Consider the following 55683-nt stretch of genomic DNA (forward strand, 5'->3'; position numbering starts at 1 on the left):
ACAGGCAGGCGAGGGCGGTGCGGTCGAGATGATCGACTGCGATTGCGTCGCGATGTCGGGCGGCTGGTCGCCGGTCGTGCACCTGTGGTCCCATTGCGGCGGCAAGCTAACCTGGGACGATGCGCGCGCGATGTTCCGCCCCGATCCCAACCGTCCGCCGACCGGCGCGGACGGGACCGGCATGGCGACGGTCGTGGGGGCCGCCAATGGCGATCTGACGCTCTCCGAGGCGATGGGCGGTCTGGGTATCGGCGCAGCTTCCGAGGAAGAAGCGCCGCTCGCCCCGGTCTGGATGATGCCGGCGGGCGCGCCCGACGCGCTGCGCTTCAAGAGCTTCCTCGACTACCAGAACGACGTGAAGGTCTCCGACGTGCAACTCGCCGCGCGCGAGGGCTACGAGTCGGTCGAACATACCAAGCGCTACACTACGCTCGGCATGGCGACCGATCAGGGGAAACTGAGCAATATCAACGGGCTCGCGATCCTCTCGGATGCGCTTGGTCAACCGATCCCCGCCACTGGCACCACCACCTTCCGCCCGCCCTACACGCCGATTTCGCTCGGCGCTGTGACGGCGGAGGCCAAGGGCGAGCTGTTCCAGCCGCTGCGCCGCACCCCGATCCAGTCCTGGCACGAGGCCAAGGGCGCGCATTGGGAACCGGTCGGCCATTGGCGTCGCCCCTATTGCTACCCGAAATCGGGCGAAAGCCATCGCGACGCGGTCAATCGCGAGATCACCAATACCCGCAAGAATGTGGGCATGCTCGACGCCTCGACGCTAGGCAAGATCGTGGTGAAAGGGCCCGATGCGGGGAAATTCCTCGACATGCTTTACACCAACATGATGTCGACCCTGCCGGTGGGCAAATGCCGCTACGGGCTGATGTGCAACGAGAACGGCTTCCTGATGGATGACGGCGTCGTGGCGCGGCTCGACGAGGATACGTGGCTGTGCCACACCACCTCGGGCGGGGCGGATCACATCCACGGCTGGATGGAAGACTGGCTGCAATGCGAGTGGTGGGACTGGAAGGTCTACACCGCGAACCTGACCGAGCAATACGCCCAGATCGCCGTCGTCGGTCCGAAATCGCGCGAGCTGCTGGAGCGCTTGGGCGGCATGGATGTCAGCAAGGAGACGCTGCCCTTCATGAAATGGACCGAGGGCAAGCTGGGCACGTTCGACGCGCGCATCTTCCGGATCTCCTTCTCGGGCGAGCTGAGCTACGAGATCGCGGTGCCCGCGAGCCAAGGCCTCGCGCTGTGGAAGGCGCTCATGGCCGAGGGCGAGGCGCTTGGCGTGATGCCCTACGGTACCGAGGCGCTGCATGTGATGCGCGCCGAGAAGGGCTTCATCATGATCGGCGACGAGACCGACGGCACGGTGATCCCGCAGGATCTCGGCCTGAACTGGGCGCTCTCGAAGAAGAAGACCGACTATCTGGGCAAGCGCGCGCAGGAGCGGTCCTACATGACCGACCCGAACCGCTGGAAGCTGGTCGGCCTCGAGACGCTCGACGGATCGGTGATCCCCGATGGCAGCCACGCGCCCGCCGACGGGTTCAACGCCAACGGTCAGCGCAACACGCAGGGCCGCGTCACCTCGACCTACTACTCGCCGACGATCGGCAAGGGGATCGCGATGGGGCTGGTGCTGAACGGGCCCGACCGTATGGGCGAGGTGATCGAGTTCACCGGCGAGGGCGAGGAAATGGTCAAGGCGCGGATCGTCGATCCGGTCTTCTACGACAAGGACGGGGAGAAGCAGAATGTCTGAGGCCGTCAGCGCCCTTTCGGGCCAAACCCACGAAGGTTTCGTCACCGTGTCCGAGGCCGGGCTGGTGGGCATGATCTCCATCCGCACCGATCTGGAGGCCAAGGGGCTCGCCAAGGCGCTCAAGGCCGAGGGGCTACCCGTCCCCGGCCCGCGCCGGATCGAGACTGTCGACGGGCGCTCCATCGCCTGGATGAGCCCGGATGAGCTGTTGCTGATCTGCGCTCATGACGAGGCGCCCGCGCTGACCGATCGGCTAGCCAAAGCGCTTGCCGGGGATCACGCGCTGGTCGTCAACGTCTCGGATGCCCGCGCAATGTTTACCATTCGTGGGGACAAGGCGGATCAGGTGGTGATGAAGCTCTCGCCCGCCGATATCGCGACCCTGCCCGAAGGCGAAATCCGCCGCTCCCGCACAGCGCAAGTCGCGGCCGCGTTCTGGCGCTCCGGGGAAAGTGAAATCTCACTCATATCTTTCCGCTCTGTTGCCGGCTATGTTATGGGACTGCTTGAAGTTTCCGCCCGCGAGGGCAGCGATCTCTTTTAACATCAGGGCGTTGGTCTTGCATTAATCGGGCCGCTTCGTGCCCGATTAATTTGTCGAGGCCATATGTTCCGTCCATTTCTTTTCGCAGCTTTCTTCGTCTTTTCCGCTGGCCCGGTGCTGGCAAATCCCGAGCAGCCGAAGCTGCCGCGCGGGACGCAGGTGATGCGTTGCACCTTCGAGACCGGCCATCTGTCGAATTCGACACCCGGCGAGGTCGATCTGCTGAAAATCCCGGGCGGGGAATGGAAGGTCTATGACACGTTCCTCCATCATTTCGACTTGCCGTTGCAGCCGGTGCAGGTGCTTGTCGACAATCCAAAGCGCACGACGTTTGGCTGGAAGGTCGACAGGCTCAAGACCAAGCGCAACTACTACACCCCGCGCGTCGAGTTCCGCGTGACCCGTTTGAAGGCCAGTGGGCGGGCCTCGATCGCGGTGCGCCCGCGAGGCTATCGGTCTGAGACGGCTTGGGGCTCCTGCGATCCGATCCATGAGATCCAGTCCGGGGCAGGGGGCGCGGCCTCTTCGTCGTAGAATTGCGACAAGACATCTTAATCAACGGCGGGCGTCCCCGAGCGTCCGTCATCTGTCGAACGTGCAGAGGGTGTTTGACGCCACGTCTGGCCGCTGCCGACCTCCGGATGCGCGCAGACACCCTTTGCGACGCCGCGAGGAGCGATCCTCTACGGTGAGCCTCGTCTCTCGAGCTTCATGCGCACGTTTGTCGCTCAGGGCACTGGGACTTCCTCGGAAGCCGCCAAGTCTGGACGCTGCGTCCTGAGCGCGACGCGCGTTTCGCTGGCTTTGCGGCGCGCGGCTGTCAGTTCCTCCATCGCCTGTTCGTCGTCGATACGTCCAAGGTCGGCACCGCCAAATTCATAATCGAACGGGACGTTGTGAAGGGCAGGGTCGACCTGGAAAATAATATCGTTAACCGCAAAGCTGTTTTTGCGATAACCCTCCTCGATTGAAAGAGACAGGGAAATCAGATGTCGACTGTTGAAAGGCGACATGAAGAAATTGCGCGTAAGTGCCGGGAAAATGAGCCCGATTGTCGAGCTGTAGTATATTTCGAGGAACATAAGGTCGACTTGGCGTTTCGCAGCATTTTTCGGCAGCGTTTCAACCCAGTTCTGATATTCAGGTAGAAACGTTCTATATGTTTTGCGATCGAACTCCTTGCCCGGCACGATCAACAGTCGCTTGACTTGCCAGCGGAGATTATTTCTTCCGTCTTCGCCAAGCTTGTCGATGAACACGGCACGTAACAAGTCGGTTTGGTGACCGCGCAGGATCACCATTCTATCGGTGAGGCATTCATGCAGCCCATGAGCGACTTCCCGGGTCAGCTTTTTCTTGAACCCGAGCGCGGCATGAAATTCGGCTTCGAACCGCGAAACATCCTCTTCAGAGACCTTGATATTCCGTTTGTCGTGAATTTCATGGTCGACCCGCATGACCTTCGCGAGTGTTGCAGCGATCGTTGCGTCGATCCTGCTCGCGTAATTATGGATATGGGTGAAAAATTGGTCGAAGCCCGCAAGGTTCGTGCGCGATATGGACGCGAGTAGACGGCTATCCTGCCCTCCCGATAATGGGAGCGCAGTTTTGAAATTGGCATTGATTTCCGCGATAACCTTCGAGGTTCGTTGGGTTATTTCTTCATAGATTTCGTCATGCGATCGACTTGTCGTAAAATCTTCGTCGCGCGGCCAAAACCGCGTTTCAGAAAAGTCGTTCAGATCGAGATGATAATTCGGATTGCCGCGGCGGACATCCTTATCGAAGGTATGGAATAGGCTGTAATTCCCTTCCCCGCGCTCGATGCGTGAATGGTCGTATAGCGGATGAGGCGTCGCGTCGCGTTCGATGCAAAGGGCAAGGCTCGACGCAACTTGCCGTTCTTCACGGTCATAGACCATGCCATTCATGCCGACTGCGTCGCTATAAAACCGCTTTGAATCGCCTCTCGCAATGAACGCATTATATCGACCGCTAACGTAATAGAACCAGTCTTCGAAATCCTCGAAGAAGCTATTGCGATCCAAATCGAGTGACGCGATTTTATGTGTGCCTTTCACCAAGGTCGCGTTATCAACTCCGACACCGATGAAAAGGCCGATCGCACGGCCATTGGCATCTTCCAGGTTCGAAACGCACACTCCGTCGCCGACATACAGATTCCAGCTTGCGAAACTGTAACGCTGCAGAGTTGTGTCCGTAATCTCACGTTGTGTCAGAAGATATTGCCAGCGCGAAATCTTTTCGAAACTGACTCCTGCTTGCGCGCAGACGGACTCCGCTCTAATCGTCGACATTCACAAATCTTTCTGAAAAATTATGAATTGGTTTAGATACTGATTAAATTTGTACCGATACTATGATCTCGGGCGTCCTTGTCAACGCTGCCGGTCGGGCGCTCGACAAGGAACGAGGGCTTTCAGGCCCAACTCCCGTCTGGGCCTGATCTTGCAACAAACAAAAACGCGCGCCGGGGCGGGACCTCGGCGCGCGGTCTGTTTAATGCAGGAAAGGTTATTCCAGTTCGACCAGCAGATCCTTCGCGTCGATCTGGGCGCCCGGCGAGACATGGATCGCTTTCACCGTGGCTTCGCGGTCGGAATGGATGCCCGTCTCCATCTTCATCGCTTCGATGGTCAGGAGCATATCGCCCGGTTTCACCTTCTGGCCGACATTGACCGCGATCGAGGCGATCGAGCCTGGCATCGGCGCGCCGATATGGTTCGTATTGCCCGCCTCGGCCTTCGGCTTCGCTGCCGTCGTCGCCTTCACCGCGCGGTTCGGGACGCGCACGGCGCGGGGCTGGCCGTTGAGTTCGAAATAGACCTTCACCTCGCCCAGCTCGTCGGTCTCGCCGGTGGTGAGGTAGCGGATCTCCAGCGTCTTGCCGGGGTCGATCTCGGCGGAGATCTCGTCCTGCGGCTCCATCCCGTAGAAAAAGACCGGGGTGGGCAGGGTGCGCACCGGGCCATAGGCTTCGTGGCGGCTTGCGTAATCGGTGAAGACCTTGGGATACATCAGGTAGCCCGCGAGATCCTCATTGTCGATTTCGCGCCCGTCGAGCTGATCGGAGACCTCCTTGCGGGCGGCTTCCAGATCGACCGGGGGCAGGTTCTTTCCCGGGCGCTCGGTCGAGGGATGCTCGCCTTTGAGCACCTTCTTCACAACCCCCTCGGGCCAGCCGCCGGGCGGTTGGCCGAGATTGCCGCGCATCATGTCGATCACCGAATCCGGGAAGGAGACATCCTTGGCCGGGTCGAGCACGTCTTCCTTCGACAGGCCCTGCGCCACCATCATCAGCGCCATGTCGCCCACGACTTTCGAGGACGGCGTGACCTTCACGATATCGCCGAAGATCTGGTTGGCATCGGCATAGGCCTGCGCCACCTCGTGCCAGCGCTCTTCCAGCCCCAACGAGCGCGCCTGCGCCTTGAGGTTGGTGAACTGGCCGCCGGGCATCTCGTGCAGATAGACCTCGGAGGCCGGGGCTTCGAGGCCGCTCTCGAAGGCCGCATATTGGTGGCGCACGGCCTCCCAATAGTTCGACATCATGCGGATCGCGTGGATATCGAGGCCGGTGTCGCGCTCGGTATGGGCCAGGGCCTCCACGATCGAGCCGAGACAGGGCTGCGAGGTGCCGCCCGAGAAGGCGTCCATCGCCGCATCCACCGCATCGACGCCTGCATCTGCCGCCGCGAGAATGGTCGCGCCCGCGATTCCGCTCGTGTCATGGGTGTGGAAGTGGATCGGGATATCGACCTCTTCCTTCAGCGCCGCGATCAGCTTGCGGGCGGCAGCGGGTTTCAGAAGGCCTGCCATATCCTTGAGACCCAGTACATGTGCGCCCGCGGCCTCCAGCTCTTTTGCCATACCGATATAGTATTTCAGGTCATACTTGGCGCGGTCCGGATCGAGGATATCGCCGGTGTAGCAGATCGTGCCTTCGCAGATTTTGCCGCTCTCGATCACCGCATCCATCGCGACGCGCATGTTCTCGACCCAGTTCAGCGAGTCGAAGACGCGGAACACGTCGACGCCGCTTTCCGCCGCCTGCTTCACGAAGAACTGCACCACATTGTCGGGGTAGTTCGTGTAGCCCACGCCATTCGAGGCGCGCAGCAGCATCTGCGTCAGGATGTTGGGCATCTCTTCGCGGATGTCGCGCAGGCGCTGCCACGGGCATTCCTGCAAGAAGCGATAGGCCACGTCGAAGGTTGCGCCGCCCCAGCATTCGACCGAGAAGAGGTCGCTGAGGTTCGAGGCATAGGCGGGCGCGGCCTTGATCATGTCGATCGAGCGCATCCGGGTCGCCAGAAGCGACTGGTGGCCGTCGCGCATCGTGGTGTCGGTCAGCAGAAGCTTCTTCTGCGCCTTCATCCAGTCGGCGACCGCCTTCGCGCCCTCTTTCTCGAGCAGGTTTCGGCTGCCCGGTTTTGCCTCATCCCTGAAGGCGGGCAGGCGCGGCGGTTTCGCCTCGGCATGGGGCTTGTTGCGGCCCGCGGTCTCGGGGTGACCGTTCACGGTGATATCCGCGATATAGGTCAGGATCTTGGTGCCCCGGTCGCGGCGCTGCTTGAAGTCGAACAGCTCCGGCGTCGTGTCGATGAACTTCGTCGTGTAGCTCATGTCGAGGAAGGTCGGGTGCTTGAGCAGGTTGATGACGAAGTCGATATTCGTGCTCACGCCGCGGATACGGAATTCGCGCAGGGCGCGGTCCATCCGGCGGATCGCCTGATCGGGATCCTGCGCCCAGGCGGTGACCTTCACCAGAAGCGAGTCGTAGTAGCGGGTGATGACGCCGCCCGCATAGGCCGTGCCGCCGTCGAGGCGGATGCCGTTGCCGGTGGCCGAGCGATAGGCGGTCAGGCGGCCGTAATCGGGGATGAAGTTGTTCTGCGGGTCTTCGGTGGTCACGCGACACTGCAGCGCGTGGCCCGACAGTTCGATCTCGTCCTGAGATTTCGCGCGGGTGGCCTCGGCCAGCGTCGCGCCCTCGGCGATCTTGATCTGGGCCTGCACGATGTCGATGCCGGTGACCTCTTCGGTCACGGTATGCTCGACCTGAACGCGCGGGTTCACCTCGATGAAGTAGAACTTGTCCGAGTCCATATCCATCAGGAATTCGACCGTGCCGGCGCATTCATAGCCGACCGCCTGACCGATCTTCAGCGCGAGCTGGCAGACCTCTTCGCGCTGCTCGTCCGAGAGATAGGGGGCGGGGGCGCGTTCGACGACCTTCTGGTTGCGGCGCTGCACGGTGCAGTCGCGCTCGTAGAGGTGATAGAGATTGCCATGCGTGTCGCCCAGCAGCTGCACCTCGACGTGGCGCGCGCGGATGATCATCTTCTCGAGATAGCCCTCGCCATTGCCGAAGGCGGCCTCGGCTTCGCGACGGCCCTCGCGGACCTTCTCGACCAGTTCTTCCTCGCCGAGGATCGGGCGCATGCCGCGCCCGCCGCCGCCCCAGCTGGCTTTCAGCATCAGCGGGTAGCCGATCTCGGCGGCCTCTTTCTTGATCGCGTCAAAATCCTCGCCCAGCACTTCGGTCGCGGGGATGACCGGCACACCGGCCTTGATCGCTACGCGACGGGCCGAGGCCTTGTCGCCGAGCGCGCGCATCGTTTCGGCCTTCGGGCCGATGAAGGTGATGCCGGCGGCGTCGCAGGCTTCGACGAAATCGGGGTTCTCCGACAGCAGGCCATAGCCCGGGTGGATCGCATCGGCACCGCTTTCCTTGGCGACGCGGATGATCTCTTCGATCGAGAGATAGGCGCCGACGGGCGAAAGGCCCTCGCCGATGCGATAGGCTTCATCGGCTTTGAAGCGGTGCAGGCCCAACTTGTCCTCTTCGGCGTAGACGGCGACCGTCTTCTTGCCCAGCTCGTTGGCGGCGCGCATCACCCGGATGGCGATCTCGCCACGGTTGGCCACGAGGATCTTGTTGAACATAGCGTTCTCCCTGTTGTCGAAAGTGGCGCTACGGTAGCGTTGCCGCGCCGCAGCGCAAGGGCCTACCTGCAAAGTTGGGCAAATTTACTGACCAAACCGCTCGGGTTTGCAAAGTCACGCTGCGCGACCGCAGGTCCGTCCCGGCCCGTCTGGGATTGACTAGACCGGCGCTCTGGGCAAGGTGGGGCGCATGATCGATCTGCGCCCGGTTGGATATATCATCGGAATGCTGACATCCGTGCTGGGGCTGACGATGCTTATCCCGGCGGCGGTCGATTTGGGTTATGGCGCAGCGCATTGGCTGGTCTTCGTCGAAAGCGCGGTGCTGACGACGACGGCGGGGGCGCTGCTGGCGCTGGCCTCGCGTGACGGGCTGGCCCGGACGCTGTCGATCCATCAAAGCTTTCTGCTGACCTCGCTCGTCTGGCTGACGCTGCCCTTCTTCGGAGCGCTGCCTTTCATGCTCGGCGTGCCGCATCTGTCGCTGGTCGATGCCTATTTCGAGGCGATGTCGGGGCTGACCACGACCGGCACCACAGCGATTCCGCATCTCGACGGGTTGCCGCCGGGGGTGAACCTCTGGCGCGGGCTGCTGCAATGGCTGGGCGGTCTGGGGATCATCATCGTCGCGATGATCTTCCTGCCGGTGATGAAGGTCGGCGGGATGCAGTTCTTCCGCTCGGAAGGGTTTGATACGCTTGGGAAAATCCTGCCGCGCGCGATGGATATCTCGACCGCGCTGATCCGCATCTATGTCGGGCTGACCATCGCCTGCGCGCTGACCTATCTCGGCCTCGGGATGAAGGGGTTCGACGCGATCATGCATGCGCTCACCACGATGAGCACGGGCGGCTTCTCGAATTACGACGCCAGCTTCGCCACCTATAAGGGCGCGCCGGAATACGCGGCCTCGGTCTTCATGGCGCTGGCGGCGATGCCGTTCATCCGCTTCGTGCAGGTGATGCGCGGCGACACGATGCCGCTCTGGCGCGACCCGCAGGTGCGCGCCTTCCTGCGCTGGATGGGCTATGCGATTGCGATCATCGTGCTTTACCGGATGATCCGCCATGAGGCGTCCTTTTGGCCGACGCTGCGCGAGGTGACGTTCAACGTAGTCTCGACCTTCACCGGGACGGGCTATGCCTCGGAGGACGTGACCCAATGGGGGCATCTGGCCTTCACGATCCTGCTGATTTCTGGGCTGATCGGGGGCTGCACGGCCTCCACCGCCTGTTCGGTCAAGGTGTTCCGCTACCTGATCCTTCTCGAAGCGATCAAGGCGCAGATCCAGCGGCTCTACTCGCCGCACCGTCTGCTGAAAGTGCAATATGACGGCCGCCCGGTCGAGGATAGCGTGGTCAACTCGGTGATGGCCTTCTTCTCGTTGTTCATCCTGATTTTCGGGATTCTGATCATCGCGCTGACCTTCACCGGCCTCGGAACCGAGACGGCGATGACTGCCGCTTGGACCTCGATCGCCAATATCGGGCCCGCATGGGGGCCCGAGATCACCGCGAACGGCTCGGTCGCGGATTTCCCTGACAGCGCGAAATGGCTGATGAGCGCGGCAATGTGCCTCGGGCGGCTCGAATTGATGAGCGTGCTCGTGCTGTTGCTGCCGCGCTTCTGGCGGGGCTGATTACTTCCAGCAGGAAATCTGCACCACCATCCCGTCCGCGATCTGCTGCAGGTCCTCCGGGTCGCGATTGGCCGAGATGCCTGCGGCTTTCGGGGTAAAGCCATTGTCCGACAGGCCCGGCGCCATCGCCTTCGCCTGCAGCGCAACGGTCAGGTTGTCGGGCAGTACCCGGTTCGCGTCGCCGCCCGAGGGCAGCAACATCCCCACGACCGCGCCCGTGCCGTCGAGCACCGGCCCGCCCACGTCGCCCGCGCGGGTCTGCGCCTCGATCCGCGCCTGATTGTCTTGCCCCTCCAGCCCCTTGGGCGCGGAGAGCGTGCCGAAATTCAGCACCGGCGCGGAGAGCGCTTCGGGATAGGAGAAGCCCGCCACCGCCACCTTGCTCCCGGCCATCGGGGCATCGGGGTTGAACTTCGCGACTTCCTTCGGCGCCAGCGTGTCTTTCGGGGTCAGAACCGCATAGCCCTTCGCGCCGCCGTCGAAGCTGAGCGAGGCGGGGTGATCCTCGATGGTGATGCGCCCGCATTGGTCGAGTCCCTCGGCGGCAGTCAGCACATGGCCATCGGCATCGATGAAGAAGCCCGAGCGCGAGAAGATCGGCGCGCGCTTCTCGATCCCCGCCATCAGGGCGGCCCGCGTCACCGACATCGGCTGGCCGAGCGTCGCGTCGAGCGACGAGGTCCCGATGGGCGTGAAGCTCTTTTTCATCGCGTCGAGCACGCGGTCCCGGCGCGTGTCGTCCCCGGCGGGCCAGACCAGCGTGAAGCCCTTGATCTGCCCGCGCGAGAGTTCTGCATGGGTGTAGGACTGCACCGCGGTGTTCTGGCCCTCAATGGTGAAGCTGTTGCCGCGGATGTTACGCTCTCCTCCCGTCGGCACGATTTCGAGCGTCTGCATCGCGTCATACAGGCCCCGCAGCCGGGCCGCATCGCCGGGTTGCGAGATCAGCAGAACCTGCACGCCGCTGCCATCCTTGGGCGCGTAATTCACGAAAGGCGCGTTGTAGCGGTCGAATTTCACCAGTCCCATCGGCAGGTCGATCCTGATGCCGGCCTGATCTTCGGTCACGGCCTGCAGCCCCAGCGCCGCGCGCTCGGAGGCAACCTTGTCCAGAAGCGCCGCCTGCTGGGTCGAGGATAGCACGCCGGTCGGCTCGTAATCGTTCTTCATCTGCCAGTCGGCGATCGAATTGCGGGTGCCGCGGCCGAAAATTCCGTCGATCGCGCCCTGATAGCTGCCTTCCCATTCCAGCGCGGTCTGGATGTCGCGCTTGGTCTGCGGATCGAGCGCAGCCTCCAGCCGGCGCGAGTCCCGAAGCGTCTCGACCGGTTCCGGCGCGCGCGTGACCTCTTGCGGAGCGGGAGTGTCGGCTGTCGCGGTGGTGTCGGGGCTCACCGGCTCAGGCGCGGTGGCGGTGTCTTGCGCAGCGGTGTCCGGGGGCGTGGTCTGGCCATCCGTTTGCGCGGTCGCATCCGGCCCGTCCAGAGGCTCCACGTCGATCGGGGCGGGCATCGGCGCGCCGCGCACGTCGCTTTGCGTGTCGGCCTGCGGCGCGGGCTGTTCGGGCGCCTGCGCGGGGGCGTTCAGGGTCGCGCCGACCGGCCAGAACTGCTGGCGGAAGTTGTTGCCATCGGCCACGAAACTGTCGCGCGGGATCAGCCCCTCGCGGCGCAGAACCCGGCGGCGCGCATTCGCCTCCGCATCATCGGCAAAGGGGCCAAGCGCGATCGCATACCAGCCGGAATCGAGCCGAAAACCCGTCGTGTCGGGGAACATGCCTGCCCAGTCGCGGGCGCGCGCTTCGGCTTGGGCGAGCGAGCTTTTCGCCTCGATCTGCACCCAGGCTTCGGCCCAGGCCGTTCCGGTCCAGATCATGCCGGTGAGGCTGGCTCCGACGACGATCGAAACTGTCCGTGAAATTGCCCGCATTGCTGCCCCCGTAATACCTGCTTTTCCCTCGACCTTAGCGCAACGAGGGGCGAGGTCACCCCCCAAACGCCCCCGACGGGGTCATGAAATCCGCCGTTGTGGGGCGGGGGCCGCAGCATTGCATGTCGAGTTGCGCAGATCGTCCGCCCTAATCCTTGCAGGGCGTTGACGCCCCCGCGCCCCTTGCCTAGAGAGAAGGCGCTTCAACGGAAGGTGCGAAATATGGCAAACCCGGACGCCCCGAAATCCTTTCAGGAAATCATCCTGCGCCTGATGAGCTATTGGGCCTCGAAAGGCTGCGCGGTGATGCAGCCTTATGACATGGAAGTGGGGGCAGGCACCTTCCACCCGGCGACGACGTTGCGCGCGCTCGGTTCCAAGCCGTGGGCGGCCGCCTATGTCCAGCCCTCGCGCCGTCCGACCGATGGCCGCTATGGCGAGAACCCGAACCGCCTGCAGCACTACTATCAGTATCAGGTGCTCATCAAACCGAGCCCGCCGGACTTGCAGGAGCTCTATCTCGGCTCGCTCCGCGCGATCGGGATCGATACCGAACTGCACGATATCCGCTTCGTGGAAGACGACTGGGAAAGCCCGACGCTCGGCGCGTGGGGGCTTGGCTGGGAGGTCTGGTGCGACGGTATGGAAGTCAGCCAGTTCACCTATTTCCAGCAGGTCGGCGGCCATGACTGCAAGCCGGTCTCGGGCGAGCTGACCTACGGGCTCGAGCGTCTGGCGATGTATGTGCTGGGCATCGATCACGTCATGGACATGCCCTATAACGACCCCTCCGCGCCGATCGCGCTGAAATACGGCGACGTGTTCCGCCAGACCGAGCAGGAATATTCGCGCTGGAATTTCGACGTGGCTGATACCGAGACGCTGCTGCGCCATTTCGAGGATGCCGAGGCCGAATGCGAACGCATCCTCGCTTCGCCCGAGGCGGACGATGCGGGCCGCAAGATCATCATGGCGCATCCCGCATACGACCAGTGCATCAAGGCGTCGCATCTCTTCAATCTGCTCGACGCGCGCGGCGTGATCTCGGTCACCGAGCGTCAGGCCTATATCGGCCGGGTCCGCGCGCTGGCCAAGGCCTGCGCCGACGCTTTCGTGCAGACCGAAGCGGGCGGGGCCTCCCAGAGCGAAGCCAACGAGGCTGTCGCGTGAATGGTAAGCTCATCGGAGGCGGCATCGTGGTAATCGCGCTCGTCTTCGGCGCGGTGGTCTATTATTCGCAGGAATACGGCTATTACGACGAGATCGCGCCGGGCTCCGACGCGGCGAAAGTCTCGCTGATGGAGCTGGACGGCACGACGCAGGACCAGCTGCAGGCCGAGGGCTACAAAGGGATCGACGCGGACAGCTCGCCCCTGCGCTACCGGGCCTGCTTCGACACCGATCTGTCGATTGCAACGGCGACCGAGACCTATGCGGTCTATGATCGACCGACCCCGCTGATCGGCCCGAAATGGTTCGACTGCTACGATGCGAAAACCATCGGCGCGGACCTCGAGGCAGGCCGCGCGGTGGCCTTCCTGTCGCAACACAATATCCACCCCGGCGTTGACCGCGTCGTGGCTCTTTATCCCGATGGCCGGGCCTATGTCTGGCACCAACTGAACGACGAAGCGGAGAAATGACATGCCCGATCTTCTGATTGAACTGTTCTCCGAAGAAATCCCCGCGCGGATGCAGCCCAAGGCCCGCGAGGATCTGAAGAAACTGATCACCGATGGCGTGGTCGAGGCGGGTCTGACCTATGCCTCCGCCGGCGCTTTCTCGACCCCGCGCCGCCTGACGCTGACCGTCGAGGGGCTGACCGCGAATTCGCCGACCCTGCGCGAAGAGCGCAAGGGCCCGCGCACCGACGCGCCCGAGAAGGCGATCGAGGGCTTCCTGCGCTCGACCGGGCTGAGCATGGATCAGCTCGAGGCGCGCGACGACAAGAAGGGGCAGGTCTATTTCGCCGTGATCGAAAAGCCGGGCCGCCCCGCGACCGAGATCGTGGCCGAGGTGCTGGAGAAAACGATCCGCAACTTCCCCTGGCCGAAATCCATGCGCTGGGGCGAGGGCAGCCTGCGCTGGGTCCGCCCGCTGCATTCGATCCTCGCGATCCTGACCGACGAGGCCGGCGCGACCGTCGTGCCGCTCGACGTGGACGGCATCAAAGCCGGCGACACCACGCGCGGCCACCGCTTCATGGCGCCCGACGTGCTTCAGGTCTCGGGCTATGAGAGCTATGCCAAGCAGTTGAAAGCCGCCAAGGTCATGCTCGACCCCAATGAGCGTGCCGAGGCGATCGACCACGATGCCGCGCAGATGGCCTTCGCGAAGGGCTGGGAAGTGGTGCCGGACAAGGGCCTTCTGGCCGAGGTCTCGGGCCTCGTCGAATGGCCCGTCACGCTGATGGGCGAGATCGACGGCGAATTTCTCGACCTGCCGCCCGAGGTGCTGCAGACCTCGATGAAAGAACACCAGAAATTCTTCTCGGTGAAGAACCCCAAGACCGCCCGGATCGAGGGTTTCGTGACCGTCGCCAACCGCGAGACCGCCGATCACGGCGCGACGATCCTCGCGGGCAACCAGAAGGTGCTCTCGGCACGTCTGTCGGATGCCAAGTTCTTCTGGGAAAACGACCTGCGCACCGTTCAGGCCCACGGGCTCGAAGGGATGGGCGCTGGGCTCGACGCCGTGACCTTCCACAATAAGCTTGGGAGCCAAGGCGACCGCATCCGCCGCATCGAAGCGCTTGCGCATGCAATCGCCCCGCAGGTTAAGGCTTCGCCCGATCTCGCCGCCGAGGCCGCCCGCGTCGCCAAATCCGATCTGCGCTCGGAAATGGTCTACGAATTCCCGGAACTGCAGGGCGTCATGGGGCGCTACTACGCACAAAAGGCGGGCCTGTCCGACGCTGTCGCCGATGCCTGCCGCGACCACTACGCGCCGCTGGGCCCGTCCGATGCGGTGCCGTCCGAGCCCGTCTCGGTCGCAGTCGCGCTCGCCGACAAGATCGACACGCTGACTGGCTTCTGGGCGATCGACGAGAAGCCCACGGGGAGCAAGGACCCCTTCGCGCTGCGTCGCGCGGCGCTGGGCGTGATCCGGTTGGTGCTGGCGAATGATCTGCGCCTGAGCTTACAAAAGTTCTTCAATGATTGGCTGTCGCTCGCTGCGGCGGCCTACCAAAAGGCAGGCTATCATGTGGTGTTTCCGCGAAATGATGAAGCTAACGTAAGTTTCGCGCCCGCATTCGATGTTCACGTTAACTTTGAGGATTTCGGCCATTCAGTGGGCTTCGTCCGGACGGAACAAATGGACGAGGTTGCTTTTGAATTCGCCAGCATTCAGCTCGGTGTGACGTCAAGCTGGGCCGCCGACCTCATGTCCTTCTTCCATGACCGCCTCAAGGTCCACCTGCGCGATGCGGGCATCCGTCACGACGTGATCGACGCCGTGCTCGCCATGCCGGGCAGCGACGATCTCACCCTCGTGGTGAAGCGGGCCGAGGCGCTGTCGGACTTCTTCAAGACCGACGATGGCGAGAACCTGATCCAGGGCTTCAAGCGCGCGAACAACATTCTCACGCAGGCCGAGGAAAAGGACGGTGTGGAATACAGCTTCGGCGCCGATCCGAAATTCGCGGAGACGGACGAGGAAAAAGCCCTCTTCGCCGCGCTCGACGCCGCCGAAGCCAAGATCGCCCCGGCGATGGCAGACGAAGATTTCGCCGCCGCGATGTCCGCGATGGCCGACCTGCGCGCGCCGATCGACGCCTTCTTCGAAGCGGTGCAGATCAACGCCGACAACCCGATCCTGCGGCGCAACCGTCTCAACCTGCTTTCGCGCATCCGGCAGATCTGTCTCGATGTGGCCGACCTCACCAAGATCGAAGGCTGATCCTTCCTCTTGGTGTAAATATCCCCGCCGGAGGCGCCCCCACGGCGCCTCCTGTCGCAAGGCCGAAACAGGGCGGGCCAGTGACGCCACGTCTTCTGTCCGAATGTCACACTTGCGAGGGCGGGGAATCAGCCTATCCTGCGTCGAGAGAGAAGGCGCGCTGCAATGCAGAAACCCGTTGAAAACGCTGATTTTGTGACCCTTACGCCCACGGCGTCGGTCGATAAGGCGCGCCACGGCTGGCGCGCGAAATGCCTTCAACGGCTGATCCGGCTCGACCTTCCCGTCCCGAAAACCGTCGCTCTGCCCGCCGAAACGGTGCGCGCGATCGCGTCGGGACAGGTTTTCGACATGGCCGCAATCGCGGATTGCTTCGGGCCGCAGATGCTGGTCTCGGTCCGGCCGAGCCCGGAAAATCCCGAATGGGGCGGGCCGGGCACGGTGCTCAATGTCGGCATGAATGACGACATGCATGCGGTGCTGTCGAACACGCATGGCAGCGAGGCCGCCGACGCGCTCTATCTGCGCTTCGTGCAGCTTTACTCGATCCATGTCGCGCGGCTCGATCCGGACATGTTCCAGCAGGAGCCCGGGCCGGGTGCGCTGGAAGCCGCGCTCGACGCCTATGAAGAGGAAACCGACGAGCGGTTCCCGCAATCGGGCGCACAGCAGCTGGCCGAGGTGCTGCGTTCCATGGCGCGGGCCTGGGAGGGCACGACGGCGCGGCTGCTGCGACAGGCCAAGGGCGCGCCGCCCGATGCGGTGCTGGGGCTTCTGGTGCAGGAAATGGCGCTGGGGATCGGGCCGGGCCTGTCGGGCTCGGGCACGATGCAATTCGTCGATAGCGTGACCGGGGCTCCGCAGATCACCGGGCGGTTCCGCGGCCAGAGCCAAGGCCGCACCAGCGCGGTCGAGACGCTCTATCTCACGCGCGATCCGCGCGGGGCCTCGCTCGAAGAGGCGGATGGCCGTGTCTTCGACACGCTGAAGGATTACGGCGCGCGTTGCCGGGTGAAGCTGCGCGAAGAGATGCAGATCGAGTTCACCATCGAAAGCGGCAAGGTCCATGTGATCGACGCGGTGCGGGTGCCGCGCTCGTCGCGGGCTGCCGTGCGCATCGCGGTGGCGCTGGCCAATGACGATGTGATCTCGCGCGAGGATGCGCTGCTGCGGGTCGAGCCGCGCGCGATCACCGAGCTTCTGCACTATCAGGTCGATCCGCGTGCGCCGCGCGATGTGCTGGCGCGCGGGATTGCGGCCTCGCCGGGCGCGGCCACCGGCAAGATCGTGTTCTCTGCGGCCGCCGCGCAGGCCTCTGCGGCACGCGACGAGCCCTGTATCCTCGTGCGCCGCGAAACCTCGCCCGAGGATATCCGCGGGATGCATGCCGCCGTCGCCGTGCTGACCGAACGTGGCGGGATGACCTCCCACGCGGCGGTGATCGCGCGCGGTCTGGGCCTGCCCTGCATCGTCGGCGCCGAGATCGAGATCAACAGCCGTGAGCGCCAGTTCCGCGGCCCCAAGGGGCGGCTCTTCCGCGAGGGCGATACGATCACGCTCGACGGGACCAATGGCGAGGTGCTGGTGGGGACGGCGGAAATGCTCGCGCCTGCGCTCGATGACGGGTTCCGCACGCTTCTGAGCTGGGCCGATCTGGTGCGCGATATCGGCATCCGCGCCAATGCCGACACGCCGGAGGACGCGCGCACCGCGCTGATGTTCGAGGCCGACGGGATCGGGCTGTGCCGGACCGAGCATATGTTCTTCGACGAAGACCGCCTGACGGTGATGCGCGAGATGATCTTCGCCGACGGGCCGGAAGATCGCCGCGCCGCCCTCGACCGCTTGCTTCCGATGCAACGGGACGATTTCGGCGCGCTGTTCGAACTGATGAAGGGCGAGCCGGTCTGCATCCGTCTCTTCGACCCGCCGCTGCACGAATTCCTGCCGCATGACCGCGAGGGGATGCGCGAGCTGGCCGAGGCGCTGGATCGCCCGCTGTCCGAGGTCACGCGCCGGGTGGAGGCCTTATCCGAGTTCAATCCGATGCTGGGGATGCGCGGCGTGCGCTTGGGCGTAACCGTGCCCGAGATTTACGACATGCAGGCCCGCGCAATCTTCGAGGCCACCGTGGAGGCGCTCCGCCGGGGCGCCGAGGTGGTGCCGGAGATCATGATCCCGCTCGTTTCCGCCTCGCGCGAGGTGGAGATCGTGAAAACCCGGGTCGATGCGGTCGCCGCCGCCGTGCGCACCGAGACCAAGGAAGATTTCACCTACCGCCTCGGCGTGATGGTGGAGACGCCCCGTGCGGCCCTGCGCGCCGGTGAAATCGCCGAACACGCGGCCTTCCTGTCCTTCGGGACCAACGACCTCACGCAGATGACCTACGGGCTCTCCCGCGACGATGCGGGCCGCTTCATGTCGACCTATGTGAACCAGCAGGTTTATAGCGAAGACCCGTTCCATATCCTCGACGTCGAAGGGGTAGGGGAGTTGCTGCTGATCGGGGCCGCGCGCGGACGCTCCGCCCGGCCCGATGTCACGATCTCCGTCTGCGGCGAACATGGCGGAAACCCCGAATCAATCGCCTTCTGCCGGGCTGCGGGGTTCGATTATGTCTCCTGTTCGCCCTTCCGGGTGCCGGTCGCTCGTCTCGCCGCTGCCCATTTCGCACTCCTTGCGCCGCGCGGTCGATCTTTTCCCTAGAGGTAAGGTCACAGAAGCGAAAATTTGGCCGTTTTTCTCAAATACCATTGGCAAATCTTCGCGCGTCGCGATATGCGATTCGACAGGGACATAGCACGCAAATCACCGTGCATTTTGGCAAGATTCCGCCGTGACTCCGTAGGGGGTCGCGCATTTTTTCGTGAAAACCTAGACATGGATAGCTCGCTCGGGTAAGCGATGCGCCGTCGCGGCTCAATGGGGGGTGCGCGGCGATTGACCTTATCGGAAGAAAACCATGTCACTGCTGAAAAGCTGGACGGGGGGTGCTGCCATCCTCCTCGCCCTCGCCGGAGGCTTGCGTGCCGAAGTCACGGTAAGCCAGTCGAACGACCCCACTGAGGTCGCCGAACAAGGACTGATGTCGGTCCTGTGGACGGAGCGCTCCGCGATGAGCGCGATCGACAAACGACGCGTCACCGCGCTCACCATGGCGCCGGAACGCTCGAAAAAACATGCGACTCTGCCGGAAGTCCTTTCGGCCAAGTGGCTGGCCGCGCAACCCGCTGCCAAGGGTGGCGAGCAGTTCCAATGCCTCTCGCAGGCGCTTTACTTCGAAGCGCGTGGCGAAGGTGTGAAGGGCCAGCAGGCCGTCGCCGAGGTCATCCTGAACCGTGTCGACGATCCGCGCTTCCCCGGTTCGATCTGCGGCGTTGTCCATCAGGGCAATTCGCGCGCCTGCCAGTTCAGCTGGTATTGCGACGGTCGCTCCGACACCGTCCGCAACAAGGGCGCCTACGCCGAAGTCGCGAAAGTCGCCCGGGCGATGATCGATGGCGCGCCGCGCTCGCTGACCGATGGGGCGACCTACTTCCACACGCGCGCCGTGCGCCCGAGCTGGTCGCGCCGCTTCGCGAAAACCGCGTCGATCGGCCATCACATCTTCTACGCCAACCCGGTGCGCACCGCCTCGAACTGAGGCCATGCTTTCAGGGGCCCGCGTCGCGGGCAGGCGATGAAATGACGGTTGAGGGTGGGCTTCGGTCCGCCCTTTTTCTATGCTCGACATGACTGAAAAATTCCCGAGGCGCGCATGAGTTCCGATATTTCCCTCGCCTTCTCGCATCCCGAAGCGCGGGCGGCGGCCTCTGCGCCGACCGACCCCCGCGATCGCATCTCGCTGCGCGACCATGTGGTGGAGGCCGATATCGGCGCCTTCCAGCAGGAGCGCGGCCATACGCAGCGCCTGCAATTCAACGTGGTGGTGGAAGTGCGGCCAACGCCGGAGCCGCTCGAGGACGACGTAGATCGCATCCTCTCCTATGACCGGATCACCGAGGCGATCGCGGCGGAACTCGCCGAGGAACGGGTGAATCTGCTGGAGACGCTCGCAGCCGGCGTGGCAGAGCGTATCCTCGCCAGCCCGCAGGCGATGCGCGTTTTCGTGCGGATCGAAAAGCTCGACCGCGGCCCCGGTGCGCTCGGCGTCGAGATCGTGCGCTCCCGCGCCTCCGTCCCGGTCAAAAGCGTCGATGAGAGCGGGGTGGAGGAAAGCCTGCACCCGGTCGTCGCCTATCTGTCGAACGCGGCTATCGACGCGCCGGACCTTTCGGCGCGGCTCGACGTGCTGCAGGAGACGGGCCATCCGGTGATCCTCGCCGTGGGGCTGCCCGATAGCGCCGTGCCCGAAAGCGGGCAGGGGCCCACGCAGCGCCGCATCGACCTTCTCGCGATCGAGCAGAACGCATGGCGGCTCGCGGCCCGCGATCCGCGCTGCGTTGTGGTGGCGACCCGCACCGAGATCGACTGGGCGATGCGCCATGGCCAGATGGTCGTCTGGGCGCCCTCCAAGATCGTGCTGGACGCGACTGACGGCCCGAAAAGCCCCGCGCGCGATGCGATGGCGCTGGCGCTGTGGCTGGCCGAGCAGATGGCCGCGACCCGGCTGGAAGTTCACGGGACTGTTTCAGCCCCGGCAGGAAGCCGCGTGCCGGTCGAGACGCGCCCGCTCTGAACGGCTTGAACTCTCGGGCGCAATCGGGTGAATGGTGCGCATGGAGAAGCTCTATTATCGACCCGTCGCCCGAACCGACTCCGCCCGCCCCGACACAGCCCTGACCCTCGCGGGGGGCTGGTGCTGGTTCGATGAGGTAGAGATCCTGCGCCGCGATGGCGAGCCCGAGATCATCCCCGCAGCCCATCTGCCCGAAGAGGTGATGGAGCGGCTCTGCGCCCCGCGAACGCCGGTCGCTGGGATCACGCTCGATGCGCCGCGGATCATGGGCATCCTGAACGTCACGCCTGACAGCTTCTCCGATGGTGGGCGCTTCGACGTCGAGGACGCTGCGATCGAGCGCGCCGTTGCGCTGCGCAAGATGGGCGCTGACATTCTCGATATCGGCGGCGAGTCGACCCGTCCCGGCGCCACGGAAGTCGAGGAAGACGAAGAGATCGCCCGCACCGCGCCCGTGATTGCGGCGCTGCGCGATGCCGATTTCGATGCGCCGATCTCCATCGATACCCGCAAGTCGCTGGTCGCCGATCAGGCGCTGGAGGCGGGGGCCGCGATGCTCAACGATGTCTCCGCGATGGAATTCGATCCGGCGATGGTCGAGGTCGCGCAGGTCTCCGGCGCGCCGATCTGCCTGATGCATGCGCAGGGCCTGCCCGAGACGATGCAGGACGATCCGCGCTACACGGATGTGCTGCTCGACGTCTACGACTATCTCGAAGATCGCATCGCGCTGGCCGAGGATTACGGCATCGCGCGCGGGGCGATCATCGCCGATCCCGGTATCGGCTTCGGCAAGACCGCGCAGCACAATCTCGCCTTGATCCGCGGTCTCAGCTTGTTTCACGGGCTGGGCTGCCCGGTCCTGCTCGGGGTGTCGCGCAAACGCTTCATCGGGGCCGTGGGCGGCGCCGAGGAGGCCGATAGCCGCGCCCCCGGTACTCTAGCCGTGACGCTCGCCGGGCTCGATCAGGGCATTCAAATTCACCGCGTCCACGATGTGGCCGAGATCGCCCAAGGCATCCGGCTCTGGGACGCGATCAAAAGAGGTTTTGAGGAATGAGCAGGAAGCTTTTTGGCACCGATGGCGTCCGCGGCGAGGCCAATTCCGGCAACATGACCGCCGAGATGGCGCTCAAACTGGGCGCTGCGGCGGGCCGCTATTTCCGGCAGGACGACTCGCGCGGCCACCGGGTCGTGATCGGCAAGGATACGCGTCTCTCGGGCTACATGTTCGAGAACGCGCTGACGGCGGGTCTGACCTCGACGGGGATGAACGTGCTGCTGCTCGGCCCGGTGCCGACGCCCGCCGTGGGCTACCTGACCCGCTCGATGCGCGCGGATATGGGGATCATGATCTCCGCCAGCCACAACCCGGCCAAGGATAACGGGATCAAGTTCTTCGGCCCCGACGGGTTCAAGCTCAGCGACGAGGCCGAGACCGAGATCGAGGCGATGCTGGACACCGATATCCGTCTCGCGCGCCCCGAGAATATCGGCCGCGCCAAGCGCATCGACGACGGTCTGGGGCGCTATGTTGAATATGCCAAGACCACCTTCCCGAAGCTGCGCAAGCCCGACCTGAAAGTGGTCGTCGATTGCGCCAATGGGGCGGCCTATCGTGCGGCGCCGGCGGTTCTGTGGGAGCTGGGCTGCGAAGTGATCCCGGTCGGCGTCTCGCCCGACGGGCGCAATATCAACGACGGCTGCGGCTCGACCCATGTCAGCACCTGCGCCGAGGCGGTGGTGGCGCATGGCGCCGATCTCGGGATCTCGCTCGACGGCGATGCGGACCGGGTGATGATCATCGACGAGACCGGCCATGTCGCCGATGGCGATCAGATCATGGCGCTGTTTGCGAAACGCTGGGCTGAATCCGGTCAGCTTTCGGGCGGTGCACTCGTGGCGACCGTGATGTCCAATCTGGGGCTCGAGCGCTTCCTTGAAGCCGAGGGGCTGCGGCTCGAGCGCACCAAGGTCGGCGACCGCTACGTGGTCGAGCGGATGCGCGAAGGCGGCTTCAACCTGGGCGGCGAGCAGTCGGGTCATATCGTCATGACCGACTACGCCACGACCGGCGACGGCCTAATGGCAGGGCTGCAGTTCCTCGCCGCGATGGTTGAGACCGGGCTGCGCGCCTCCGACCTCGTGCGGCAATTCGAGACCGTGCCGCAAATGTTGAAAAATGTAAGATATCAGGCGGGACAGGAGCCTCTGAACGCCGATAATGTTGCAAAAGCGATATTGGACGCGGAGAACCGTCTGAACGGTCAGGGCCGTCTGCTGATCCGCAAATCCGGCACCGAGCCGCTGATCCGCGTGATGGCGGAATGCGAGGACGAGGGGTTGCTGGAAGCGACCGTCGACAGCATCGTCGCCGCCGTCGAGGCCGAAACCGCGTAAGGGGGGGGCTCCGCCCCCGTCGCCGTAGGGCGACAATCAACGGAGAATGAGGGGGCTCTGCCCCCGGCCTACGGCCGTCCCCGGGATATTTTGAAAGAGCGAATTAGAGGGGGCCGCGCGCCCCCTTTTTTCTTACCCGCCGAAGAGGTCCAGCCCCAGCCAGATCAGGGCGACCGCTTCGAACACGGTCCAGAGCACGCCGACCCAGCGCCAGAATGTCGGCCCCGCCTCCGCGCGCCAGACCGAGCGGACCAGACCGATCAGCACTGCGATCCGGTAGATCCCGGCAGCCACGGCGAAGCTTCCGAAGAACGCGCCGAGATGGCCCGGCGAGATCAGCGCGGTGAACAGCGCGAGGATCACTATCAACGGCACCACCACCAGCGCGGGCCCGTAATTGCCCGCCCAGAACGTATCTCCCGGCGCGAGCCGCCCGGCGAAGAGATCGCCGAACCATTTCGGGGTGAAGAATTTTGCGCGCTCCTCGAAGATCGCTTCGAGTTCCTCGTGGTCGGGTTCGGCCATCTGCTTCCCTTTCAATTCGCGGAACTGTGACAAGAAACCCGTAGCCCCGCAAGGCGACGCGCTGCCGCGGTCAGCGTCTGGAGTGACCAAAACGTGACTGAACTTCAAGGCCTTCCGCCGCTTTGGAGCAATGGAGGGGCGATATTTACCGGAGGTGCGTCATGGACCAATCATCCATTTTTCCCACATCAGATTTCTGGCCGCTCGCGATCGGCTTTCTATCGCTCTCGATCAACTATTTCGTCCAGGGCGGCGCGGCCGTCGCGAACGGCCCGAGCTGGTCCGGCGACCCGCTGGCGCAGGAGCGCACCTTGGGGCTTTGGGGCATCTTTCTCGGCGGGTTCGGCCAGCTTCTGACCGGCATCTACCTGATGATCGGCCTGACTTGGTTCCCGGTCTTCGCCAATGCCGCGCCGCTCTACATGGCGGCTGTCGCCTTCTCGCTCTACGGCATCCACTGGTTCGTCATCGGCCTGCGTCGCTACACCCATTCCGATCCCGGGCCCGAGGCGTGGATGGCGATCCCGCTGTTTGGTCTGAGCGCGATGGGCACGATCTCGTTCTGGGGCAATGGCGACATTCCCGCTGCGATCCTCTTCATCGGCCTGATGCTGATCTATCTCGCCGAATTCGGCGCGCGCTGGACCAAAAGCGAGACGGCGGAAAAAGCGGGCGGCGTGTTCCAGCTGCTGACCGGCGTGTGGCTCTTCTACCTCGCCTGGGGCGTGACGATGAACATGGCCAACGGCGCCAGCTACTGGGTGTAACCCCCGCAAAAAAGAACCCCCGGCGCATAGGCCGGGGGTCCAATCTCGTCGCTGTCGTGCAGATCAGTTGCGCGACTTGTCGACCATCTTGCCCTTGGAGATCCAGGGCATCATGGCGCGCAGCTTCTCGCCGACTTGCTCGATTTCGTGCTCGTCGTTGATGCGACGGGTCGCCTTGAAGAAGGGCTGGCCGACCGCGTTTTCCTGCATGAAGTCACGCACGAATTTGCCGGTCTGGATGTCGGTCAGGACGTCCTTCATGCGCTTCTTGGTTTCCTCGTAGGGGAGGATGCGCGGACCCGAGACATACTCGCCGTATTCGGCGGTGTTCGAGATCGAGTAGTTCATGTTCGCGATGCCGCCTTCATAGATCAGGTCGACGATCAGCTTCACTTCGTGGAGGCACTCGAAATAGGCCATTTCCGGCTCGTAACCGGCTTCCACGAGGGTCTCGAAGCCCATGCGGATCAGCTCGACGAGGCCGCCGCAGAGAACCGCTTGCTCGCCGAAGAGGTCGGTTTCGCATTCCTGACGGAAGTTGGTCTCGATGATGCCCGAGCGGCCGCCACCGATGGCGGAGCAGTAGCTCAGCGCGATGTCCTGCGCCTTGCCGGTCGCGTCGTTTTCGACCGCGAAGAGGCACGGCACGCCGCCGCCCTTGGTGTATTCGCCACGCACGGTGTGACCCGGGCCTTTCGGCGCCATCATGATCACGTCGATGCCGGGCTTCGGCTCGATCAGGCCGAAATGCACGTTCAGACCGTGGGCGAACGCGATCGCCGAGCCGTCTTTCAGGTTGTCATGGACATACTTCTTGTAGGTCTCGGCCTGAAGTTCGTCGGGCATGGTGAACATGATGACGTCGCACCAGGCAGCCGCTTCGGCGATACCCATCACCTGCAGGCCTTCGGCTTCGGCTTTCGCTTTCGAGGGCGAGCCGTCGCGCAGCGCAACGGCCACGTTCTTCGCGCCCGAGTCGCGCAGGTTCAGCGCGTGGGCGTGGCCCTGCGAGCCATAGCCGAGAATGGCGACTTTCTTGTCCTTGATCAGGTTCACATCGCAATCGCGATCATAATAGACGCGCATGGCGTTCCTCCTTTTTGTCTGAGGGTGAGAATAGGAGGTTCTGCGGAAATATGCGTTCAGAAGTTGAGTGTATCTGCTAAAGGGGATAAAAGTCATTCGCGTTCTTGGATAAATTCGGAAAAATCATGCAGATTGACGATACGGACCGACGGATATTGCGTCAGATGATGGCGGAGCCGGGTCTCCCCTCGGCCGAGTTGGCCGAGCGCGCGGGCGTCACGCCCGCGACCTGTTGGCGCCGGATCGAGAAGCTGCGCGAAGGCGGGGTGATCCGCGGGGAAGAGGCGCTGATCGACTGGCACGCGCTCGGCTGGGCGGTCGAGGTGTCCCTGCGCTTCACCTTGGATAAGACCAACCCGCGCGCTTTCGACGAATTCACCGCCGCCGCGCGTGAGGTTCCGGAAGTGATTGAAATCCAAAGCTTCCTCGGCTCCACAGATATGCGCCTGCAGGTCATCGCCCGCGACATGGCGCACTATCAGGAGATCTACCGCAACCGCATTCTGACCCTGCCGCATATCGCCGAACTCGACGCCCTGATGCTGATCTCGACGATCAAATCCAGTGCGGAGCTGCCGATATGAGCCTTGATCTCGACGATTTCGACCGCCAGCTGCTGCGGGCGCTGAGCCGCGATTCCACGCAGAGCGCGGGCGCGTTGGGGCGCAAGCTCGGCCTCTCTCAGCCCGCGACATGGCGCCGAATCCGTCGGATGCAGGAGGCGGGCGTGATCGCGGGGCGCCGCGTGATCGTCGATCCCGAGGCGCTGGGCTTCGGCGTGACGGTGTTTCTGGGCGTGAAGCTCGCCGCGAAAGGCCGCGTCAGCCTTGAGGATTTCGAACGCGCGGTGACCGCGATCCCCGAGGTGCAGCTCGTGCAGCACGTCCTCGGGCTCTTCGATTACCGGCTGCGCGTCACTGCGCGCGATCTGCCCGATTTCGAACGGGTTTTGCGGCGTCGGATCATGACCTTGCCCGGTGTCGGGCAGGTCGAGGCGAATGTGCTGCTCAACGAAGAACGCCGCCCCGGTCCCTTGGGGTGATTCATTACAGTTGAAAAATTGGGCAAATTGCGCGTGAAATGGGCGCAGCTGCCGTTGTGCCTTGGTCAAAGCCAAATCTGCGCGAGCAAGGCATGGACCGCTCCGTTGGTGCGGTTTTGGATCGGGAGGGAGGGACCCATGTTCGACGCGAAAATACAGACTACGGCTGCAGTCGAGATGCAGCGTTCGCGCGGCGTGGCGCGGGCCGCCTTTTCCGGTGCGCGGCTGACCGGCCTCCATCAAAGCGGGTCCGCGAAAGCCATTCTGCCGCGCGTTCCGGGCGCGGCAGAAGTGGTTTTCCTGAATACTTCCGGTGGTTTGGCCTCTGGAGATCGGCTTTCCTACAAGACCGATCTGGAAAATGGCGCGAAGCTCGTGGCGACGACCCAAGCCGCCGAGCGCGCCTATCGCGCCGATGGTGATCAGGCGCAGGTCGAGGTGCATCACACTGTCGGCGCCGGGTGCCATCTCGATTGGTTGCCGCAGGAAACGATCCTGTTCGATCGCTCGAAGCTTGCGCGCGACACGACGATTTCGCTGGCCGCCGACGCGTCCTGCCTGATGCTCGAGGCGGTGGTTCTGGGCCGGATCGCGATGGGTGAGCAGGTGCAGGACTTGCAGTTTTTCGACATGCGCCGGATCGATCGCGCCGGAAAGCCTGTGTTTTTCGAGCCCTTCTTGCTGAATTCCAACATTTTGGCCAAGGGCGCGCGCAGTGCGGTTCTGGGCGAGGCGCGCGCTTTCGCGACGCTCGTCCTGTGCCAGCAAGGTGCGGAAGACGCGGTGGAGCCCCTGCGCGCGGTGCTCGATGAGCCGGGCGTCGAGGGCGCGGCTTCGGGCTTCGACGGGAAATGCGTCATTCGCCTTCTCGCGCGAGACGGTTGGCCGATGCGGCGACAAATTCTACGACTTTTCAATACGTTGCGACGCGGTGAAGCGGCGCCGCGCGTGTGGCAGATCTGAGGGAATACGATGAACCTGACACCGAGGGAAAAGGACAAGCTGCTGATCAGCGTTGCTGCGATGGTCGCGCGCAATCGGCTGGAACGCGGCGTGAAGCTCAATCACCCGGAAGCCATTGCAATCATTTCGGATTTCGTCGTCGAGGGGGCCCGCGAAGGGCGCTCCGTCGCCGATCTGATGGAGGCGGGGGCAGGGGTGATCTCGGCCGATCAATGCATGGAGGGCATCCCCGAGATGATCCATTCCATCCAGGTCGAAGCGACCTTCCCGGACGGCACGAAGCTCGTCACCGTCCACCATCCGATCCGCTGAGATAAGTTCAGCTTATACAGACCGAACCGAAATAAGTTTTTCTAATGAAAGGCCGTCCGATGAAATTTGTAGCTGCTCTCGCCGTCCTCGCGCCCACTGCCGCGCTGGCCCATCCCGGCCACAGCGCGGGAAGCACATGGTTCTTTCACGACGGTCCTCTGATCGGGCTGCTCGCGCTCGCAGCGGTCGCCTATGTCGGACCGGAACTGGCGCGCGCGCTGCGTCGCAACAAGGAGTGAGCCGATGATTCCCGGAGAAATCCTGCCCTCGGCGGGCGAGATCACGCTGAATGAGGGCTGCGAGGCGATCACGCTGATGGTCGCCAATACGGGCGACCGGCCGGTGCAGGTCGGCTCGCATTACCATTTCGCGGAGACCAATCCGGGGTTGGAGTTCGACCGGGACGCCGCGCGCGGCTACCGGCTGGACATCGCGGCCGGAACGGCGGTGCGGTTCGAGCCGGGCCAGAGCCGCGAAGTGCGGCTGGTGCCCTATCGCGGCTCGCGTGAAGTCTATGGATTCAATCAGAAAGTTATGGGGGCGCTCTGATGCCGGCCACGATCTCGCGTAGCACCTATGCCGATATGTTCGGCCCCACCACCGGCGACCGGGTGCGGCTCGCCGATACCGATCTGATCATCGAGGTCGAGCGCGACCTGACCACCTATGGCGAGGAGGTCAAGTTCGGCGGCGGCAAGGTGATCCGCGACGGCATGGGCCAGAGCCAGATCTCCCGCGCGGGCGGCGCGGTCGATACTGTCATCACCAATGCGCTGATTGTGGACCATTCGGGAATCTACAAGGCGGATGTCGGCCTGAAGAGTGGGCAGATCGTGGCGATCGGCAAGGCGGGCAATCCCGACACCCAGCCGAATGTCGACATCATCATCGGGCCGGGGACGGAAGTCATTGCCGGGGAAGGGAAAATCCTGACCGCTGGCGGGTTCGACGCGCATATCCATTTCATCTGCCCGCAGCAGATCGAGGATGCGCTGGCGTCGGGGATGACGACGATGCTGGGCGGCGGCACGGGCCCCGCGCATGGCACGCTGGCCACGACCTGCACGCCGGGGCCTTGGCACATCGCGCGGATGCTGCAGAGCTTCGACGCGCTGCCGGTCAACCTCGCGCTGTCGGGCAAGGGCAATGCCTCGCGCCCCGAGGCGCTGGTCGAGATGGTCGAGGGCGGCGCCTGCGCGCTGAAACTGCACGAGGATTGGGGCACGACGCCGGGCGCGATCGATTGCTGCCTGTCGGTGGCCGACGACATGGACGTGCAGGTGATGATCCACACCGACACGCTCAACGAGAGCGGCTTCGTCGAGAATACGCTCGCCGCGATCAAGGGACGTACGATCCACGCCTTCCACACCGAAGGCGCGGGGGGCGGCCACGCGCCGGACATCCTGAAGGTGGTGAGTGCGCCGAATGTGATCCCGTCTTCGACCAACCCGACGCGGCCCTATACCGGCAACACGATCGAAGAGCATCTCGATATGCTGATGGTGTGCCATCACCTCGACAATAAGGTGCCCGAGGATGTGGCCTTCGCCGAAAGCCGCATCCGGAAAGAGACGATTGCGGCCGAGGATATCCTGCATGACATGGGCGCGATGTCGATCATCAGCTCGGACAGTCAGGCGATGGGGCGCGTGGGCGAGGTGATCATTCGCTGCTGGCAGACGGCGGACAAGATGCGCAAACAGCGCGGGCGGTTGCCGGAAGAGCAGGGCGACAATGACAACGTGCGGGTGAAGCGGTTCATCGCGAAGTACACGATCAATCCGGCGATCACCCACGGGATGAGCCAGCATATCGGCTCTATCGAGGTGGGGAAGCGTGCCGATCTGGTGCTGTGGAACCCGGCCTTCTTCGGCGCGAAGCCCGAGATGGTGCTGATCGGGGGCTCGATTGTCTCGGCGCAGATGGGCGATCCGAACGGCTCGATCCCGGCACAGCCTTTCTATACGCGCAATATGTTCGGGGCGCTGGGTGGCGCGCGGCACGCGAGTTCCGTCACCTTCGTCAGTCAGGCGGCGCAGGCCAACGGGCTGGCGGCGAGCCTTGGTCTGCAAAAGCAGGCGCTTGCCGTCGAGGGTACGCGCGGCATCGGCAAGGCGCAGATGATCCACAATGCGGCGACGCCCGAGATCGACGTGCATCCCGAGACCTATGAGGTGCGCGCGGATGGCGAATTGCTGACCTGCGCGCCCGCGGAGGTTCTGCCGCTGGCACAGCGTTACTTCCTCTTCTGAGGATGGCGTCAGCCGCCGGATACGAGGCGCAGCCCGACGTTGACGGGTCTGTCCCGGACGAGTTCGGGCAGGCGGTTCCGCGTCGGATCATGCGGTCGGGTCTGCAGCGTGCGGGTCACTTTCTCGCGCTGAAAGGCCGGGTCGGAGCGGATTTCGGGCGGCAGCAGGCGCGGCTCCAGCACCTGGCGGCGGCTGGTGACGATCTCCACCTTCGTCCAGCGGCCGAGACAGGGCATGTCTGGCTGGGTAAGATAGGCCTCGCGCAGCTCTGCCTCGCGGCGTTTGAGTTGTGCGATCTGCGCGCGGATCTGGGCCAGCTCGTCCGCGGGAGTGCGCGGTTCGAAGCAATGGTGGAACATTGAAAGACTCCTTTGCTGCAGAGCAGTCTGCGGTCGGAGGTTTGAGAAAGCGTTAAGGGGAGCCGAGAGAATGAGCGATTATCCCAAGGCCGAGAAAGTGGCGCCGAAAGGTGCCTGGCAGGCGGCGGTCGATTATGTGGCGCTGGATTACGAGGGGCGGTTTCTGCGCCGCAAGCGGCTGGTTGCGGGCTCGGGCGCGGGGTTTCTCGTGGATCTGCCGGAGGTGACGAACCTCACGGGCGGCGAGGCCTTAGTGCTGGAGGACGGTCGCTTCATCGAGGTGCGTCCCGCGCTGGAGCCGGTGCTGGTTGTAAAGGGCGATCTGACGCGGCTGGCTTGGCATATCGGCAACCGTCACACGCCCTGCCAGATCGAGGCGGAGCGGCTGGTGATCCGCGCCGATCATGTGCTGGAAGCGATGCTGAAGCAGCTGTGCGCGGAGGTGTCGCCCGCGGTCGAGACCTTCCAACCTGAGGGTGGCGCCTATGGGATGGGGCGCACGATGGGGCATGAGCACGGGCATTCGCATCACCATGGGCATTCCCATGACCACGACCATTCGCACAGCCACGACCATCATCACGACCATGCCTGATCCGACCGCCTCCCTCTCGCTGATGCAATGGCTCTCCCCGGCCTTTCCGACCGGGGCGTTCGCCTATTCGCATGGGCTGGAGCAGGCGGTGGCGGCGGGCGAGATCGGGGACGCGGCGGGGTTCGCGCTATGGCTGGGGGACGTGCTGGAGCATGGCGCGGGCTGGTCGGATGCGGTGCTGCTGGCCTGCGGGTTGCGCGGCGGCGATCTCGACGAGCTGGATGCGCTGGGCCGCGCGATGGCGGGTTCGGCCGAGCGGCTGCGCGAGACGGCGGAGCAGGGGGCGGCCTTCACGCTGGCGCAGGCGGGGTTGCGGGGCGTGGAGCTGCCGTCGCGAATCTTGCCGGTCGCACTGGCCGAGGCGGCGCGCGATCTGGACATGCCCGCCGCGCAGGTGATTTCCCTTTTTCAACATTCTTTCGCGTCGAACCTCGTCTCTGCGGCGATCCGGCTTGTCCCTTTGGGGCAAATCGCGGGACAAACGGTTCTGAGCGACCTGCACGGAAAAATCGCCAAGATCGCGGCACGCGCGGCGCAGGCGGAGCTGACTGACCTAAGCTTCAGCGCCTTTCGCGCCGAGGTCTCGGCCATGAAACACGAGACGCTCGATGTGCGTCTCTTCAAGACTTGAGGTGAGGATATGGGCAACGGACCTTTACGCGTGGGAATTGGCGGACCGGTGGGCGTGGGCAAGACCACGCTGACCGAGCAGCTGGCGCGGGCCTTGGCGTCGCGCGTGTCGATGGCGGTTGTGACGAACGACATCTATACGCGCGAGGATGCCGAGGCGCTGATGCGCGCGCAGGTGCTGCCGGGCGAGCGTATTCGCGGTGTCGAGACGGGCGGCTGCCCGCATACGGCGATCCGTGAGGATGCGTCGATTAATCTGGCGGCCATCGCCGATCTGACCGCGAAACTCCCCGATCTGGAACTGGTGCTGATCGAGAGCGGCGGCGACAATCTGGCGGCAACCTTCTCGCCGGAACTGGCCGATCTGACGATCTATGTGATCGACACGGCGGCGGGGCAGGACATTCCGCGCAAGCGGGGGCCGGGGCTGACGAAGTCCGATCTTCTGGTGGTGAACAAGGTGGACCTCGCGCCGCATGTGGGGGTCGATCTGGCGCAGCTCGAGGCGGATACGCAAACCGCGCGCGGGTCGAAACCCTATGTCATGGCGCGGCTGCGCCAAGGTGCGGGCATCGAGGAGATCGTCGCGTTTCTCGAGCGCGAGGGTGGTTTGGCGCTGAAACCGATTCCGGCCTGATGACGAAATAGTTGCTCATTAATTGGGCGAAAACTTACGAATTGTGCGAAAACTTCGGCAGACCCGCCCAACCGGCGGGTTTTTTGCTGCGTGGAGCCGGAATTTTTTGCCGCGTCGCAGCGCGAAGGATTGGATGTCGGAGGCGCTCGGCTGTGCGCCCTTGGTCGGAGGGATGGCCTCGACCGTTACCAATAGTGGAGGTTCGACACCTGCAGAATGAGCCCATCAAGGGCCGCGCAGGGTCGACGCTAACGAGGGAAATGAAATGATCAATCGGCGTAAACTTATGATGTCTGCGGCTCTGGCCGGGGCCATGTCGATGAGCGGGGGCATTGCCTTCGCGCAGGAGGACGACAAGATCAAAGTTGGCGTTCTGCACTCGCTGTCGGGCACGATGGCGATCTCGGAAACCACGCTGAAGGACACGGTCCTGATGCTGGTCGAAGAGCAGAACAAGAAAGGCGGCATCAACGGCAAGATGCTCGAGGCGGTCGTGGTCGACCCGGCCTCCGACTGGCCGCTGTTCGCCGAAAAGGCGCGCGAGCTGATCACCGTGGACAAGGTCGACGTAATCTTCGGGTGCTGGACCTCGGTGTCGCGTAAATCGGTTCTGCCGGTCCTTGAGGAACTCAACGGGCTGCTGTTCTACCCGGTGCAGTACGAGGGCGAGGAAAGCTCGCGCAACGTGTTCTACACCGGTGCTGCCCCGAACCAGCAGGCGATCCCGGCGGTGGATTACTTCCTCGAAGAGCTTGGCGTCGAGAAATTCGCGCTGCTGGGCACGGACTATGTCTATCCGCGCACCACGAACAACATTCTTGAAGCCTATCTGCAGGACAAGGGCATCGCGAAGGAAGATATCTTCGTGAACTACACGCCCTTCGGTCAGTCGGACTGGTCGAAGATCGTCTCCGACGTGAAGGCGCTGGGCGCGGACGGCAAGAAGGTCGGCGTGATCTCGACGATCAACGGCGACGCGAATATCGGCTTCTACAAGGAACTCGCAGCTTCCGGCATCACCGCCGAGGACATCCCCGTCGTGGCCTTCTCGGTCGGCGAAGAGGAATTGTCCGGTCTGGGTGAGGCGGATCTCAAGAACCTCGTCGGTCAGCTGGCCGCGTGGAACTACTTCGAGAGCGCCGACACGCCCGAGAACGCGGCCTTCATCAAGCAGTGGCACGCCTTCACCGGCGACGACAGCCGCGTGACCAACGACCCGATGGAAGCCACCTATATCGGCTTCAACATGTGGGTGCAGGCGGTCGAGCAGGTCGGCTCCACCAATGTCGACGAAGTCATCGCCGCGATGCCGGGGCAGGAATTCCCGAACCTCACCGGCTCCACCGCGAAGATGCTGCCGAACCACCACCTGACCAAGCCGGTCCTCATCGGCGAGATTATGGAAGACGGTCAGTTCGACATCATCTCGCAGACCGATCCCGTGCCGGGCGACGCCTGGACCGACTTCCTGCCGGAATCGGCGGTGCTCAAGTCGGATTGGCCGGGTCTCGATTGCGGCATGTACAACACCGAGACCGAAACCTGCGTTCAGAAGAAGTCGAACTACTGATCGTGTCTTGGCCGGGAGGGGTGCGCCTCTCCCGGCCGTTTCATCCTAAGGGGACGGGATGCGCAAGTTTTTGATCGCGCTCGGGATTGTTCTGGCATTGGCTCTGCCGGGGCTGGCGCAGGACGCGGGCGACGCGCCGCAGGCGGAGGCCACGCAAAGCGAAGCCACGGGGCTGCGCGCCGTCCTTCAGAACTATGCCAAGCAGATCGCCAAGCCGTCGCGCCGCACGATCGGCCCGGTCATCGAGGCGGTCGCCGGTTCGGGCGAGGGGGCCTCGCGCTTCCTGCAGGCCTGGTCCGACAAGCGCGTCGGGCTGCGCGAAAGCGACGGCGCCTTCTTCATCGTGAAGAAATCCGGCAGCGAATACGAGCTGAGCGATCCGGTCACCGGAGAACCCGCCGGCACCGCGCCAAAATCCGACATCAAGGAAGTGAAGCCGAATTCCGGCGTCCGCGCCGAGATCGGCGTGGCGCTGGTGCGGTTTCTGCTCAGCGACCCAGATCCGAAGAAACGCCGCGAGGCGCTGACCGCGATCGACCGCAACGGCGAGGCCTCGCATCTGGCGCCTCTGCGCGCCTCGATCCCCGACGAGCCCGATCCCGCGATCAAGGCGGAAAAACAGCGGCTGGAACGCCTGCTGACGATCCGCTTCGGCAAGGATGCCGAAGAGCGCGTCGCGGCGATCGACAGTTTCGGGGCCGATCTGGGGCTGGACTTCCGCGCGACGCTGAACCCGCTGGTGGCGACGACCCGCAAGGTGTTCGAAGGCGCGCCCGAGGGCAATGTTGCGGAAACGCTCAAGCCGGGTCGCGATATCCCCGAAGATGAGGCCTATGCGATGCTGGTCTCGGCCGATCTGGCGCCCGCGCGGATTTCGGCATCCGAGATGCAGCAGGCTTTGGCCGCGCATGTCGAGAACGGTCAGGTGGGCGGGCTGCCACTGGCTGCAATGGCCGATCCGGTCAAGCGCGAGGAGGCCTATGCGACGCTGGCCGCTGCCGGCGAGGTGCCGCAGCGGCTGACCGATGCGGAGGCTGAGAAACTCGTCGCAGATCACCAATTCGCCGATATCTATGCAGAGCCAGACCCCGAAGTGACCACCGCCGCCGAGGCCGCACTGACCCGGGTGAGCCGCACGGTTGCGGGGATGCAGACGGTCGATCTCGGCCTCGATGCGCTCTCGCTCGCCTCGATCTACTTCCTCGCGGCCATCGGGCTTGCGATCACCTTCGGGGTGATGGGCGTGATCAACATGGCCCATGGCGAGTTCATCACGATGGGCGCCTATACGGGCTATGTCGTGCAGCTCTTCGTGCCCGACTACACGCTGTCGATCCTTATCGCGCTGCCGCTGGCCTTTGCGATCACCTTCGGGGCCGGTGTCGCGATGGAGCGGCTGGTGATCCGGTACCTCTATAAGCGCCCGCTGGAGACGTTGCTCGCGACCTTCGGCATCTCGATCGCGCTGCAGCAGCTGTTCAAGAATATCTTCGGGACCCAAGCGCGTCCGCTGACCTCGCCGCCCTGGCTGGAGGGGGCGTGGACGCTCAACGACGTGGTGTCGATCAGCTATATCCGCATCGCGATCTTCGTGCTCGCGCTGATCTTCCTCGCCCTCTACCTCTGGGTGATGCGCAAGACCCGCCTCGGGCTGGAGGTCCGCGCGGTCACGCAGAACCCGTCGATGGCGGCGTCTATGGGCATCAACCCGGATCGCATCAACATGCTCGCCTTCGGGTTTGGGTCTGGCATCGCCGGGATCGCGGGCGTCGCCATCGGGCTTTTCGCGAAAGTCACCTCCGAGATGGGGCAGGACTATATCGTGCAGTCGTTCATGACGGTCGTGGTCGGCGGCGTCGGTTCGATCTTCGGCACGCTGGCGGGCGCCACGCTGATCGGCGTGCTGCAAAAGGGGATCGAATGGCTCAACCCGTCGAATACGCTCGCGGCGCAGACCTACATGATCCTCTTCATCATCATCTTCATCCAGTTCCGCCCGCGCGGCATCATCGCGCTCAAGGGCCGGGCCGCGGGGGATTGAGCATGGCACACACCCTTATCCCTTCCTCTTGGTCCAAATATCCCGCGGGGGCGCGGGGGTGCGAAACCCCCGCCGCAACATCGGAGGTCCGCGCATGAAATCCGGATTTCTCGCCAAGAACCCCTCCGTCTTGTGGTTCCTGCTGATCCTCGCGGTCTTCACGCTGGGCGTCACTTTCCTCTCCCATGCCTACGGGCCGGGGGCGATCTCGACCTCGATGGTCAAGACGCTGGGCAAGACGCTGTGTCTGTGCCTGATCGCCATCGCGATGGATCTGGTCTGGGGCTATACGGGCATCCTGTCGCTCGGCCATTTCGCCTTCTTCGGGCTGGGCGGCTACATGATCGGCATGTGGCTCATGTATGAGCGCACCCGCGACATCGTGCTGAAATCCGCAGGCGAGTTCCCGATGACCCCGCAGGAGGTCAATGACGCGATCGGCACGCAGATCTTCGGCGTGGTGGGCGGATCGGACCTTCCTGCGATCTGGACCTTCGCGGGCAACCTGCCGATGCAGCTGTTGTTCGTGGTGCTGGTGCCGGGGCTCTTGGCGCTGATCTTCGGCTGGCTCGCGTTCCGCTCGCGGGTGACGGGCGTGTATCTGTCGATCCTGACGCAGGCGATGACGCTGGCGCTGTCGCTCTACCTCTTCCAGAACGAGAGCGGGCTGCGCGGCAATAACGGGCTTTCGGGGCTGCAGAACATTCCGGGCGTGAGCGCCGGGCAGGATCACCTCTCGATCTGGTTCCTCTGGGCCTCGGCTCTGGCGCTGGGGCTGGGCTATATCGCCGCGTCGCTGATCGTGTCGGGCAAGTTCGGCTCGGTCATTCGCGGCATCCGCGATGACGAGGCGCGGGTGCGCTTCCTTGGTTATTCGGTCGAGGGCTACAAGCTGTTCGTCTTCACCCTGACGGCGGTGATCGCGGCCATTGCGGGGGCGCTCTATTACCCGCAGGCGGGGATCATCAACCCGGGCGAGATGGCACCCATCGCGTCGATCTACCTCGCGGTCTGGGTCGCGATCGGCGGGCGCGGGCGGCTCTATGGCGCGGTGATGGGGGCGGCCTTCGTCTCCATCGTCTCGAGCTGGTTCACCGGCGGCCGCGTGCCCGATCTGCCGCTCGGTTTCTACACGATCGACTGGGTCGATTGGTGGCAGGTGCTGTTGGGGCTCGCCTTCGTGCTGGTGACCTTGTTCGCACCGAAGGGGCTGTCGGGGCTAATCGATCTCTTCGAGGGCATCCGCCGTCCGAACCGCCATGGCGCGCCGCTCGGGCCGGATAAGGGCTCCTTCCGGGAAGAGGAGGCGCAGGAATGAATGTCGCGATCAAACCGGGGGCAGGGGCGCAGACCCTGCTGGAGGTCTCCGGCATCTCCGTCAGCTTCGACGGGTTCAAGGCTATCAACAATCTCAGCTTCAATATCGGTCCGACCGAGCTGCGCGCGGTGATTGGGCCGAACGGGGCGGGCAAGACGACCTTCATGGATATCGTGACCGGCAAGACCCGGCCCGACGAGGGCTCTGTGCTGTGGGGGGAAAGCTCCACCAACCTGCTGCGGCTTAACGAGGCGAAGATCGCGCGGATCGGGATCGGGCGGAAATTCCAGAAGCCCACCGTGTTCGAGGATCAGACCGTCACCGAGAACCTGATGATGGCGCTGAAGGCCAATCGCAGCCCCTTCGCGGTGCTGGGATGGAAGGCGGGGGATGCCGATCGTGCGCGCGTCGAAGAGATCGCGGCGCAGGTGGGCCTCGCCGATCAACTGCCGCGCAAATCGGGCGAGCTGAGCCACGGGCAGAAGCAATGGCTGGAGATCGGGATGCTCTTGGCGCAGGAGCCGAAGCTGCTGCTGGTCGATGAACCCGCGGCGGGGATGACCTTGGCCGAGCGCGAGCAGACGACTGCGCTGCTGGTCGATCTGGCGCGCGATCATGCCGTGGTCGTGGTCGAGCATGACATGGAATTCGTGCGCCGTCTGAACTGCAAGGTGACGGTGCTGCATGAGGGGTCGGTTCTGGCGGAAGGCTCGCTCGACCATGTGACCGCCGACAAACGCGTGATCGAGGTGTATCTTGGCCGCTGATCTGACAAAACCCGCGATGCTGAAGACCGAGGGGCTGACGCTCCATTACGGAGGCAGCCAGATTCTGCACGGGATCGACATGGTGGCGCGTGCGGGCGAGGTGACCTGCATCATGGGCACGAACGGGGTGGGCAAGACCTCGCTGCTGAAGGCGATCTCGGGGACGCATCTGCGCTCGGGCGGGTCTGTTACGCTCGATGGCGCCGAGATGGGCCGGGTGCCGCCGCAGGCGATGGCGAAGGCGGGGCTGGGCTATGTGCCGCAGGGCCGGATGATCTTCCCGCTGTTGACGGTGCGCGAGAACATGGAGACGGCTTTCGCCTGCCTGCCGAAATCTGAGCATGTCATCCCGGATGAGATTTACGAGCTCTTTCCGATCCTGAAGGACTTCCTCAATCGCCGGGGTGGGGACCTCTCGGGCGGGCAACAACAGCAGCTGGCGATTGCGCGGGCGATGCTGATGAAGCCGAAGCTGTTGTTGCTGGATGAGCCCACCGAGGGCATCCAGCCCAACATCATCCAGCAGATCGGGCGGGTGATCTCCTATCTGCGCGAGAAGGGTGATATGGCGATCGTGCTGGTCGAGCAGTATTTCGACTTCGCGCATGATCTGGGCGATAGCTTCTACGTGCTCAAGCGCGGCGCGGTCGCGATGGAGGGCACGAAAGAAACCCTGACGCGCGAGGCATTGCGCGAGGTTGTCAGCGTGTGAGGCAGGCGGCGCGGCGCGCTCCGCGCCAAGGGGAGCTTCATGCCCCATCACTGTCCGTCGCCTGAACACGGCTGCGAGACCCTGTCTTTTATCTAATTGCCCGACTCGCCCCTTTGGGCGCATCCTTTCCGCAAGGTCAGGTCTGTTTGGACGTAAGGCCGGACCTCAGGGAGAGACGCGCCGGGAGGGGCGCGTCTGTTAGGGAGGGAGAAACCCATGAAACGCGTTCTTATTCTGGCCGCGCTTGGCGCGCTGGCCAGCTCTTCGGCTGTTGTTGCTCAGGAGGTCTCGGTGGAGCGGGGCAAACTGGTCTCGATCACCTCAGGTTGCCACGACTGCCACACGGCCGGTTACAACGAGTCTGGCGGCAAGATCGACCCGGAGGCGGCGCTCAAAGGCGTGCCGCTTGGCTGGCAGGGGCCGTGGGGCACGACCTACGCGGTCAATTTGCGCCTTGAGATCAAGGACATGGACGAGGACGGTTTCGTGGAATACGCGAAGACCTTCGACGCTAAGCCGCCGATGCCGTTCTACAACGTGCATGCGATGCCCGAGAGCGATCTGCGCTCGCTCTACCAGTACATCAAATCGCTCGGGGAACCGGGGGAGCCGATGCCCGAGGTCTTGCCGCCGGGGGAGGCTCCTACGACGCCCTATATCGTGATGGCGCCGCCGATGATGCCGAACTAGGGCGGCGCGGTTTGCGCCATCGGCCCGAATGATCGGCATCAATTCCGAGATCCGCACGCAGCTGCTATCCTGTCAGGAGAGGAGGCGTGATGATCCGAGCCATCGTCATAGGGCTTGCACTGTTATGTCCGGCAGCGGCCGGGGCCTGTCCCGCGCCGCTGCCTATGTCCGTGCCCGATGCGGTGACGGAAGCGCTCGCCGCGTGGATCGAGGCGCATAGCGACTACACGGTGCCCCAAGGCACGCCTGCGATCTTCATGTGCCAGAGCGGGGAGGTCATCACCTATGAGGGGCACGACCTTCTGGTCGATTCCGATCTGCGCGCGGCCTATGATCTGGTGGAGGATCGAATCTTTCTCGTCGGGCCTTGGTCCGAAGATGATCCGATGCAGCTTTCCTCGCTGCTGCATGAGTTGATCCACCGGGCGCAGTTCCACGCACGCGACTGGCCCTGTCCGGCGGCGGCCGAGCCGGAAGCCTACCGGTTGCAGGAGGCGTGGCTGGCCGAGCGGGGGATCGATCCGGGCTTTGAATGGGTCGAGATTTACCTGCATGCACGCTGTCCTTCGGACCGTCACCCGTAGGACGCGCATCGCGAGATCGCAAAAGGTTCCCAAGATTACATTCCTGTAAGCGGATTGTTGCCAACCCGCTGATGCGCGGCGAAATTCTCCTTCGGCGAAGGGGGTATTCGGGGCTATGGAGGAGGTAACGAAGACGCAACAATTCGACATCGACAGTGATCGCCCATGCTCTCTATCTCTGACCTTGCGGGCCGTGCGGCCCCCCTCTCGCTTGTTCTGATCGCGGCGCTGACCGTCTCGGCCTGCACCCCGACCAGCGGCGACCGGATGGGCTTTGCCAGCGCGCGGGATCAGGCGAGCTCCGTTAACCTCGAACGCCGCGCCTACGCTGTCGAAGTGGCCAAGCAGATGCGCGCCAAGCGCCAGCGTGTCTGGTGTGTGCCGTTTGCGCGCAACGCCTCGGGGATCGACATTCGCGGCAATGCCAAGACGTGGTGGTCGCAGGCCAAGGGGCTCTATGCACGCGGTCATCAGCCGAAGGTCGGTGCGGTGATGGCGTTCTCGGCGACCGGTCGTAATCCGCTGGGTCATATCGCGGTGGTCTCGGGCGTCGACTCGCCGCGTCAGATCCGGGTCGATCACGCGAATTGGGAGCGTAACAAGGTGTCGCTCGACATGGTCGTGGTGGATGTCTCCGAGAAGAATGACTGGAGCCGCGTGCGGGTCATGAGCAATCCCGGCGCGCTGGGCCGCGTCTATCCGATCACCGGGTTCATCTCGAAAGGCTGAGGCCGAAGGGGGCGGGGGCGCTCAGCCCTCGCTCGTCAGCCGTTCGGCCTTTTTGCGCACCAGCACGCTGCGCAGGTCGTGCATCGTCAGCAACAGCGTATCCGTGATCTCTTCGAGCTGCGCATCGGTCGCCTTCGACTGCGCCCATTGCGTGACGAGATTGAGGTGATCGACCGCGCGCAGGATGTCGTCGACATCGCGCTGGGCGAGCACCTCGCGGCGATGCGCCATCCACGCCTCGATCTCGGCGCGGTCTTCCTCGGTCAGAACCCGGTCGCCCTGCGGTTTGATCTCGCCGTTGCGGATGTTGATATTGGCGATCGGGTCCATCTCGATCCGGCGCTGACGGTTCTCGGTATCGACGCGAAACACCGTCGCGCCGTTTTCCTTCACCCGGAAGTAATACTCGGGCAAGTCAGTCATTCGCCAGTCTCCCTCGGCCGTTCCGCCTTATGACAGCCCTTCGCAGAAGGCCTTGATCCGGGCGCAGGCCTCGGTCAGGGCCGCGTCCGATGTAGCGTAGCTGATGCGGAAATTCGGTGAAAGCCCGAAGGCCGCGCCGAAGACCACCGCGACGTTGTTTTCCTCCAAGAGCGCATTGGCGAAATCCTCGTCGCTCTCGATCTTGCGCCCGCCTGCGGAGGTCTTGCCGATGCAGTCCTTGATAGAGGGGTAGACGTAGAACGCGCCCTCGGGCGTCGGGCAGGAGATGCCGGGGCAGGCGTTGAGCCCGGCCACCACCAGATCGCGCCGCCGCTTGAAGGCGGTGCGGAAGGTGTCGATGAAATCCTGCGGGCCGTTCAGCGCCTCGACGGCGGCCCATTGCGAGATCGAGCAGGGGTTCGAGGTGGACTGGCTCTGCACCTTGCGCATCGCCGCAATCAGCTCTTTCGGGCCCGCCGCATAGCCGATCCGCCAGCCGGTCATGGCATAGGCCTTCGAGACGCCGTTGACCGTCAGCGTGCGGTCATAGAGCGCGGGCTCGACCTGCGCGGGCGTGGTGAATTCGAACCTGTCGAAGGTGAGATGTTCATACATGTCATCGGTCATCACCCAGACATGCGGGTGGCGCATCAGCACTTCGGTCAGCGCCTTGAGCTCCTCGCGGGAATAGGCCGCGCCCGAGGGGTTCGAAGGCGAGTTGAAGAGGAACCATTTGGTGTTCGGCGTGATCGCTGCTTCCAGCGCCTCGGGGCTGATCTTGTAGCCCATCGCGGGATCGCCCTGAACGAAGACGGGCGTGCCGCCGCCGATCAGCACCATATCCGGGTAGCTGACCCAGTACGGCGTCGGGATCACCACCTCGTCGCCGGGATTGAGCGTCGCCATCAGCGCGTTGAACAGCACCTGCTTGCCGCCCGAGGAGACGGAGACCTGCTCGGGCGTGTAGGACAGGCCGTTCTCGCGGGCGAACTTGGCACAGATCGCCTGTTTCAGCTCGGCGATGCCGTCGACGGCGGTGTATTTGGTCTTGCCTGCGTCGATCGCGGATTTCGCGGCGTCCTTGATCGACTCGGGGGTGTCGAAATCGGGCTCGCCCGCCGAAAGGCCGATCACATCGCGGCCTTCGGCGCGCAATTCGGCCACCTTCCCGGTCATCGCGACCGTCGGCGAAGGTTTCACCCGTGCAAGCGTGTCGGAAAGGAATGCCATCGCGTCGCCCTTGATTTGTAACTCGTTCGGCAAACTTCTAGGCTCGGCACCAGAAGCGTTCAAGCGAAAGCGGGAGAGAGACATGGTCGACGATTGGTATGGCGAGGCGAGCGCAACGTTCGGCGACCGGCTTGCGGGCGCGCGCGAAGCGGCCGGGTTGAGCCAGGAGGATCTGGCAACGCAGCTGGGCGTCCGGCTCGAGACGCTGCAGGCCTGGGAAGAAGACGTGCTGGAGCCGCGCGCGAACCGGCTGCAGATGCTGTCGGGGATGCTCAACGTGACGCTGATGTGGCTGCTGACCGGATCGGGCGAGGGGCTTGACGGCCCGCCCGAACAGGGAGAAGAGGCACAGGCGGAACGCGCCCTCGTGCGCGAAATCCGGGAAGTGCGGTCCGGGCTCGAAGACCTCGATGTCCGGCTGGCACGGCTGGAGAAGCGCTTGGTGGCAGGAGAGAGTTGATGACAGAGACGCGAGAGGCGCGGCTGAAACGGATGAAGATGCGCAGCTGGCGGCGCGGGATCAAGGAAATGGACCTGATCCTCGGGCCTTACGCCGATGCGTGCCTGCCCGATCTCGATGCCGCCACTCTCGATCTCTATGACCAGCTTCTCGAAGAGAACGATCAGGACCTGTATCCGTGGGTCTCGGGCGCGCAGCCTTGCCCGCCGAAATACCTCGATTTGCTCTCCGTAATCGGCCAATTCGCCCGCGAGCGGCACATTACGAAAACCTGAAGACGGCGCGGAAGCCCCGGATTTCATAGGGTTTTGCGCGAATTTTCGGAGAATTCGGGCCGCTTAACGGTATCTTTGCCATTTCCCGCCACTGTCCTGCGTCAGGGGCAGCGAAACTGGCGGAGAATGCTATGACCGTGCAGAAATCTGCAAGCGACATGACGCCCGTCCCGGCGACGCCGGGGCTGATGGCGGGATACTTGGACAGCCTCTCGCTGCTGGAGCGGCTGCATCGCTTGCTGCTCGACGTCATCAAGGACGAGTTCGAGCGGCTGGGCATCCTCGAGATCAACCCGGTGCAGGCGCTGTTGCTGTTCAACGTGGGCGAGAACGAGGTGACCGCGGGGGAGCTGAAAACCCGCGGCTATTATCAGGGCTCGAACGTCTCCTATAATCTCAAGAAGCTGGTGGAGGCGGGCTACATGCACCATCAGCGCTGCGAGATAGATCGCCGCTCGGTGCGGGTGCGCCTGACTGCGAAAGGGCGCGAGCTGCGCGAGAACGTGGCGACCCTGTTCGAGCGGCACGCCTGCGGGATGGAGACGCGCGGCGTCATCACCTTCGATGCGATGGAGGAGATGAACCACACGCTGCGCCGGATGGAGCGCTACTGGACCGACCAGATTCGCTATATCTACTGACCTTCCGCGCCAGTCGCATCTCCGCGATGACGCCCGGTTCTTCTTGCCGCAGCGGCGTGGGGCGTGCTTCCTTGCCGTGACGATATGCGGCGAGGGACGCGCGATGAAACAGCTTGGACAAAAGGCGATGCGGGGGGCGATCCGGGTCGGCATGGCGGCGGCGCTGCCGATTGCGGGGCTCGCATGGTGGAAGCGCGACGAGATCGCCCGGCTGCGCGCGGTGAACCGCCTGTTCGAGCCCGACCGGATCGTCGGCAATTTCTCCAACATGCCTGCCTTGTTCCATTCGCGCGAGATTGCGCGTGGCGACGGGCCGGTGTCGGAGTTGGTCCACGGCACGGAGGAGGCGCTGCCCGAGGGCGTCGAAGATTGGATCGAGCGGCGCTGGGTCACCGCGCTGGTGAAGCTGCGCCATGGTCAGATCACCCATGAACGCTATTTCCGCGGGACCGCGCCGGAAGATCTGCGCATCTCCTGGTCGATGGCGAAGAGCTTCCTCTCGGCCACGCTGGGCATCCTGCACCATCAGGGCGTGATCCCCGATCTCGACGCGCCGCTCACCCGCTTTGCGCCGCAGCTGAAGGGCTCGGGCTATGAGGGCGTGTCGATCCGCGATGCGCTGGTGATGTCCTCGGGCGTGGCCTTCAACGAGGACTATCTGGATTTCCATTCGGATATCAACAAGATGGGCCGTGTTCTCGCGATGGGCCGGTCGATGGACGCCTTCGCCGCCTCGCTCAAGATCCGCGAGGCGGAGCCGGGCGCGCGGATGCTCTATGTCTCGATCGACACGCATGTTCTGGGCATGGTGATCGCCGGCGCGACCGGGGCCGATCCGGCGGAGGTGATGCGCGAATTGCTGATCGCACCGATGGGGCTGGAGGCCGCGCCGGTGATGCTGACCGACGGGTTGGGCGTCAGCTTCGTCCTTGGCGGGCTGAACCTGCGGACGCGGGACTATGCGCGCTTCGGCCAGATGTTCCTGCAAAAGGGCTTCTGGAACGGGCGTCAGATCGTGCCCGAGGACTGGGTTGCGCAATCCACCGCGCTGCAGGCGCCGAAGGGCGAGGGCTACGGCTACCAATGGTGGGTACCCGTCGATACGGCGGAGCACGGCGGCGATTATTTCGCGCGCGGCATCTATGGCCAGCATATCTATGTCAGCCCCGCGACCGACACGGTGATCGCGCTCAACGCCGCCGACTGGCGTTTCAAGGAGGAGGGCGTCGAGGAGGAAAATCTTGCCATGTTGCGCCGCATCGCAGAGGTTTCCTGAAAGGGAGGGCCGCGCGATGCAGATGTATGAGGCGATCAACGTGCTGGGGGGTACATTGCAGCCCTGTTCGCTCAAGCCCCGAACCGGTTTTTTCCGCGATGGCAGCTGCAACACCTGCTGGGAGGATAGCGGCTCGCATACGGTCTGCGCGGTGATGACGGCGGAGTTTCTCGCCTTCTCGAAATATCTCGGCAATGATCTGAGCACGCCGCGTCCGGAATATGATTTTCCGGGGCTGAAACCGGGCGACCAATGGTGCCTGTGCGCCTCGCGTTTCTTGCAGGCGGTGCAGGAGGGCTGCGCGCCCGAGGTGATGCTGGCTTCGACGCATCGCGATGCGCTGCGGGTGGTGCCGTTCAAGATGCTGGCCGATCATGCCGCCGAGAAGAAGGGCGGGAAGGGCTGAGCCTCAGTCCGTCGCGCCGCCCACCGGCACCCAGAGCACATCCTCGATTTTCGGCGCGCCGGTCGCGAGCATCACCAGCCGGTCGAAGCCAAGCGCGATGCCGGACGCCTCGGGCATGATCTCGAGGGCGGCGAGGAAATCTTCGTCGATCGGGTAACGCTCGCCGTAGAGTTCTTCCTTCAGATCCATATCGCCCTCGAAGCGGCGACGCTGTTCGGCCGGATCGGTCAGCTCGCCGAAACCATTCGCGAGTTCGACCCCGCAGGCGTAAAGCTCGAACCGTTCGGCGACGCGACCGTCATCCGGGGTAGGGCGGGCCAGCGCGGCCTCGGCCAGCGGATAGCGGTCCAGAATCGTCGCGCGGCCGTGGCCCAGATGCGGCTCGACCTTCGCGACCAGCAGTTTCGAGACGATGTCCGACCAGCTATCCGCGTCGGCCACTGCAAAGCCGATCACCTCGCATTGCGCGCGCAGGGCTTCCGCGTCGGTCTTGGCCCCGTCGCAGGTGGCGAGCAGGTCGATCCCGGCATGGCGCTGGAAGGCGTCCGCGACCGACAGTCGTTCGGGTTCGGCGAAGGGATCGCATTCGTCGGTGCCATAGCGCAGCACCGTCGATCCCGCGGCCTTGGCCGCCAGCCGCAGCATCGCCGCGCAATCGGCCATCAGCGCGGTATAGTCTTCGCCCGCGCGATACCATTCCAGCATGGTGAATTCGGGCGAATGCCGCTTGCCCGCCTCGCGGTTGCGCCAGACATGGGCGAAGGCGGCGATGCGCCGCTCGCCCGCCGCCAGCAGCTTCTTCATCGCGAATTCGGGCGAGGTGTGCAGGTACATCCGGCGCGCCTCACCGTCATTGCCGATCATGTCGGTGGCGAAGGCGTGCAGATGCGCCTCGTTGCCAGGGGAGACCTGCAGCGCGCAGGGATCGACCTCGACGAAATCCTCCGCCGCCAGCCAGCCGCGGATCGCCGCCTGAATGCGGTTGCGCGCGAGAAGGGCGGGGCGGCGGTCGGCGTGGCGCTCGGGCGTCCAGAACGGGGGCATGACAGGCCTTTCAGGCTGGAAATCGGGGCGCAAATGGTTTAGGCGCTCTGCAATCCGGGCGCCAGAGCCTGTTTTATCCGAATTCAAAGGGGTCCTTTCATGGCGAAAGTCATCGCTTCCTCTGTCCGCAAGGGCAACGTGCTTGAAATCGACGACAAGCTTTACGTCGTGATCACCGCGCAGAACATCCATCCCGGCAAGGGCACGCCTGTCACGCAGGTTGATATGCGCCGTATCTCGGACGGCACGAAGGTGTCCGAGCGTTGGCGCACGACCGAGCAGGTCGAGCGCGCCCATGTCGAAGAGCGCGAATACGATTTCCTCTATGAGGACGGCGAAGGCTATCACTTCATGGACCCCGAGACCTATGAGCAGCTTGCGGTGCAGGAAGACGTGATCGGCGACGCGAAGGTGTTCCTGCGCGACGGCATCCGCGTTCACCTCAAGACCTTCCAGGAGAACGCGATCGCGATCGACCTGCCGCAGAAGGTCACGGTCGAAGTCGAAGAGACCGAGCCGGTCGTGAAGGGTCAGACCGCGTCGTCGAGCTACAAGCCCTCGATCTGCACCGGCGGGATCCGCGTGATGGTGCCGCCGCATATCGGCGTGGGCACGCGCATCGTGATCAACACCGAAGACACCACCTATGTGGAGCGCGCGAAGGACTGATCCGCGCCGCGATCTTATGAAAAAGGCGCCCCGCGGGGCGCCTTTTTTGTTTGCGGATTGGGTCGGTCAGGCGGGGCGTTGCGTGGCGCGCGCAGGCCAGACCTCCAGCAGGCCAGCGCCCAGCACCAGCGCGCCGCCTGCGATCTCCAGCGCGGCAAGCCGTTCGCCCGCGATCAGCGCGGCGGAGACCGCGCCGACGAGCACCTCGCTCATCAGCAAGATCCCGATCCGTGCTGGTTCGAGCCGCACGGTCGCCCACATCAGCGCTGCGGTTGCAGCCCCCCACCAGAACACCCCGGCGGCACCGATCAGTCCAACCGACGCGGCCCAATCGACCCCGCTCGCGGGCAGCGGCGCAAGGAACGGCGCGAGGCAAAGCGCGGTGAGGGCCGCGCCGAGCGCGAAGACGAAGGTGGCGGGGCCGGGGGAGAGCGTCGATCTGGTGCGCATCCCCGTTGTCGCGACCGACCAGATCACGCCGCCAACGAGCGTCATCCATTCTCCCAAGCTGCTGGGTAGCGGCAGGCCACCGCTTGCGCCCAGCATCAGGCCGAGCCCCGCGAGTCCGATGAAGATCGCGGCCAGTCGCAGGCGCGAGACCGGCCAGCCCAGCACGAACCGCCCGATCAGCACCGACCAGACCGGGGTAAGAAACCACAGCAGGATCACCAGCGCGACGCGGCCATAGAGAAAGCCGATCGAATAGAGCGCAAAGGCCGCCCCGCCAAGCGCGACCGAGATCAGCGCGGCTGGCGTGGCGGCGGCGAGTTCGCAGCGCTTGGTCCAGGCGATGGGCGCAAGGGCCACGCAGGCGACCAGGGTGATCGCGACCGTGCCCCAAGCGCCCGCCAGGCCGTGCCCGTCGAGCGCGCGCACCGGGAGCCAGTAAAGCCCCCAGAGCGCGCCCGTGATCAGCGTGATCGCGCTGGCGATGACGGTGACACGGGCCTCGCTCACCCTTTGATCCGTTCGACCCACGCTTCGAGGGCCGCAAGCGACTCGGGTTCGTCGAGGAAGGGGATATGGGCGCGGTCGGCGACGCGCGCATAGATCATGTCCGGGCGGCGGCGCTGCATCTCGTCCACCGTGGCGTCGGTCAGCAGATCGGAATTCGCGCCGTGGGTCAGGACGATCGGCAGTCCCTCGGTTGCCTCGAAGAGCGGCCAGGCTGGCTCCACGCCGCCCTTGAAGGCGCCGAGGAAAGCATCGCGCAGGGCCGGGTCGTAATTGATCTTCAACCCGTCATCGGTCTCTACGTAATGGTGGCGGACCTCCATCGCCCAGCGATTGGGCGGCACCTTGTCGAAACCGATCATCGCCTCGGGCAGCTTTTCAGCCATTTCCGCATAGCTCTTCGCCGCCGGGTTGCGCCCGATATAGTCGAAGATCTTGTTCAGCCCTTTCTCGTCGAGGACAGGTCCGACATCGTTCAGCGCGAGCCCGGTCATGCGCTCTTTCGCGGTCAGCGCGAGATACATCCCCACGAGCCCCCCGCGCGACGTGCCGAGGATCGCGGCTTTCTCGATCCCCAGATGGTCGAGCAGCTGCAGCGCATCCGCCGCTTCGCGCGGCACGGTATAGGTTTTCTCGCCGGTCCAGTCGCTCTCGCCGCGGCCGCGATAGTCCATGCAGATCAGCCGCACGTCCTTGAGATGCGGCGCGACGTAGTCGAAGTCGCGGGTGTTTCGCGTCAGCCCGGACAGGGCCAAGACCGGCACGCCGCTGCCACTGTCGCGATAGGCGATCTTCGCGCCATCATCCGCGGTAAAGAATTCCATTACGCCGCTCCTCTCTGGATTGCTGACCTGTCAGCGATCATAGTGCGTTAGAGGGAGATCGCCATGGCTGACACGCTGGAAAGATTACACGAAAGACTGAGTGCGCTCGAAGACGAAATCGAAGCGGAATGGGAGCGCAGGCGCGAGGCGATGGCGTTCCGGCTCGATCACAACCGGGTGGTGTTCGAGGCGGGCGTGCGCGATGCGCATCGGCGCGCGCGGGTAGGGCTTTTGCGTTTCCTGTCCTATGCGCGCCCGATGGTCATTCTGACCGCCCCGGTGATCTATTCGCTGATCGTGCCCTTCGTGCTGCTCGACCTTTTCGTGAGCCTCTATCAGGCGATCTGTTTTCCGATCTACCGCATCGCCAAGGTGAAGCGTGCCGATCATATCGTGGTCGACCGTCAGCATCTGGCCTATCTCAACGCGCTGCAGAAGCTGAACTGCGTCTATTGCGGCTATTGCAACGGGCTTCTGAGCTATGTGCGCGAGATCGCGGGCCGAACCGAGCAATTCTGGTGCCCGATCAAGCACGCGCATCGGGTGAAGGGGCCGCATCTGCGCTACCGCGATTTCGTGGAATACACGGATGCGGAAGGGTTTCAGGCGCAGACGGTGCGGTTGCGGCGCGCGCTGCGCGAGATGGACGAGTGAGCGCCTCTCAGATGTGGTCGGGCACCGCGCGCAGGTCCGTCAGGATCGCCGCCGGTTTGTAGGACAGGCGCTCGACCGGGGCGCCCGCGCGGTTGACCCAAAGGACGTGGAAGCCCGCCTTGGCCGCGCCCGCCGCATCCCAGCCGTTCGACGAGACGAAGCAGGTCTTCTCCGGATCGACGCCCATCTTCTGCGCGATCATGTCGTAGACGGTGGCGCGCGGCTTGTAATGGCCGATCTCGTGGATCGAGAGCACTTCGTCGAGCAGATGCCCGACCCCGGCCGCATGGACCGCAGCCCCCAGCATGTCCGGCGCGCCGTTCGACAGGATCGCACGCCCCACACCGCGGTGGTGCAGCGCGTCGAGCATCTCGGGCACTTCGGGGAAGGCGGGCAATTCGCGGTAAAGCGCCATCAGCCGCTCGGCCAGATCGGGATCGTCGAGGTCCTGCGCCGCCATCGCCCAATCGAGCCCGTCGCGGGTCAGTTGCCAGAAATCGACGTAATCGCCCATCACTTCGCGCAGCCAGCTATATTCGAGCTGCTTGCGGCGCCAATCGGCGGCAAGGCGCGGCCAGATCTCGGTCAGGCGCGGCTCCTCGGCGGCCAGATTGCGCGCGGCGGCGTCGACGTCGAAGAGCGTGCCGTAGGCGTCGAAGACGCAAAGCTGAATGGACATGATATTTCCTCCCGAGCCTCACCCTAGCGTCGGCGGGGCCGGGTGCAAGGGTCAGTAGATGTCGCGCGAGGCTTGCGTCGCGGCGCGCAGTCCTTCGGCCAGACGCTCGGCAAAGCCGTTGTCGCGCAGAGTGGTCAGGCCCTTCGCTGTCGTGCCCGCGTAGTCGATCATCTCCTGCACATGGGCCTGAGGGGTCGGGCCCTCGGCCATCATCTGCCCGGCGGAGAGGAATAGCTGGCGCACGGCGCGATCGGCGATCTCGGACGGAACGCCCTGATCTTCGGCATGACGCGCCATCGCGGCGGCGCAGGCCGCGATGAAGCCCGGCACTGGGCCGGTCATCGCGGTGAAGAGGTCGATCTGAGGCTCGTCGTGCAGCTCGTCCGTCTGCCCGCAGGCCTCAAAAATGGCGCGAGTGCGGGCGCGGTCGTCCTCGGTCACGGCATCGCTCGCGATCCATGGGCTATAGGCGAGGCCCATCGCGGCAGCCGGGCTCGACATGGCGCGGATTACACGCGGGCTGGCGCTGATGCGGGTGAGCTCGGCCAGTGGCACGCCCGCCATGACGGAGATCACCAGCTTGTCCTTCGCGTCGATCGTGAGGTCTCTCGCTGCGGCGGGCGGCACGCAGAGGATCACCACGTCGCAAGCCTCTGCCAGCGCCTGCGGATCGGTCAGGACGTTCTCCGGCGTGAAGCCGTCAATGTCAGGCCGCGCGCCTGAGCGGTTGGCCATCAGAAGCGACTTGGGCTCCGCGCAACAGAGCGCCTCGGCAATCGCTGCGCCGAGCATTCCTGAGCCGATGATGCCGATGGAGAAATCGAGTGCCATGCGCGCCTCCCTGCGTGTTTGCGAAAGACTAACGCGGGGCAGGGGATGGGGGGAAGGGAGGGAATGGGTAGCAGGGCGCGCGGCGGCCCGTGGGGTGGCGCACCATGACTTTGGGGGCTGGGCACTTTATCCCAGCCACATTCTTCGCTTGTTTGAGCAGTGTGCGCGGGTGTCAATGCGCCAGCCCGTCGGTACGGGCCGGCGCGCGCCCTGCGGCTTCGCCGCGTTCCGGGCGCGGATCGTCCGCGCGAGCTTCTTACAGGTTCTCCGCCGCGGGCATGCCCATGACGTGATAGCCGCTATCGACCGAGATGATCTCGCCGGAGGTGCAAGCGCCGTATTCCGAGAGCAGATAGACAGCCGTGCCGCCGATCGCTTCCAGCGTCGCGTTATGGCGCAGGGGCGAATTGTGCTCGGTGTGGCGGAAGGTCTTGCGCGCGCCGCCGATGGCGGCACCGGCCAGCGTCTTCATCGGGCCGGGCGAGATCGCGTTCACGCGGATGCCGTCGGGGCCCAGATCGGCTGCCAGATAGCGCACCGCCGATTCCAGTGCCGCTTTCGCCACGCCCATCACGTTGTAATAGGGCGTCACGCGCTGCGAGCCCATATAGGTCAGCGTGATCATCGAGCCGCCTTCGTTCATCAGTTCCGAGGCGCGCTTGGCCACGTCGATGAAGCTGTAGCAGGAGATCGTCAGCGAGTTCTTGAAGTTCTCGCGGGTGGTGTTGATGAACCGGCCCGCAAGCTCGGACTTGTCGGAATAGGCGATGGCGTGAACGACGAAATCGATCGAGCCCCATTCCTCTTTCAGCTTGGCGAAGGCGGCGTCCATCGAGGCGTCGTCATTCACGTCCACATCCAGCAGGAATTTCGAGCCCACGCTCTCGGCCAGCGGTTCGACCCGCTTGCCGAAGGCTTCGCCCTGATAGGAGAACGCCAGTTCCGCGCCTTGCTCGGCCAGTGCCTTCGCGATCCCCCAAGCGATTGAGCGCTCGTTGGCGACCCCCATCACGAGGCCGCGCTTACCCTTCATCAGTTCCGCCATTCCCGTCCCTGCCGCCGTTTCTGTCGCCGTTTGTTCTTGCCGTTAGTCTCGATACTTGCTCATCACGAGCGACGCGTTGGTGCCGCCGAAGCCGAAGCTGTTCGAAAGGACCGAGTCGAACTCGACATTGTCGATCCGCTCCATCGCGATCTCTTCGGGTTTGATCTCCGGGTCGAGCTCGGTGATGTTGGCCGAGGCCGTGATGAAGTTGTTTTCCATCATCAGCAGCGAATAGATCGCCTCATGCACGCCGGTCGCGCCGAGCGAGTGCCCGGTGAGCGATTTGGTCGAGGAGATCTTCGGCACGTTTTCCTCGCCGAAGACGCGGCGCACGGCCTGCACTTCGGTCACGTCGCCTGCGGGCGTCGAGGTGCCATGCGCGTTGATGTAGGAAATCTTGCGGCCTTCCGGAAGGGTGCCGACCGCGAGCTTCATCGACCGCTCGCCGCCTTCGCCCGAGGGGGCCACCATGTCGTGGCCGTCCGAGGTCGCGCCGTAGCCGGTGACTTCCGCGTAGATCTTCGCGCCGCGCGCCTTGGCGTGCTCGAGTTCCTCCAGCACGACGACACCGCCGCCGCCTGCGATGACGAACCCGTCGCGGGTCGCGTCGAAGGCGCGCGAGGCCAGCTCGGGCGTGTCGTTATATTTCGACGACATCGCGCCCATCGCGTCGAACAGGCAGCTCAGCGTCCAGTCCAGCTCCTCGCCGCCGCCGGCGAAAACGATGTCCTGCTTGCCCATCTGGATCAGCTCGGTGCCGTTGCCGATGCAATGCGCCGAGGTCGAGCAGGCCGAGGTGATCGAGTAGTTCACGCCCTTGATCTTGAACGGCGTGGCCAGACAGGCCGAGTTCGTGGAGCTCATGCAGCGGGTGACCATGAACGGCCCCATCCGCTTGGGCGAGCCCTTCTCCATGACGATGCGATGCGCCTCGAAGAAGTTCGAGGTCGACGGACCGCCCGAGCCCATGATCAGGCCGCTGCGCGGGTTCGAGATGTCGCTCTCTTCCAGACCGCTATCGGCCAGAGCCTGCTCCATCGCGATGAAGTTATAGGCCGCACCCGGACCCATGAAGCGCAGGTTGCGCTTGTCGATATGGTCCTCGAGCGTGATCTTCGGCTGGCCTTTGACCTGGCTGCGGAAGCCGCGCTCGGCGTAATCCTCGGCGAATACGATGCCGGATTTGCCGGCCTTCAGGCTGGCGGTGACTTCTTCGGCATTGTTGCCGATGGGCGAGACGATGCCCAAACCGGTGATGACGACGCGGCGCATGCGGGCCTCCTGTCTTGTCTGTCTATGGGGGTCAGCTCTCGGAGAGCGCGACCTTCATGTCCTTGACCTCGTAGATCACGTCACCGTCGGCCTCGACGATCCCGTCGGCGACACCCATGGTCAGGCGACGGGTCTGAATGGCCTTGGTGAAATCGACCTTGTAGGTCAGCATTTTACGATCGGGGCGGACCATGCCGGTGAGCTTAACCTCGCCCACGCCAAGCGCATAGCCACGACCCTGCCAGCCACGCCAGCCCAGATTGAAGCCGGTCAGCTGCCACAACCCGTCGAGGCCGAGGCAGCCGGGCATGATCGGATTGCCGGGGAAATGGCATTCGAAGAACCACAGGTCCGGGGTGATGTCGAACTCAGCGACCACATGGCCCTTGCCGTGCTTGCCGCCATCGCCCGAGATGTCGGTGATGCGATCCATCATCAGCATCGGCGGCGCCGGAAGCTGCGCATTGCCGGGGCCAAACAGCTCCCCACGTGCGCATTTCAGAAGATCTTCTTTCCCGAAGCTCGTCGGAAACCCAGCCATCGGCGCTCCTTCCCGGTTTTGGCGTGCTTTTGCATCCCTCTATCACCGCGTGGCCGCGTGGCGCAAGGGCGACGGTGACAGGCCGCGCCCCTGCGCGGTTGCATTGAAACCTGAGTGGAAAAGTCTCATATAGGTAGCGAGGAGACATGACATGGCTGTGACGAATTCGACCGAACAGCGCCGCGGGCAGGACTGGCTGAGCCGTGGCGGGCTGCGCCCCACCCGTCAGCGACTGGCGCTGGCCACATTGCTCGTGGGCGATGGGGAAAATCGTCATGTCACGGCCGAAAGCCTCTACGCGGCCGCCTGCGATGCGGGCGAAAAGGTCTCGCTCGCCACCGTCTACAACACGCTCAAGGCGTTTTGCGATGCCGGGCTGATGCATGAGATAACGGTGGATGGCGCGCGGAGCTATTTCGACACGCGCATGGACGATCATCCGCATTTCTTCTGGGAAGACGACAACCGCCTGTCGGATGCCCCGGCCGAGGAGTTAAAACTCGCCTCGATCCCGCAGGCTCCTGAGGGCGCCGAGATCACCCGCGTCGACGTGGTGATCCGCGTCCGCAAGGCCTGATTGCGGCTTCCTCTTGGCGAAAATATCCCGGGGTGAATGGCCGCAGGCCAGAGGGGCAGAGCCCCTTTTTTCTTGTTTCGTCGCCCTCCGGCGACGGGGGGCAGAGCCCCTAAACCTCACGGCAGGATCGCGAGCCACCCCCAGATCGTCAGAATCGACAGCGCCGTCGCGATCAGCACGGCCGAGGCCGCGACCCTGCGCGCCACCCCGTAGATATTCGCAAAGAGATAGGCGTTGACCCCCGGCGCCATCGCCGCCGTCAGCGTGGCCGAACGCAGAGCGGTCGTGTCCACCTTGAAGGCGAAATGCGCGAGGCCATAGGTGATCGCCGGATGCAGCATCAGCGACAGGCCCGTGACCATCGCGATGGCCTTCGCATCGCCCTCGGGACGATAGCGATAGAGCACGCCCCCTAACCCGAACAGCGCCGCAGGCAGTGCTGCGCGCGCCATCATATCCATCCCCTCGCGGATCGGATGGGGCAGGGGCTGGCCCGTCAGCGTGGTGAGGATCTTGATCGCGAAGCCCGTCAGGATGCCGATCACCAGCGGGGTCCGCAGCACGCCGATCAGTGCGTTGAGCCCGACGCGCCCCAGCGACGTGCCGGTGCCCGACGAGCGCACCATCTCCATCGCGAGAATGCCGATCGTGTAGAGGAAGGGCGAGTGCACCGAGATGATCGCGAAATTGCCCGACAGCGCATCGGTGCCGTAAGCGCGCTCGGTGATCGGCACGCCCAGCAGAAGCGAATTCGAGAACAGGCAGGCGAAACCGATGGCGACGCTCTCCGGGCCGTTGCGCCCCATCGCGCGCGCGCCGGTGATCCCGATCGCGAAGGAGATCAGCGCGCCCGCGTAGAAAGCCGCCATCATCGCCCAGTTGTAGCTCTGCGTCAGGTCCAGATTGGCGATCGAGCGCGCCAGCAGCACCGGCACGGCGAAGTTCTGCGCGAACCGCATCAGCCCGTCGATTGCACCCTCGGAGAACAGCCCGCGCCAGGCCACGACATAGCCGAAGCCGATGACGAGGAAGACCGGCAGGATGACGTCGATCAGAACGCTCATCAGAGACCGAAATCCAGAACCATCCCGTCATGGGCAGGGCGAATGTGATCCGGCGTTTCCTCGGCGACGGTGTCGTGGTCGAGGTCGATATGCATGTTGGTCAGCACCGCGCTTGCGGGCTGCGCACGCTCGATCCATTCCAGTGCGCGGGCCAGATGCGCGTGGGTGGGGTGCGGCGTGCGGCGCAGCGCGTCGAGCACCCAGCAATCGAGGCCTTCGAGATAGGCCCATGCCTCATCGGGGATGTCCGAGACGTCCGGCAGATAGGCCAGCCCGCCGATCCGGAAGCCGAGCGCGTCGATATTGCCATGCTCGACGCGGAAGGGCTGAAACTCGATCGAGCCGCCCGCGCCAGTGATCTGGAAGGGCCGCTCGCGATGGATCGATTTCAGCTCGCAG

Annotated in this window: 57 protein-coding genes (2 of these 57 only partly in view); 39 read left to right on the top strand and 18 right to left on the bottom strand. The window is 64.2% G+C overall.

The window, feature by feature from the left end; translation table 11 throughout:
• The 3 genes from BMI85_RS13195 to BMI85_RS13205 all read left to right on the top strand — a co-directional run.
• On the top strand, positions 1 to 1777 hold the 3' portion of the coding sequence (locus BMI85_RS13195; protein WP_078601627.1) for a sarcosine oxidase subunit alpha family protein. 1178 nt of this gene lie to the left of the window's left edge; only the last 1777 of its 2955 coding nucleotides appear in the window; the start codon falls outside the window, past its left edge; the stop codon is at positions 1775 to 1777.
• Positions 1770 to 2321 (top strand): sarcosine oxidase subunit gamma family protein, encoded by a 552-nt coding sequence (locus tag BMI85_RS13200; RefSeq protein ID WP_078570101.1) that lies wholly within the window; start codon positions 1770 to 1772, stop codon positions 2319 to 2321. Before BMI85_RS13195 ends, BMI85_RS13200 begins: the two co-directional genes overlap by 8 nt.
• A gap of 63 nt (positions 2322 to 2384) precedes the next feature.
• Complete coding sequence (locus BMI85_RS13205) at positions 2385 to 2855, top strand: hypothetical protein (protein ID WP_078601628.1); 471 nt, start codon at positions 2385 to 2387, stop codon at positions 2853 to 2855.
• Positions 2856 to 3049: 194 nt separating this feature from the next.
• Here the strand turns inward: BMI85_RS13205 and BMI85_RS13210 are convergent, their stop codons facing one another.
• Complete coding sequence (locus tag BMI85_RS13210; RefSeq protein ID WP_143595082.1) at positions 3050 to 4639, bottom strand: hypothetical protein; 1590 nt, start codon at positions 4637 to 4639, stop codon at positions 3050 to 3052.
• 217 nt (positions 4640 to 4856) lie between these two features.
• A complete protein-coding gene (locus BMI85_RS13215) occupies positions 4857 to 8291 on the bottom strand; it encodes a pyruvate carboxylase (protein ID WP_078601630.1) in 3435 nt (1144 codons plus the stop codon).
• 190 nt (positions 8292 to 8481) lie between these two features.
• On the opposite strand from BMI85_RS13215, the gene BMI85_RS13220 reads away from it, so the two are divergent.
• Entirely contained in the window at positions 8482 to 9930 is a 1449-nt protein-coding gene (locus tag BMI85_RS13220; RefSeq protein WP_078601631.1) for a TrkH family potassium uptake protein, read from the top strand.
• On the opposite strand, the gene BMI85_RS13225 is transcribed toward BMI85_RS13220, so the two are convergent.
• On the bottom strand, positions 9931 to 11859 hold the full coding sequence (locus tag BMI85_RS13225; protein WP_078601632.1) for a trypsin-like peptidase domain-containing protein: 1929 nt from the start codon (positions 11857 to 11859) through the stop codon (positions 9931 to 9933). It lies immediately after the preceding gene.
• Positions 11860 to 12081: 222 nt separating this feature from the next.
• Here BMI85_RS13225 and BMI85_RS13230 point away from each other — a divergent pair, with 222 nt between their 5' ends.
• The 8 genes from BMI85_RS13230 (at position 12082) to glmM (ending at position 22837) form a co-directional block, all read left to right on the top strand.
• Positions 12082 to 13029, top strand: a complete 948-nt coding sequence (locus tag BMI85_RS13230; RefSeq protein WP_078541862.1) for a glycine--tRNA ligase subunit alpha — start codon at positions 12082 to 12084, stop codon at positions 13027 to 13029.
• The gene (locus BMI85_RS13235) at positions 13026 to 13502 is read left to right on the top strand and encodes a DUF6446 family protein (RefSeq protein WP_078601633.1); all 477 of its coding nucleotides are present in this window, start codon (positions 13026 to 13028) and stop codon (positions 13500 to 13502) included. The genes BMI85_RS13230 and BMI85_RS13235 overlap by 4 nt, the downstream gene beginning before the upstream one ends.
• A gap of 1 nt (position 13503) precedes the next feature.
• Entirely contained in the window at positions 13504 to 15759 is a 2256-nt protein-coding gene (gene glyS / locus BMI85_RS13240; RefSeq protein WP_078601634.1) for a glycine--tRNA ligase subunit beta, read from the top strand.
• 165 nt (positions 15760 to 15924) lie between these two features.
• The gene (locus BMI85_RS13245) at positions 15925 to 18465 is read left to right on the top strand and encodes a putative PEP-binding protein (RefSeq protein WP_078541859.1); all 2541 of its coding nucleotides are present in this window, start codon (positions 15925 to 15927) and stop codon (positions 18463 to 18465) included.
• A 256-nt stretch (positions 18466 to 18721) separates the two neighbouring features.
• Positions 18722 to 19402, top strand: coding sequence for a cell wall hydrolase (locus BMI85_RS13250; protein ID WP_078541858.1), 681 nt, complete (start codon positions 18722 to 18724; stop codon positions 19400 to 19402).
• A gap of 114 nt (positions 19403 to 19516) precedes the next feature.
• Positions 19517 to 20437 carry a dihydroneopterin aldolase gene (locus tag BMI85_RS13255; RefSeq protein ID WP_078601635.1) on the top strand — a complete coding sequence of 307 codons (921 nt, stop codon included), beginning with the start codon at positions 19517 to 19519 and terminating at the stop codon, positions 20435 to 20437.
• Positions 20438 to 20477: 40 nt separating this feature from the next.
• On the top strand, positions 20478 to 21497 hold the full coding sequence (gene folP, locus BMI85_RS13260; RefSeq protein WP_078601870.1) for a dihydropteroate synthase: 1020 nt from the start codon (positions 20478 to 20480) through the stop codon (positions 21495 to 21497).
• Positions 21494 to 22837 (top strand): phosphoglucosamine mutase, encoded by a 1344-nt coding sequence (gene glmM / locus BMI85_RS13265; protein ID WP_078601636.1) that lies wholly within the window; start codon positions 21494 to 21496, stop codon positions 22835 to 22837. Before folP ends, glmM begins: the two co-directional genes overlap by 4 nt.
• Before the next feature lie 132 nt (positions 22838 to 22969).
• Here the strand turns inward: glmM and BMI85_RS13270 are convergent, their stop codons facing one another.
• Entirely contained in the window at positions 22970 to 23362 is a 393-nt protein-coding gene (locus BMI85_RS13270) for a hypothetical protein (protein ID WP_078601637.1), read from the bottom strand.
• 161 nt (positions 23363 to 23523) lie between these two features.
• On the opposite strand from BMI85_RS13270, the gene BMI85_RS13275 reads away from it, so the two are divergent.
• A complete protein-coding gene (locus BMI85_RS13275; protein WP_078548034.1) occupies positions 23524 to 24129 on the top strand; it encodes a hypothetical protein in 606 nt (201 codons plus the stop codon).
• A 63-nt stretch (positions 24130 to 24192) separates the two neighbouring features.
• Here the strand turns inward: BMI85_RS13275 and ilvC are convergent, their stop codons facing one another.
• A complete protein-coding gene (gene ilvC, locus BMI85_RS13280) occupies positions 24193 to 25311 on the bottom strand; it encodes a ketol-acid reductoisomerase (protein WP_281481113.1) in 1119 nt (372 codons plus the stop codon).
• Between the two features lie 29 nt (positions 25312 to 25340).
• Between ilvC and BMI85_RS13285 the strand changes: the two genes are divergently transcribed.
• From BMI85_RS13285 to ureC, 7 genes are all read left to right on the top strand, one after another.
• A complete protein-coding gene (locus BMI85_RS13285; protein ID WP_078520268.1) occupies positions 25341 to 25799 on the top strand; it encodes an Lrp/AsnC family transcriptional regulator in 459 nt (152 codons plus the stop codon).
• On the top strand, positions 25796 to 26257 hold the full coding sequence (locus tag BMI85_RS13290) for an Lrp/AsnC family transcriptional regulator (protein ID WP_078520267.1): 462 nt from the start codon (positions 25796 to 25798) through the stop codon (positions 26255 to 26257). The genes BMI85_RS13285 and BMI85_RS13290 overlap by 4 nt, the downstream gene beginning before the upstream one ends.
• 177 nt (positions 26258 to 26434) lie before the next feature.
• On the top strand, positions 26435 to 27220 hold the full coding sequence (locus BMI85_RS13295) for an urease accessory protein UreD (RefSeq protein ID WP_168174794.1): 786 nt from the start codon (positions 26435 to 26437) through the stop codon (positions 27218 to 27220).
• Positions 27221 to 27229: 9 nt separating this feature from the next.
• The gene (locus BMI85_RS13300) at positions 27230 to 27532 is read left to right on the top strand and encodes an urease subunit gamma (RefSeq protein WP_075776945.1); all 303 of its coding nucleotides are present in this window, start codon (positions 27230 to 27232) and stop codon (positions 27530 to 27532) included.
• A 59-nt stretch (positions 27533 to 27591) separates the two neighbouring features.
• Entirely contained in the window at positions 27592 to 27771 is a 180-nt protein-coding gene (locus tag BMI85_RS13305) for a hypothetical protein (protein ID WP_134330715.1), read from the top strand.
• A 4-nt stretch (positions 27772 to 27775) separates the two neighbouring features.
• A complete protein-coding gene (locus BMI85_RS13310) occupies positions 27776 to 28081 on the top strand; it encodes an urease subunit beta (protein WP_078601639.1) in 306 nt (101 codons plus the stop codon).
• Complete coding sequence (gene ureC / locus BMI85_RS13315; protein WP_078601640.1) at positions 28081 to 29787, top strand: urease subunit alpha; 1707 nt, start codon at positions 28081 to 28083, stop codon at positions 29785 to 29787. Before BMI85_RS13310 ends, ureC begins: the two co-directional genes overlap by 1 nt.
• Positions 29788 to 29795: 8 nt before the next feature.
• On the opposite strand, the gene BMI85_RS13320 is transcribed toward ureC, so the two are convergent.
• A complete protein-coding gene (locus BMI85_RS13320; RefSeq protein ID WP_078520262.1) occupies positions 29796 to 30146 on the bottom strand; it encodes a hypothetical protein in 351 nt (116 codons plus the stop codon).
• A gap of 70 nt (positions 30147 to 30216) precedes the next feature.
• Here BMI85_RS13320 and BMI85_RS13325 point away from each other — a divergent pair, with 70 nt between their 5' ends.
• The 11 genes from BMI85_RS13325 to BMI85_RS13375 all read left to right on the top strand — a co-directional run bounded on the left by BMI85_RS13325 (position 30217) and on the right by BMI85_RS13375 (position 40419).
• On the top strand, positions 30217 to 30741 hold the full coding sequence (locus tag BMI85_RS13325; RefSeq protein WP_078601641.1) for an urease accessory protein UreE: 525 nt from the start codon (positions 30217 to 30219) through the stop codon (positions 30739 to 30741).
• The gene (locus BMI85_RS13330) at positions 30734 to 31372 is read left to right on the top strand and encodes an urease accessory UreF family protein (protein WP_078601642.1); all 639 of its coding nucleotides are present in this window, start codon (positions 30734 to 30736) and stop codon (positions 31370 to 31372) included. Before BMI85_RS13325 ends, BMI85_RS13330 begins: the two co-directional genes overlap by 8 nt.
• Before the next feature lie 9 nt (positions 31373 to 31381).
• Complete coding sequence (gene ureG, locus BMI85_RS13335; RefSeq protein ID WP_078601643.1) at positions 31382 to 32008, top strand: urease accessory protein UreG; 627 nt, start codon at positions 31382 to 31384, stop codon at positions 32006 to 32008.
• Between the two features lie 289 nt (positions 32009 to 32297).
• Positions 32298 to 33578: an urea ABC transporter substrate-binding protein gene (gene urtA / locus BMI85_RS13340; RefSeq protein ID WP_168173992.1), complete on the top strand. Its 1281-nt coding sequence runs from the start codon at positions 32298 to 32300 to the stop codon at positions 33576 to 33578.
• Between the two features lie 58 nt (positions 33579 to 33636).
• Positions 33637 to 35619, top strand: coding sequence for an urea ABC transporter permease subunit UrtB (urtB, locus tag BMI85_RS13345; RefSeq protein ID WP_078601644.1), 1983 nt, complete (start codon positions 33637 to 33639; stop codon positions 35617 to 35619).
• Between the two features lie 94 nt (positions 35620 to 35713).
• Positions 35714 to 36937 carry an urea ABC transporter permease subunit UrtC gene (urtC, locus tag BMI85_RS13350; protein WP_078601645.1) on the top strand — a complete coding sequence of 408 codons (1224 nt, stop codon included), beginning with the start codon at positions 35714 to 35716 and terminating at the stop codon, positions 36935 to 36937.
• Positions 36934 to 37704, top strand: a complete 771-nt coding sequence (urtD, locus tag BMI85_RS13355; protein WP_078541842.1) for an urea ABC transporter ATP-binding protein UrtD — start codon at positions 36934 to 36936, stop codon at positions 37702 to 37704. Before urtC ends, urtD begins: the two co-directional genes overlap by 4 nt.
• 16 nt (positions 37705 to 37720) lie before the next feature.
• Positions 37721 to 38416, top strand: a complete 696-nt coding sequence (urtE, locus tag BMI85_RS13360; RefSeq protein ID WP_075776995.1) for an urea ABC transporter ATP-binding subunit UrtE — start codon at positions 37721 to 37723, stop codon at positions 38414 to 38416.
• A 216-nt stretch (positions 38417 to 38632) separates the two neighbouring features.
• Positions 38633 to 39106 (top strand): c-type cytochrome, encoded by a 474-nt coding sequence (locus BMI85_RS13365; RefSeq protein ID WP_078601646.1) that lies wholly within the window; start codon positions 38633 to 38635, stop codon positions 39104 to 39106.
• Positions 39107 to 39195: 89 nt separating this feature from the next.
• The gene (locus BMI85_RS13370; RefSeq protein ID WP_143595083.1) at positions 39196 to 39690 is read left to right on the top strand and encodes a DUF6647 family protein; all 495 of its coding nucleotides are present in this window, start codon (positions 39196 to 39198) and stop codon (positions 39688 to 39690) included.
• Positions 39691 to 39855: 165 nt separating this feature from the next.
• The gene (locus BMI85_RS13375; RefSeq protein ID WP_078601648.1) at positions 39856 to 40419 is read left to right on the top strand and encodes a CHAP domain-containing protein; all 564 of its coding nucleotides are present in this window, start codon (positions 39856 to 39858) and stop codon (positions 40417 to 40419) included.
• A 21-nt stretch (positions 40420 to 40440) separates the two neighbouring features.
• On the opposite strand, the gene BMI85_RS13380 is transcribed toward BMI85_RS13375, so the two are convergent.
• Together BMI85_RS13380 and BMI85_RS13385 are read right to left on the bottom strand one after the other, a co-directional pair.
• On the bottom strand, positions 40441 to 40842 hold the full coding sequence (locus tag BMI85_RS13380; RefSeq protein ID WP_078520251.1) for a hypothetical protein: 402 nt from the start codon (positions 40840 to 40842) through the stop codon (positions 40441 to 40443).
• Positions 40843 to 40869: 27 nt separating this feature from the next.
• Positions 40870 to 42072 (bottom strand): pyridoxal phosphate-dependent aminotransferase, encoded by a 1203-nt coding sequence (locus tag BMI85_RS13385; protein ID WP_078601649.1) that lies wholly within the window; start codon positions 42070 to 42072, stop codon positions 40870 to 40872.
• Between the two features lie 82 nt (positions 42073 to 42154).
• Here BMI85_RS13385 and BMI85_RS13390 point away from each other — a divergent pair, with 82 nt between their 5' ends.
• The 5 genes from BMI85_RS13390 (at position 42155) to BMI85_RS13410 (ending at position 45130) form a co-directional block, all read left to right on the top strand.
• Entirely contained in the window at positions 42155 to 42532 is a 378-nt protein-coding gene (locus BMI85_RS13390) for a helix-turn-helix transcriptional regulator (RefSeq protein ID WP_078601650.1), read from the top strand.
• Entirely contained in the window at positions 42532 to 42807 is a 276-nt protein-coding gene (locus tag BMI85_RS13395; RefSeq protein ID WP_078601651.1) for a succinate dehydrogenase assembly factor 2, read from the top strand. The genes BMI85_RS13390 and BMI85_RS13395 overlap by 1 nt, the downstream gene beginning before the upstream one ends.
• Before the next feature lie 158 nt (positions 42808 to 42965).
• Positions 42966 to 43448 (top strand): winged helix DNA-binding protein, encoded by a 483-nt coding sequence (locus tag BMI85_RS13400; RefSeq protein WP_093477043.1) that lies wholly within the window; start codon positions 42966 to 42968, stop codon positions 43446 to 43448.
• A gap of 103 nt (positions 43449 to 43551) precedes the next feature.
• Complete coding sequence (locus BMI85_RS13405) at positions 43552 to 44724, top strand: serine hydrolase (protein WP_143595084.1); 1173 nt, start codon at positions 43552 to 43554, stop codon at positions 44722 to 44724.
• A 16-nt stretch (positions 44725 to 44740) separates the two neighbouring features.
• The gene (locus BMI85_RS13410; protein ID WP_078547997.1) at positions 44741 to 45130 is read left to right on the top strand and encodes a DUF2237 domain-containing protein; all 390 of its coding nucleotides are present in this window, start codon (positions 44741 to 44743) and stop codon (positions 45128 to 45130) included.
• A 3-nt stretch (positions 45131 to 45133) separates the two neighbouring features.
• On the opposite strand, the gene epmA is transcribed toward BMI85_RS13410, so the two are convergent.
• A complete protein-coding gene (gene epmA / locus BMI85_RS13415; protein ID WP_078601652.1) occupies positions 45134 to 46174 on the bottom strand; it encodes an EF-P lysine aminoacylase EpmA in 1041 nt (346 codons plus the stop codon).
• Positions 46175 to 46273: 99 nt separating this feature from the next.
• Between epmA and efp the strand changes: the two genes are divergently transcribed.
• A complete protein-coding gene (gene efp, locus BMI85_RS13420; RefSeq protein ID WP_075776922.1) occupies positions 46274 to 46843 on the top strand; it encodes an elongation factor P in 570 nt (189 codons plus the stop codon).
• Between the two features lie 66 nt (positions 46844 to 46909).
• On the opposite strand, the gene BMI85_RS13425 is transcribed toward efp, so the two are convergent.
• Positions 46910 to 47800, bottom strand: coding sequence for a DMT family transporter (locus BMI85_RS13425; RefSeq protein WP_078601653.1), 891 nt, complete (start codon positions 47798 to 47800; stop codon positions 46910 to 46912).
• Positions 47797 to 48621, bottom strand: coding sequence for an alpha/beta hydrolase (locus BMI85_RS13430; protein ID WP_078601654.1), 825 nt, complete (start codon positions 48619 to 48621; stop codon positions 47797 to 47799). Before BMI85_RS13430 ends, BMI85_RS13425 begins: the two co-directional genes overlap by 4 nt.
• Positions 48622 to 48684: 63 nt before the next feature.
• Here BMI85_RS13430 and BMI85_RS13435 point away from each other — a divergent pair, with 63 nt between their 5' ends.
• Positions 48685 to 49275 (top strand): hypothetical protein, encoded by a 591-nt coding sequence (locus tag BMI85_RS13435; protein ID WP_078601655.1) that lies wholly within the window; start codon positions 48685 to 48687, stop codon positions 49273 to 49275.
• Between the two features lie 7 nt (positions 49276 to 49282).
• Here the strand turns inward: BMI85_RS13435 and BMI85_RS13440 are convergent, their stop codons facing one another.
• The 5 genes from BMI85_RS13440 to fabA form a co-directional block, all read right to left on the bottom strand.
• Positions 49283 to 49954 carry a haloacid dehalogenase type II gene (locus BMI85_RS13440; RefSeq protein WP_078601656.1) on the bottom strand — a complete coding sequence of 224 codons (672 nt, stop codon included), beginning with the start codon at positions 49952 to 49954 and terminating at the stop codon, positions 49283 to 49285.
• 51 nt (positions 49955 to 50005) lie between these two features.
• Positions 50006 to 50785 (bottom strand): pyrroline-5-carboxylate reductase dimerization domain-containing protein, encoded by a 780-nt coding sequence (locus tag BMI85_RS13445; RefSeq protein ID WP_078601657.1) that lies wholly within the window; start codon positions 50783 to 50785, stop codon positions 50006 to 50008.
• A 256-nt stretch (positions 50786 to 51041) separates the two neighbouring features.
• Positions 51042 to 51830 carry an SDR family oxidoreductase gene (locus tag BMI85_RS13450; protein WP_078520238.1) on the bottom strand — a complete coding sequence of 263 codons (789 nt, stop codon included), beginning with the start codon at positions 51828 to 51830 and terminating at the stop codon, positions 51042 to 51044.
• Between the two features lie 42 nt (positions 51831 to 51872).
• Entirely contained in the window at positions 51873 to 53102 is a 1230-nt protein-coding gene (gene fabB, locus BMI85_RS13455) for a beta-ketoacyl-ACP synthase I (protein ID WP_078520237.1), read from the bottom strand.
• 31 nt (positions 53103 to 53133) lie between these two features.
• Positions 53134 to 53643, bottom strand: a complete 510-nt coding sequence (fabA, locus tag BMI85_RS13460; RefSeq protein ID WP_078520236.1) for a bifunctional 3-hydroxydecanoyl-ACP dehydratase/trans-2-decenoyl-ACP isomerase — start codon at positions 53641 to 53643, stop codon at positions 53134 to 53136.
• Between the two features lie 151 nt (positions 53644 to 53794).
• Here fabA and irrA point away from each other — a divergent pair, with 151 nt between their 5' ends.
• On the top strand, positions 53795 to 54220 hold the full coding sequence (irrA, locus tag BMI85_RS13465) for an iron response transcriptional regulator IrrA (protein WP_078520235.1): 426 nt from the start codon (positions 53795 to 53797) through the stop codon (positions 54218 to 54220).
• Positions 54221 to 54336: 116 nt separating this feature from the next.
• Here the strand turns inward: irrA and BMI85_RS13470 are convergent, their stop codons facing one another.
• Positions 54337 to 55284 carry an AEC family transporter gene (locus BMI85_RS13470; RefSeq protein WP_078601658.1) on the bottom strand — a complete coding sequence of 316 codons (948 nt, stop codon included), beginning with the start codon at positions 55282 to 55284 and terminating at the stop codon, positions 54337 to 54339.
• Positions 55284 to 55683, bottom strand: partial view of an MBL fold metallo-hydrolase gene (locus BMI85_RS13475; protein WP_078601659.1) — the 3' portion only. Its footprint extends 404 nt past the window's final position; only the last 400 of its 804 coding nucleotides appear in the window; its start codon lies beyond the right edge, outside the window; it ends in the stop codon at positions 55284 to 55286. Before BMI85_RS13475 ends, BMI85_RS13470 begins: the two co-directional genes overlap by 1 nt.

The sequence above is a fragment of the Thioclava sp. DLFJ4-1 genome (assembly GCF_002020145.1).
Lineage (GTDB): Bacteria > Pseudomonadota > Alphaproteobacteria > Rhodobacterales > Rhodobacteraceae > Thioclava > Thioclava sediminum.

Bases quoted from the DNA above. Each gene is read 5' to 3' on its own strand.
- BMI85_RS13200 (WP_078570101.1), top strand. From the start codon at position 1,770: ATGTCTGAGGCCGTCAGCGCCCTTTCGGGCCAAACCCACGAAGGTTTC.
- BMI85_RS13205 (WP_078601628.1), top strand. From the start codon at position 2,385: ATGTTCCGTCCATTTCTTTTCGCAGCTTTCTTCGTCTTTTCCGCTGGC.
- BMI85_RS13210 (WP_143595082.1), bottom strand. From the start codon at position 4,639: ATGTCGACGATTAGAGCGGAGTCCGTCTGCGCGCAAGCAGGAGTCAGT.
- BMI85_RS13215 (WP_078601630.1), bottom strand. From the start codon at position 8,291: ATGTTCAACAAGATCCTCGTGGCCAACCGTGGCGAGATCGCCATCCGG.
- BMI85_RS13220 (WP_078601631.1), top strand. From the start codon at position 8,482: ATGATCGATCTGCGCCCGGTTGGATATATCATCGGAATGCTGACATCC.
- BMI85_RS13225 (WP_078601632.1), bottom strand. From the start codon at position 11,859: ATGCGGGCAATTTCACGGACAGTTTCGATCGTCGTCGGAGCCAGCCTC.
- BMI85_RS13230 (WP_078541862.1), top strand. From the start codon at position 12,082: ATGGCAAACCCGGACGCCCCGAAATCCTTTCAGGAAATCATCCTGCGC.
- glyS (WP_078601634.1), top strand. From the start codon at position 13,504: ATGCCCGATCTTCTGATTGAACTGTTCTCCGAAGAAATCCCCGCGCGG.
- BMI85_RS13245 (WP_078541859.1), top strand. From the start codon at position 15,925: ATGCAGAAACCCGTTGAAAACGCTGATTTTGTGACCCTTACGCCCACG.
- BMI85_RS13250 (WP_078541858.1), top strand. From the start codon at position 18,722: ATGTCACTGCTGAAAAGCTGGACGGGGGGTGCTGCCATCCTCCTCGCC.
- BMI85_RS13255 (WP_078601635.1), top strand. From the start codon at position 19,517: ATGAGTTCCGATATTTCCCTCGCCTTCTCGCATCCCGAAGCGCGGGCG.
- folP (WP_078601870.1), top strand. From the start codon at position 20,478: ATGGAGAAGCTCTATTATCGACCCGTCGCCCGAACCGACTCCGCCCGC.
- glmM (WP_078601636.1), top strand. From the start codon at position 21,494: ATGAGCAGGAAGCTTTTTGGCACCGATGGCGTCCGCGGCGAGGCCAAT.
- BMI85_RS13270 (WP_078601637.1), bottom strand. From the start codon at position 23,362: ATGGCCGAACCCGACCACGAGGAACTCGAAGCGATCTTCGAGGAGCGC.
- BMI85_RS13275 (WP_078548034.1), top strand. From the start codon at position 23,524: ATGGACCAATCATCCATTTTTCCCACATCAGATTTCTGGCCGCTCGCG.
- ilvC (WP_281481113.1), bottom strand. From the start codon at position 25,311: ATGACTTTTATCCCCTTTAGCAGATACACTCAACTTCTGAACGCATAT.
- BMI85_RS13285 (WP_078520268.1), top strand. From the start codon at position 25,341: ATGCAGATTGACGATACGGACCGACGGATATTGCGTCAGATGATGGCG.
- BMI85_RS13290 (WP_078520267.1), top strand. From the start codon at position 25,796: ATGAGCCTTGATCTCGACGATTTCGACCGCCAGCTGCTGCGGGCGCTG.
- BMI85_RS13295 (WP_168174794.1), top strand. From the start codon at position 26,435: ATGCAGCGTTCGCGCGGCGTGGCGCGGGCCGCCTTTTCCGGTGCGCGG.
- BMI85_RS13300 (WP_075776945.1), top strand. From the start codon at position 27,230: ATGAACCTGACACCGAGGGAAAAGGACAAGCTGCTGATCAGCGTTGCT.
- BMI85_RS13305 (WP_134330715.1), top strand. From the start codon at position 27,592: ATGAAATTTGTAGCTGCTCTCGCCGTCCTCGCGCCCACTGCCGCGCTG.
- BMI85_RS13310 (WP_078601639.1), top strand. From the start codon at position 27,776: ATGATTCCCGGAGAAATCCTGCCCTCGGCGGGCGAGATCACGCTGAAT.
- ureC (WP_078601640.1), top strand. From the start codon at position 28,081: ATGCCGGCCACGATCTCGCGTAGCACCTATGCCGATATGTTCGGCCCC.
- BMI85_RS13320 (WP_078520262.1), bottom strand. From the start codon at position 30,146: ATGTTCCACCATTGCTTCGAACCGCGCACTCCCGCGGACGAGCTGGCC.
- BMI85_RS13325 (WP_078601641.1), top strand. From the start codon at position 30,217: ATGAGCGATTATCCCAAGGCCGAGAAAGTGGCGCCGAAAGGTGCCTGG.
- BMI85_RS13330 (WP_078601642.1), top strand. From the start codon at position 30,734: ATGCCTGATCCGACCGCCTCCCTCTCGCTGATGCAATGGCTCTCCCCG.
- ureG (WP_078601643.1), top strand. From the start codon at position 31,382: ATGGGCAACGGACCTTTACGCGTGGGAATTGGCGGACCGGTGGGCGTG.
- urtA (WP_168173992.1), top strand. From the start codon at position 32,298: ATGTCTGCGGCTCTGGCCGGGGCCATGTCGATGAGCGGGGGCATTGCC.
- urtB (WP_078601644.1), top strand. From the start codon at position 33,637: ATGCGCAAGTTTTTGATCGCGCTCGGGATTGTTCTGGCATTGGCTCTG.
- urtC (WP_078601645.1), top strand. From the start codon at position 35,714: ATGAAATCCGGATTTCTCGCCAAGAACCCCTCCGTCTTGTGGTTCCTG.
- urtD (WP_078541842.1), top strand. From the start codon at position 36,934: ATGAATGTCGCGATCAAACCGGGGGCAGGGGCGCAGACCCTGCTGGAG.
- urtE (WP_075776995.1), top strand. From the start codon at position 37,721: ATGCTGAAGACCGAGGGGCTGACGCTCCATTACGGAGGCAGCCAGATT.
- BMI85_RS13365 (WP_078601646.1), top strand. From the start codon at position 38,633: ATGAAACGCGTTCTTATTCTGGCCGCGCTTGGCGCGCTGGCCAGCTCT.
- BMI85_RS13370 (WP_143595083.1), top strand. From the start codon at position 39,196: ATGATCCGAGCCATCGTCATAGGGCTTGCACTGTTATGTCCGGCAGCG.
- BMI85_RS13375 (WP_078601648.1), top strand. From the start codon at position 39,856: ATGCTCTCTATCTCTGACCTTGCGGGCCGTGCGGCCCCCCTCTCGCTT.
- BMI85_RS13380 (WP_078520251.1), bottom strand. From the start codon at position 40,842: ATGACTGACTTGCCCGAGTATTACTTCCGGGTGAAGGAAAACGGCGCG.
- BMI85_RS13385 (WP_078601649.1), bottom strand. From the start codon at position 42,072: ATGGCATTCCTTTCCGACACGCTTGCACGGGTGAAACCTTCGCCGACG.
- BMI85_RS13390 (WP_078601650.1), top strand. From the start codon at position 42,155: ATGGTCGACGATTGGTATGGCGAGGCGAGCGCAACGTTCGGCGACCGG.
- BMI85_RS13395 (WP_078601651.1), top strand. From the start codon at position 42,532: ATGACAGAGACGCGAGAGGCGCGGCTGAAACGGATGAAGATGCGCAGC.
- BMI85_RS13400 (WP_093477043.1), top strand. From the start codon at position 42,966: ATGACGCCCGTCCCGGCGACGCCGGGGCTGATGGCGGGATACTTGGAC.
- BMI85_RS13405 (WP_143595084.1), top strand. From the start codon at position 43,552: ATGAAACAGCTTGGACAAAAGGCGATGCGGGGGGCGATCCGGGTCGGC.
- BMI85_RS13410 (WP_078547997.1), top strand. From the start codon at position 44,741: ATGCAGATGTATGAGGCGATCAACGTGCTGGGGGGTACATTGCAGCCC.
- epmA (WP_078601652.1), bottom strand. From the start codon at position 46,174: ATGCCCCCGTTCTGGACGCCCGAGCGCCACGCCGACCGCCGCCCCGCC.
- efp (WP_075776922.1), top strand. From the start codon at position 46,274: ATGGCGAAAGTCATCGCTTCCTCTGTCCGCAAGGGCAACGTGCTTGAA.
- BMI85_RS13430 (WP_078601654.1), bottom strand. From the start codon at position 48,621: ATGGAATTCTTTACCGCGGATGATGGCGCGAAGATCGCCTATCGCGAC.
- BMI85_RS13435 (WP_078601655.1), top strand. From the start codon at position 48,685: ATGGCTGACACGCTGGAAAGATTACACGAAAGACTGAGTGCGCTCGAA.
- BMI85_RS13440 (WP_078601656.1), bottom strand. From the start codon at position 49,954: ATGTCCATTCAGCTTTGCGTCTTCGACGCCTACGGCACGCTCTTCGAC.
- BMI85_RS13445 (WP_078601657.1), bottom strand. From the start codon at position 50,785: ATGGCACTCGATTTCTCCATCGGCATCATCGGCTCAGGAATGCTCGGC.
- BMI85_RS13450 (WP_078520238.1), bottom strand. From the start codon at position 51,830: ATGGCGGAACTGATGAAGGGTAAGCGCGGCCTCGTGATGGGGGTCGCC.
- fabB (WP_078520237.1), bottom strand. From the start codon at position 53,102: ATGCGCCGCGTCGTCATCACCGGTTTGGGCATCGTCTCGCCCATCGGC.
- fabA (WP_078520236.1), bottom strand. From the start codon at position 53,643: ATGGCTGGGTTTCCGACGAGCTTCGGGAAAGAAGATCTTCTGAAATGC.
- irrA (WP_078520235.1), top strand. From the start codon at position 53,795: ATGGCTGTGACGAATTCGACCGAACAGCGCCGCGGGCAGGACTGGCTG.
- BMI85_RS13470 (WP_078601658.1), bottom strand. From the start codon at position 55,284: ATGAGCGTTCTGATCGACGTCATCCTGCCGGTCTTCCTCGTCATCGGC.